Raw genomic sequence first — 45,475 nt, 5'->3', positions numbered from 1 at the left:
ACCCCGCGAAGTGCCGAAAACCGTGAGACAGTTACGCCCCGACATGCTGTTGATTCCAAAGGCAGAACCAGCAGTTCCCGTATGCTCACACATGGGGATCCTCCCGGTGGGTCTGGTGACGACGGTCACGGCGGGCGCGCCACCGCCAGGCAAGCAGCACCAGCAGCGCCACGCCGGCGGCCGCCGCCCAGGCCTGGGGCCGGCGGGCCAGCTCGGCCAGCCGCGGTTGCCAGGCCTCGCGCCAGTGGGTGACCCCCACCGCCACCCAGGCATTGAGGCCCTCGACCAGGCGCGCCACCCGCCCCTCGGGGGCGGCGTCGCGGCCGACGGCGAGATCCTCGTGGAAGCGCTCGGCGGCGAGCTCGCCTTCGCTGGCGGCCAGATCGAGGCCGGTGGCGGCCTCGGCGAAGAGTACCAGGCGCGGCAGGCGCAGCTCGCGGGTCTCGCCCCCAAGCTCCACCTCGGCGCCCAGCAGCAGCGGGCGGCGGATGGACGCATCCAGCTCGGGCAGGGCCACCGCCCAGCGCCGCGGCGTGAGCGGCTCGACGGCGAGGCGTTCGCCGTCGAGCTCGGCCCAGGGGCGGGCGCTGCCGTGGTCGAGCTCGGGGTGGCGCGCCTCCAGCACCACACGCCGGTTGGCCGGCTCGTGGTGCGCGGTCAACGGTGCCAGCAGGTTGATCGCCTGGACCCGCTCGCGGGTGAAGCCCTCGGCCTCGGCGCGCACCGTCAGCCGGGCGGTGCCGGGCAGCGCCGGGGCCGGCAGTGTGCCGCGGAAGCGCTCGCCCTCGCGCTCGAGGCGGATCGCCGACTGTACCCGGCCGTCGGCATCGGTGAGCTCGGCGCCCAGGCTCAGCCCCGCCAGCTCGCCCTCGAAGGGAACGCCGTGACGCGTCAGCCACGCCTCCACCGGCAGCGGCAGGCCCAGGAAGGCGGTGGCGGGCAGGGCGCCGGTGTTGAGCGCCAGCGCCGAGGCGACGCCGATGCGGCTGTCGGCGCCGATCTCGCCCACGACCCGCCACTCCCCCGGCATCGGCTCCGGCACCCGCAGCAGGTCGAAGCGTGTCCCGGGCTGCCAGCGCCCGTTGGGCGGCGGCGCCTCGGCGTCATACTCGCGGCCGTCGGGTGCCACCAGGGTCAGCGGCTCGGCATCGGGTGCATGGAAGAGCAGCGCGGAGAAGGCCTCGACGCCCGGTTCGACGACGAAGCGCCCCGCCTCGAGGGGGATGCGGTCGGCAGGGTAGATGCGCTCGACGATGTCCAGGAAGGCGCCCAGCAGGCTCTCGGGGGAGACCACCTGGGCCGGCAGGCCGCCGGTGGTGCGCGACAGCGACGCCACCAGCCCCATGTCGGCCTGACCGGAGAAGGCGATGGCGTGAACCACCACGCCGGCATCGGCCAGGCGTGGGGCCAGGCGCTGAAGCAGCCGCTGGCGGGAGGCGGCGTCCACCTCGGGCTTGGGGCCTCGGGCGGGGGGCAGGTCGATCACCCCGTCGGTGAGCAGCACCAGATGACGCCAGCCCTCGGCCTCGGGGTCGGCGGCGGCACGCACCGCGGCCTCGATGTCGGTGTAGGGCTGTGCGCCGGCCAGGCGCGGACGCAGCCGGCGGGCCTGCTCGCGCCACTCGTTATCCACCTCGCCCCGCGGCAGGGGGTTGGCCACCGTCTCGCCGAAGGTCCAGACCCCGGCGAGGGTACCCTCCGGCAGCAGCGATACCAGCAGCTCCAGGGCGCTGGCGCTGAGGCGCTCCGGGTCGTTCTCGCGCATGCTGCCGGAGACATCGATGATCACCCGCACCTCGGGGGGCGCGTCCACCGGCTGCGCCGCGGCCGTGGGTCCGAGGAGAAGCCCCAGGCAGCACGCCATCAGGCAGCGCACCCCCACCCGACCCGTGCGCCGGCGCCCTGCCCTGGCCTGCGCTTCGCGACCTCTGCTGCTGGCCATCCCGGCCTCCTTGTTCGATCACTCCTGGCGGCTCGCCTGCGGCCGACCCATCCTGCGTGGCCGTTCAGCCCGGGCCGATCATCGGCTCCCGACGCCGCTCGACGGAGGCGGCGTCGTCTTCCTCTTCGCGTGCCTGGCGGCGCGCCGGGGCGACGCGATGCCGGCCACGCCACCACAGCAGCAGGCCGACGACCACGCCGAGCGCCGCCCCCAGGGCGGTCAGGGTGAGCGCCGGGGCCAGCGCCTCGGCGTTGCGCTCGAGGAAGGCCACCGCCGCCACCACCACCGCCGGGGCGAAGCCGGTGTAGACATCGCCCTCCTCGATCAGCGGCAGGCGAAAGCGCGCCGGCATCCACATCACCCCGGCCACCAGCCAGGTGATCGGCAGGCGCAGCCCGCGCGGCAGGAAGGCCAGCCCCAGGTAGCCGGTCACCAGCACCACCAGCGACAGGACAGCGTAGCCGAGCCATAGTAGGCTCATCGATTCGGTAATAGGCATCGTCACCTCACATTTCCCAGTTCGAGTATGGTACATCCCGCGCCATGAAAGCACAGCCGCCGCATCGCCCCGACGCCCCCGCCACCGACGCCCCGGTGGCCCGCTTCCGCCGTCCCGAGGATCCCGAGTGGCACTGGCTCGAGGACCGCGACGACCCCGCGGTCAGCGCCTTCCTCGAGGCCGCCAACGCCGAGAGCGACGCCTGGTTCAGGCCGCTTTCGGACCTCACCGAGCGCCTCTACCACGGCCACCTGGCGCGGCGCGAGTTGGCCGTGCACGGCCTGCGCACGCCGCTGGACCACTACACCTACTGGAGCGAGACCGCCGCCGACGCCGACTACCCTGTGTGGTGGCGCCACCCCAACGGCAAGCCGGACCGTGCCGTCCCCTTCCTCGACATCGAGGCCCGTGCCGCCGCCCACGACTTCCTGGAGCTCGGTGACATGGCCCTCTCCCCGGACGAGCGCTGGCTGGCCTGGAGCGAGGACACCACCGGCGACGAGCGCTTCGACCTCTTCCTGGCGCGGCTGCCCGACGGCGAGCCGAGGCGCCTGCTGCGCGACATCGGCCCGGAGCTGACCTGGGCCGAGGACAACGCCACCCTGCTGTTCACCCGCTATGACGCCACCCAGCGCCCCGAGAGCGTATGGCGGCTGCCGCTTGCCGAGGGCGAGGCGGGCGACCCCGCGCTGATCCTGCGCGAGGCGGACCCGGAGTTCTGGCTGGGGCTCGGCAAGACTCGCTCGCGTGAGTGGCTGGTGCTGGAGAGCGCCTCCAAGGACACCAGCGAGTGCCACCTGATCCCTGCCCGGGCACCGGCCACCCCACCGCGCTGCTTCCGGCCCCGGGAGAGCGGCGTGGAGCTCGCCCTGGACCACCGTCCCGGCCACTTCTACGTGCTGCACAACCGCGAGGCGACCCACTTCCGGCTCGACGTGGTGGCGGAGTCACGCCTCGACGAGGCCGCCGAGGCCGCGAGCTGGCAGGCGCTGGTCGCCCATCGCGAGCACCACACCCTGGAGGGGGTCGACGCCTTCGACTGGGGGCTGGTGCTCACCGAGCGCGACCACGCCGAGGCCCAGGTGCACCTGCGGGTGATCGAGCTCGACGCCGCCCACGGCGTCACCCGCGACGAGCGCCTGCCTCTGCCGGAGACGCCCTGCAGCCTGGCGCTGGGCGACGAGCCCCACTTCGACAGCCGCCGGCTGCGGCTGCGCGAGGAGTCCTTCGTGCTGCCGGTGAGCTGGATCGAACACGACCTGGACAGCGGCGAGCGCCGCCTGCTCAAGCAGCAGCCGATCCACGGCGACCTGGCCCCCGAGCGACTGGCCTGCGAGCGCCTGTGGGCGACCTCCCATGACGGCGAGCGCATCCCGGTCTCGGTGGTGATGCGTGCCGACCTGGTGGGCCACCCGCTGCCCACCCTGCTCTACGGCTACGGGGCCTACGGCGAGGTGCTGGATCCGTGGTTCTCGGTGGCGCGCCTGGAGCTGCTGGCGCGTGGGGTGGCCTTCGCCGTGGCCCATGTGCGCGGCGGTGGCGACCGTGGCGAACCCTGGTACCTGGCCGGCAAGCTCGAGCACAAGGCGAACAGCTTCCGCGACTTCCTGGCCGCCCGGGACGCCCTGGTGGAACACGGCATCGCCGACGGCGAGCGCATCGCCGCCTACGGCGCCAGCGCCGGCGGCCTGCTGGTGGGCGCCAGCCTCAACCTGGCCCCGGAGGCGTTCTGCGCGGCGGTGCTCGACGTGCCCTTCGTCGACGTGCTGCGCACCATGGAGAACCCGGACCTGCCGCTGACCACCGCCGAGTACACGGAGTGGGGCAACCCCGAGGAGCCCGAGGCGCGCCACCGCATCCGCGACTACTCGCCGCTGGACAACCTGACCTCGGCCCCCTACCCGGCGCTCTTCCTGCAGGGCAGCTGGCACGACACCCGGGTGCCCTACTGGGAGCCCGCCAAGCTCTACGCGCGGCTGGTGGAGCTCGGCACCGCCCGCGGCCCCACCCTGCTGCGCACCGACATGGCCGCCGGCCACGGTGGCGCCTCGGGGCGCTTCAAGGCGTGGCACGACGGCGCCCGCCAGGACGCCTTCCTGCTCTGGGCGCTGGGCGTCGAACGCCCGGCATAGCGCCGGCGCCCTCAGTCGACGGGGATCACCGCGATGATGTGGTCCTCGTAGTGCTCCTCGGGGACCCCGCGGCTGGAGACGGCGAAGCCGCGCACGCTGACCCCCTTGCGGTGGACCCGCTCCGGGTCGCCGGAGAGCAGCGGGTGCCAGGCGGCCAGCTTGCGCCCCTCGGCCACCCGCAGGTAGGCGCAGGAGCGCGGCAACCAGCGAAACTCGTCCACCCGCTCCGGCGTCAGCTGGGTGCACTCCGGCACCCGCGCCAGACGGTTGGGATAGTCGCTGCAGCGGCAGCTGTGGATATCCAGCAACTCGCAGGCCAGGTTGAGCACCGCCAGTTCGCCGGTGTCGTCGTCCTGGAACTTGAGCAGGCAGCACTGACCGCAGCCGTCGCACAGCGCCTCCCACTCCTCGGCGGTCAGCTCCTCGAGGGGATAGCGCTCCCAGAAACGTTCTCGCATGGCACCTTCCAGTTATCCTGCAAAACAGCAGGCATCTCGGGGCTGAACCGGCGGCAGGCCTGCGAGGAGGCGCTGTGAATACCTCCCTGTACGCTACCGGCGCCTTCCCTGGCGCAGGACCTCCTCTTCAGCCTGCCCCCGGCGCCCCTGGGTTAAACGGCTTTCGCGCGGCGTCGGGCGCGATAAAGCGGGTTTCGCGCGGCGTCGGGCACGATAAAACGGGGTTCGCGCGGCATCGGGCGCGGTAAATCAGTACCGCGCCTCGGTGGGGGTGCGGTAGAGATCCAGCAGGTACTCCTCCTTGGCCGGCGGCATCTGCAGGTAGAAACCCTTGTCGCGGATCGCCGCCATCACCTCGGCGGCGCCGGCGCGGGCCAGGCGTTTCTCGGGGCTGAGCAGCAGGGTCATCGCCGGCTGCGGCTCGCCGAAGCGCACCAGCAGCGGCTCGGGGACGCGGGCGAGCCCCTCGCGCTTGTCGACGTAGAGATACATCTCGTCCTTGCGCGGGCTCCTGAACACCTGGCACAGCAGGCGGTTGCCGGGCATGCGGTCGTCACTCATCGGGGCAGCTCCTCGAGGGCCTGGGTCAGGCCCGGGTTCAGGCGGTCGCCGCGCCACCCCGTGGGCAGCGGCGGCGCCTCGCCCTCCAGGTGGGCGGTGATCAGGGCCTCCAGGTCGCGGCGGCGCATCAGCACCTCCGGGGCCAGCCCCAGGCGCTCGGCCTCGGTGTTGACCACCTTCTTGAGCGCCTTGACGCCACGCTTGAACTCCGGGGCCATGGGCGAGGGCAGCGCGCGGGGCAGGTCACCCTCGTCGAGGTGACGCGCCTCGGCCACCAGCGCCAGCAGGGTGTCGCCGTCGCGCTTGACCAGGCTCGGCTTGACGCCCTCGAGCCGCGCGAGCTCGAAGCGGTTCTCCGGCATCGCCTCGGCGATGGCGAACAGCACCCGGTCGTGGACCAGCCAGCCGCGCGGCAGGTTGCGGGCCCGGGCCTCGCCCTCCCGCCAGGTGGTCAGGCGCCGATAGGCCTCGATCTGGCGCGGCGCCAGGCGCCACAGCTGCTTCTGGCGCAGGTACCACTGGCCATCGGCCTCGGCGCCGCGCGCCAGCTGGGCGAGCAGCGCCTCCCCATCGGCCGCCAGCCACTCGCTACGCCCCAGGCGCTCGAGCGCCTCGCGCTGATGGGCCCACACCTGGACCAGGTAGACGACGTCGAGGGCGGCGTACTGCTGCTGGGTCTCGGAGAGCGGGCGCACCAGCCAGTCGGAGCGGGTCTCGTCCTTGGGCAGGGTCTCGCCGACCCAGTGCTCGACCAGCTTCTGGTAGCCCATGGCGGGGTTGTCGCCGAGCAGGCCCTGGGCGACCTGGGTATCCACCAGCGGGCAGGGCACCACCCCGGCCCAGCGGGCGAACACCTCCAGGTCCTCGCTGGCCGCATGCAGCAGCTTGAGCGGGCCCTCGGCGAGCAGGCGGCGGAAGGCCTCGGTGCAGGCGACGGCCTGGGGGTCGACCAGCCAGGCCGCCTCGCCGGCGGAGAACTGGATCAGCGCCGGCACCGGGTAGAAGGTGTTCTCGCGGAAGAACTCGGTGTCCAGGGCGATGACGTCGGCGTCGGCCACCGCCTGGCAGGCGGCGTCCAGGGCCTCGGGGGTGTCGATCCAGTGAATCTCGGGGGTCAGGGGCATCGGGGATCCGGTGATGATGAATGGAGGGCAGGGCCGGGGCGGCCTCAGTCACCCTGGAAGGGCAGGCGGCCGTTGAAGGCGCGGCTCAGGGTGCCGCCATCGACGTACTCGAGCTCGCCGCCCATGGGCACGCCATAGGCCAGCCGCGACAGGCGCACGCCGCGGGGCGCGAGCTGGGCGGCGATGTAGTGGGCGGTGGCCTCCCCCTCCACGGTGGGGTTGGTGGCGAGTATCACCTCCTCGACCCCCTCCTCGGCCACGCGCGCCTCGAGGGCGTCGAGCCCCAGGTCCTCGGGGCCGATGCCGTCGAGGGGCGAGAGGTGGCCATGGAGCACGAAGTAGCGGCCGAGGTAGCCGCCTGCCTCCTCGATGGCGAGCTGGTCGGCGGGGGACTCCACCACGCAGAGCAGGGCATCGTCGCGCCGTGCGCTCTCGCACAGGACGCAGATCGGGGCCTCGGTGAGGGTCCGGCAGCGCCGGCAGTAGCCGACGCGCTCCAGCGCCTCCTCGAGCACCGCGGCCAGCCGTCGCCCGCCGTCGCGGTCGCGTTCGAGCAGGTGCATGGCCATGCGCTGGGCGGTCTTGGGCCCGACGCCCGGCAGCACCCGCAGCGACTCCATCAGTTTCTCGATGAGGGGGGAGAAGCTCATCGTCAGAACGGCATCTTGAAACCGGGCGGCAGGTTCATCCCCTGGGTCACCTCCTCCATCTTGGCCTTGGAGTTGGCCTCCACCTTGCGCACGGCATCGTTGACCGCGGCGGCCAGCAGGTCCTCGAGCAGCTCCTTGTCCTCCTCCATGACGCTGGGGTCGATGTCGACGTTGCTGACGTCGTGGCGACCGTTCATGGTCACCTTGACCATGCCCGCGCCCGCCTCGCCCTGGACCTCGGCTTGGGCGACCTCCTCCTGGACGCGCTGCATCTTCTCCTGCATCTCCTGGGCCTGCTTCATGATGTTGCCCATTCCACCCTTGAACATGGTGTGTCCTCTCTCGTGATGTGGTGTCAGTGCCCGGCGGGTTTCACCGTGGCCTCGATCAGGCGGGCCCCGAAGGCCTGCTTGAGCTGCTGTACATGGGGGTCGCGGCCCAGCGCCTCAACCGCCGCGGCATGGCGCTCGGCGGCGCGTCGCTCGGCCTGCTGGCGCGGGGTCTCCACGCCCGGGGGAAGCTCGCCCTCCTCCACCGCCAGGCGACGCGCCAAGCCGTGACGGGCCAGCGCCTCCTGCATGCGTTCGATATGCACCTCGGCGCGCATGGCGGCAAGGGTCGGGTCGAGGCGCAGGCGCAGCACCGCGCCGTCATCCTCCTCCACCACGCAGCCAGCGGCGAGGTTGCGGGTCAGGCCGCCGAGCCCCAGGGACTCGAAGTCGGCCAGCCAGTCTTCATGCGTGAAGCGCCCCTCCCGGGCGTTGGACACCGGCGTCGCAGCGGGTTCCGCCGCTGCCGGCTGGGATGGCGCCGGCTCGGGCGCCGGCGTATCGCTCGCTTGGGGTGGCGCGTCCGGGCGGAGGGGCTCGGTCCTGGCCATGTCCTGTGCGGCGGGCTCGGCGGGAGCCGCCGGCGCAATATCGGACGGCGAGGATGCCTCGGCATCGGCCGCCAGGGCCGGCTCGGCCTCGGGCGATGGCGTTGTCACGACCCAGGACGGCGGCTCGCTGGGGGGAGGCGCCACGCTGGCTGGGGGCGGTTCGACGGGCGCGACGGGTTCGCCCGGGACGGTGGAGGCGGCCGGCGCCGCCTCGCGATCGTCCGCAGGGGGAGCGACGTGGCCGGCCTCGGGGGCCGGGGCGTCCTGCGCCGCGGCCGGTGACGGCTCGGCCGGGCCGCCGCTCGCACCACCCTCCCCGCCGGCGCCGCCGCCCGGCTGGCCGCGCAGGGGCAGCGGGGTGGTCGCCGGCCGCGGCACGCCCTGGGGCCGGAAGGCCAGCATGCGCAGCAGGGTCATCTCCAGGGCGGTACGCAGGTCGGGGGCGCTGGCCATGTCACCGCGCCCCTGGATGCCGATCTGGTAGTAGAGCTGGACGTCCTCGGCGGTGAAGCGCGCGGCGAGCGCCAGCAGCGCCTCGCGGTCGCCCTGGCCGTTGTCCAGCGCCTCGGGGACCATCTGGGCGATGGCCAGGCGGTGCAGCACGCCGGTCAGCTCGTCGAGGACCCCGGCGAAGTCCGGGGCGTGCTCGGCGAGGCTCGCCACCTCGGCCAACAGCCACGCGGCGTCGACCTCGGCCAGCGCCTCGACCAGCGCCAGCACGTGGCGCTGGTCGAGGGTGCCCAGCATGGCCGCCACGTCGGCGTGCTCCACGCGTCCCTGGCCGAAGGCGATCGCCTGGTCGGTGAGGCTCATTGCGTCGCGCATGGAGCCCTCGGCGGCGCGCCCCAGCAGCCGCAGGGCGCTCTCCTCGAAGGGCACCGACTCCGCCTCCAGCACCCTGGCGAGATGCTCGACGATACGCTCCGGCGGCATGTGCTTGAGGGTGAACTGCAGGCAGCGGGACAGCACCGTGGCGGGAAGCTTCTGCGGGTCGGTGGTGGCCAGCAGGAACTTCACGTGGGGCGGCGGCTCCTCCAGGGTCTTGAGCAGGGCGTTGAAGCTGCTGGTGGAGAGCATGTGCACCTCGTCGATGAGGTACACCTTGTAGCGCCCCTGGGTCGGCGCGTACTGGACGTTGTCGAGCAGCTCGCGGGTGTCCTCGACCTTGGTGCGCGAGGCGGCGTCCACCTCGATCAGGTCGACGAAGCGCCCCTCGTCGATGGCCCGGCAGCTGTCGCACTCGCCGCAGGGGGTCGAGGTGATGCCCTCGTCGCCATGCCCGCCGGCGGTGCAGTTGAGGCACTTGGCCAGGATGCGCGCCAGGGTGGTCTTGCCCACGCCGCGGGTGCCGGTGAACAGGTAGGCATGGTGCAGGCGCCCCTGGTCCAGGGCGTTCACCAGCGCGCGCCGGACATGCTCCTGGCCGACCAGTTCATGGAAGGTGCGCGGTCGCCACTTGCGGGCCAGAACCTGATAGCTCATGCGGCGCGATTTCCTTGCGGGAGAACGAGAGCCGGGCAGGCCGGCACGAAGGCCATCATTCTAGCGGCCGGGGGGCGTGGCGGAAAGCGAACGCCACTTCCCAGCGCCGGGCGCTATGCTAGGCTGGGCCGTTCAGAGCGGCCAACACAGGGACGACGCCATGAGCCACGCATCCGACACCTCCGGCGCCGGCGCGCCGATACGCTACGAACAGGTGGCGGCCGCCGCCGAGAACCTCGAGCACCGCGGCGCCGAGCCGACCCTGCACCGGGTCCTCGAGCTGCTGGGGGGCGGCTCGCCCCACCTGGTCCAGCGACATCTGGGCGCCTGGCGCGATGCCCGCCCCGCCCCCGAGCCCACCCCGGCGCGGCTGCCCGAGTCGCTGCTCGAGGCTCTGGAGCGCGAGCTGGCGCGCCGCGGCGAGGCTGGCCTCGCCGAGGGGCGGCGCCTGGCCGAGGAGGCCCGCGCCGACGCCACCACCCTGGCCGAGTCCGGCGAGGGCCTGGAGCGGCGCAACGCCGAGCTGGAGAGCCGGCTGGCCCTGGTCGAGCGGGAGAGTCGCGAGGCCCGGGAGCAGCGCGACGCCCTCAGGGCCGAGCGCGACACCCTGCGCGACGATCTGGAACAGGAGCGGCAGCTGGCCCGGCAGGCCCAGGAGGAGCTGATCCAGCAGCGCCAGCAGGTGGCGTTGCTGCGGGAGCAGCTGGAGGAGGCGCAGCAGGCGCGGCTGACCGCCGAGCGCGAGACCCGCGCCGTCGAGGAGGAGCGCGTCAAGGCCGAGCGCGCCCAGGCGGTGGCCGAGAGCCAGCGCGACGGCGCCCTGGAACAGGCCCGCGAGAAGGCCGAGCAGATCGGCCAGCTCAAGCGCGAGATGCAGGAGGAGCGTGCCCGCCAGCGCCAGGAGGTCACCGAGATGCGCGCCGAGCAGAAGGCGCGCCTGGATGCCGTGGAGCGGGCCAAGCAGGAGGCGCAGAAGCAGGCCCAGGAGGCCGCCCAGCGCGCCACCAAGGCGGAGATCCGCGCCGAGGCGCTGCAGGCGACCCAGAACGCCCTCAAGTCACGCATGGACGCCATGCAGGTGCAGCAGCGCCAGCGCGGCATGCGCTCCCCGGGCGAGCGGGACTAGTCCCGCTCGCCGTCACTTCGCCCCTGCGGACCCCTGCTCGAAGCCGGTCAGCACGTTGGCCACGTTGGTGCCGATCTCCGCCACCGCATAGCCGCCCTCCATCAGGAAGAGGGTGGGCAGCCCAGCCCCCGCCAGGCGCCGCCCCATCTCGAGGAAGTCGTCGCCGGCGAGCCGGAAGGCGCTGATCGGGTCACCCTCGAAGGTGTCCACGCCCAGCGAGACGATCAGCAGCTCGCAGCCCGCCTCGGCGATGCGCGCCTTGGCGGCCTCCAGCACGTGGAACCACACCTCGGCGCCGGTGCCCTCGGGCAGCGGGTAGTTGACGGTGTAGCCCGCCCCGTCGCCCTCGCCCACCTCGTCGGCGTGACCCATGAAGTAGGGGAAGCAGGTCATGGGGTCGCCGTGGATCGACACGAACAGCACGTCGCTGCGCGCCTCGAAGATCTGCTGGGTGCCGTTGCCGTGGTGGAAGTCCACGTCGAGGATCGCCACCCGGGAGAGTCCCGACTCCAGCGCCCGTTGGGCGGCCACGGCGGCGTTGTTGAAGAAGCAGTAGCCGCCGAACTGGTCGACCGCGGCGTGGTGCCCCGGCGGGCGACACAGCCCGAAGGCCGGCCCGCCGTCGGTCAGCACATGCGCCAGCGCCGAGAGCGCCACGTCCTTGCTGGCCATGGCGGCCTCGAAGGTCCCCGCGCAGATGGCGGTGTCGGCGCCCAGGGCGTAGTGGCCCAGGCGCCCGTCGACGCAGCGCGGGATGCGCCGCCCCGGCATGGTGCGGGTGGGCCAGATCCAGGCGATCGCCTCGCCCTCGCGGCCCAGCGCGCGCCAGTCGTCCCAGCAGCTCGCCAGGAACTCGACGTAGTAGGCGTCGTGCACCGCCAGTACCGGCGCCAGGCCATGCTCGGCGGGGGCCACCACCTCGGTGAACCCTGCCTGGCGCAGGCCGGCCAGGATCATGTCGACCCGCTCCGGGCACTCCCAGGGCGGCACCAGCTGGCCGCCATCGAGCTCGGTGCGGGCGCGGCGGGCCTTGGTGGTCTCGGAATGTACGATACGCATGGCGTCTCCCCTCAGCCCAGCAGCAGCGAGTCGTCGTCGACCTGGCCGCCCCGGGCGCGCTCGAAGAGCTTGAGCAGGTCCGGCACGTCGAGGCCCGCGCGCTCCTCGCCCCGCACGTCGAAGGCCACCTCGCCCTGGTCCATCATGATGGTGCGGTGCCCCACGTCCAGCGCCTGGCGCATGCTGTGGGTGACCATCAGGGCGGTGAGGCGCTGCTCGCGGATGATGTCGGCAGAGAGCTCCAGCACGAAGCTGGCGATGCGCGGGTCCAGCGCCGCGGTGTGCTCGTCGAGCAGCAGGATCTCCATGGGCTGCAGCGCCGCCATCAGCAGGCTGACCGCCTGGCGCTGGCCGCCGGAGAGCAGGCCGATGCTGTCGTGGAGGCGATCCTCCAGCCCCAGGCCCAGCCGCGCCAGGTTGTCGCGCAGGCGGCGACGCAGCGCGCCGTCCAGCGCCCGCCCCAGGCGACGGCGCCGCCCGCGGGCGAAGGCCAGGGCCATGTTCTCCTCGAGGGTGAGGGTGCCGCAGGTACCGGCCAGCGGGTCCTGATAGACCCGTGCCACCAGGTCGGCGCGCCGGAAGGCGGGCAGCCGGGTGACGTCGCGGCCACCGATCAGCACCCGCCCGGGCTGGGCGATGATCTCGCCGGCCAGCACGTTGAGCAGGGTCGACTTGCCGGCGCCGTTGCCGCCGATCACGGTGACGAACTCGCCCTCGTCGATGGTCAGGTCGATGCCCTTGAGGACATGGTTCTCCAGCGGCGTGCCGGGATTGAAGGTGACGTGGATGTCGTGGAGCTCGATCATGCGGCGCGCCTCCTGCGTTTGAACCGCGGCAGCACCAGCGCGAAGCCGACCAGCAGCGCGGTGACCAGGTTGAGGTCCTGGGCCTGCAGGCCGATGAAGTCGGCGTTGAGGGCCACCGCCACCATCAGGCGGTAGAGGATGGAACCGAAGATGCAGGCCAGGGTGGCCACCAGGATGGTGCGCCCGGGGATCAGCGACTGCCCGCCGATCACCGCCGCCAGCCCCACCACGATGGTGCCCACCCCCATGGTCACGTCGGCGCTGCCCTGGCTCTGGGCGAACAGCGCCCCACCCAACGCCACCAGGGCGTTGGAGAGCGCCATGCCGGCCAGCACCATCACCGAAGTGTTGATGCCGTTGCCCGAGGCCATGCGCGCGTTCTCGCCGGTCGCGCGCATCGCCAGGCCCACCTCGCTGTTGAGGAAGCGGTTGAGCAGCGCAGTGACCACCGCCAGCCCCGCCAGGATCGCCAGCGGATAGACGATGTAGCGGCTCAGCGGCAGCGACTCCAGCGGGGTGAAGATGGTGCTCTCGGTGAGCAGGGCGATGTTGGGCCGCCCCATCACCCGCAGGTTGATGGAGTAGAGCGCGATCATCGACAAGATCGACGCCAGCAGGTTGAGGATCTTGAGCTTCACCGCCATCCAGGCGGTGACGATGCCGGCCATGCCGCCGGCGACCACCGCCAGGGCGGTGCCCACCCAGGGGTTGCCCCCGCCGACGATCCATACCGCCGCGACGGCGGCGCCCAGCGGGAAGCTGCCGTCGACGGTGAGGTCGGGGAAGTCGAGGACGCGGAAGGAGAGATAGACGCCGAGGGCGACGAAACCGAAGATGAGGCCAAGCTCGATGGCCCCGAGAAACGCGATAAGACTCATGAATGCTTTCCGTGACGGGGAGGGTCACCCCTCCCCGGTGACATGCCTCAGTCGACGATCTCGACCGCCTGCTCCTCGAACTCGGCCGGGATCTCGTAGCCGATCTGTTCGGCGGCGCCGCGGTTGAGGATCAGCTCCAGCTTCTCCACGGTGCCCACCGGCAGGTCGCCGGCCTTCTCGCCGTCCAGGATGCGCGCCATCATCGCGCCGGTCTGGCGGCCCATGTCGTAGTAGCTGAAGCCCAGCGAGGCCAGGGCGCCACGCTCCACCGAGGAGTTGTCGCCGGTGAACACCGGGATGTCGGCGTCGTAGCTGACCTTGAGCACGCTCTCGAGGGCGGAGACCACGGTGTTGTCCACCGGCACGTAGATGGCGTCTACGCGACCGGCCAGGCTGCGCGCCGCGCCCATCACCTCGGAGGTGCGCGAGGCGGTCACCTCGACCAGCTCGAAGCCGAGCTCGGGGGCCATGGCCTGGAGCTTCTCGGCCTGGGAGACGGAGTTGGCCTCGCCGGGGTTGTAGAGGACGCCGAGCCGCTCGGCCTCGGGGAACATGTCGCGGATCAGCTGCAGCTGTGCCTGGAGCGGCGGCGCGTCGACCACGCCGGTGATGTGGCCGCCGGGGGCGTCCATGTCGCTCACCAGCTTGGCCAGCAGCGGGTCGGTGACCGCGGTGAAGACGATCGGCGTGTCGTCCTGCAGCGCCGCGGCCGCGGCCTGGGCCGAGGGGGTGCTGATCGCCAGCACCATGTCGGGGCGTTCGCCGGCGAACTTGCGGGCGATCTGGGCGGCAATGGTGGGATTGCCCTGGGCGTTCTGGAAGTCGATCGCGAGGTTCTCGCCCTCGACATAGCCACGCTCGGCCAGCTCGTCCAGCGCCCCCTGGCGGCTGGCGTCCAGCGCCGGATGCTCGACGATCTGGGTGATGCCCAGGTTGACGGTCTCGGCCTGGGCCACCCCGGCCATCAGCATGGAGCCCAGTACCGCGGAGAGGATTCGACGCCGCATCATGGTGTTCCCTCGTTCTTGTGGAGTGGATAACGAGCCTGCACCTTAGCGCGCTTCCCCGTCGCGGCCAATACGTCCTGCCAACGAACGACCGTTTTCCCACCCCTTCCCCTACCCGACGGCTCAGGGGGAATAGTCCGCCAGCAGCTCCCGGCCACGGTCGCGCAGGAAGGCCAGCACCCGGGAGTCACGCCACTCGTGGCGATAGACCAGGCCGAAGTCGAAGCCCATGACCGGCGTGAAGGGGCGCACCACCACCCCCGCGTGGCACCCCAGCTGGTCGTGGACGGTGATGGGGTTCATCACCGTGATGCCCGCGCCGCCGGCCACCAGCGCCGTGATGGTGCCGATGTTGGCCTCGGTCTTGCCGGCGATGCGCACCCCGTGCTGGGCCAGTAGCTCCAGCAGGGGGTTGCTGGCGAGGCTCGGCTGGTTACTGATCACCAGGTGCTGGTCGGCCAGCGCCGTGACGTCCACCGCGTCCTGCGCCGCCAGGGGGTGTGACGCCGGCAGCAGGCAGACCGCCTGGGTGGTGAGCAGCGCCTCGACGTTCAGCTGGGGCGAGGAGGCCGGCAGGGTGATGAAGCCGATGTCGGCGTGGCTGGACTCCACCGCCGCCTGCACCTCATGGCTGGCCATCATGTCGAGGCTCACGCTGAAGCGACGGTTCTCCAGCAGCGACGCCACCAGGCGCGGCACGAAGCCGAAGGAGAGACCGGGGATCGCCGCGATGCGCAGCCGCGAGGTGCCGAACTCCTTGAGCGCCAGGACGCTGTGGCGCAGCTCCTCGATATTGCCCATCAGGCGCAGGATCTCGTCGTAGAGCTCGCCGGCCTCCGGCGTGGCCACCAGGCGGTTCTTCTCGCGATGGTAGAGGGTCAGGCCGAGGTCCTCCTCGAGCCTGGCCAGCGAGCGGCTGACCCCGGACTGCGTCATACCCAGGGTGCGCGCCGCCTGGGAGGCGCTGCCCGCCTCGAACAGGGTCTTGAAGACGGCCAGCGCCTTCAGCGAGTGGAGAGAGACATCTGCCATGACTTTAACTCATCGAATTGGCTTTAAATATCATATATTGAAATATCCTGGAGCGACTACCTAGACTGACCTCATCCGACACAGGCCTTCTCAACAACAACCATCAGGGCACCAGGATGACCGCATCCCCCCTCTTCTATCAGGGTGGCACCGACCTGCCGGAGGTCAGCCACGGCCAGGGCATCACCCTCTGGGACACCCAGGGCAAGGACTACCTCGACGGCTGCGCCGGCGCCATCTGCTGCAACCTGGGCCATGGCCGCCAGGACATCCGCGACGCCATGCTGGCCCAGCTCGACCGCGTCGCCTTCACCTATCGCACCCAGTTCGAGAACGCCCCGGCGCTGGCGCTGGGGCGTGCCCTGGTGGAACTCACCGGCGGCGTCCTGCAGAAGGTGTTCTTCGTCTCCGGCGGCTCCGAGGCCGTGGAGTCGGCCCTCAAGCTGGCCAGGCAGTACGTCGTCGCCACCGGCCAGCCGCAACGCCGGCGCTTCGTCTCGCTGCGCCCCTCCTACCATGGCAGCACCCTGGGGGCGTTGGGCGTCACCGGCTATCACCCCCTGGAGGCCCCCTTCGCCGAGCTGACCCACGCCTCGCTCAAGGTGCCGGGGCCGGACCTCTACCGCCATAGCGATGCCAGCGACGAGGCCCACATCGACCGAGTGCTGGCCGAGACCCGGGCGGCCATGGAGGCCGCCGGGCCCGAGACCCTGATCGGCGTGGTGCTGGAGCCCATCGGTGGCGCCAGCACCGGCGCCCGGCTGCTCGGCGAGCGCTACCTCAAGGGGATGCGTACGCTGTGCGACGAACTCGGCTGCCTGCTGATCCTCGACGAGGTGCTCACCGGCGTGGGCCGCACCGGCGCCTGGTTCGCTTACCAGCACTATGGCGTGACCCCCGACCTGCTGGCCACCGCCAAGGGGCTGGGTGCCGGCTACTACCCGGTGGGCGCCCTGCTCGCCCGCGACGACATCGTCGCGGCGGTGATGGAGAGCGGCGGCTTCCAGCATGGCCACACCTACGCCGGCAACCCGCTGGCCTGCGCCACCGCGCTGGCCGTGATCGAGGCGATCCGCCGCGAGGACCTGCTGGAGAACGCCCGGGCGCGGGGGGCAGAGCTCGGCGCCGGCCTGCGGGCGCTCGCCACGCGTCACCCCTGGGTAGGCGACGTGCGCGGCCTCGGCCTGCTGTGGGGGGTGGAGCTGGTGGCGGATCCGGTGACGCGCGAGCCCTTCCCCGCCGCGCAGCAGCGTTTCGCCCAGATCACCGCCCTGGCCCGGGAGGAGGGGCTGCTGGTCTACCCCCGCCGCACCCTGGATGGCGTCGCCGGCGACCACTTCCTGGTCACCCCGCCGCTGACCATCGGCGCCGACGAGGTGGCACTGCTGCTCGAGCGGCTGGGTCGTGCCATGGCACGCTTCGAGCGCTCGCTGGAGGCGGATGACACCCTGACGGTCCCCACGACGGAGGCGCGCCTCTCATGACACGGCTCGACCAGAAGGTGTGCGATATCGAGGCGGCGGTGGCCGACATCCCCGAGGGCGCCACCATCATGGTGGGTGGCTTCGGCTCGCCGGGCACCCCCTTCGCGCTGCTCGACGCCCTGCTCGCCAGCGGCCAGGGCGGGCTCACCCTGATCAAGAACGACGCCAACGAACCCGGCATCGGCATCGGCCGGCTGATCGAGGCCGGCCGCGTGCGGCGCCTGATCACCTCGCACCTGGGCCTCAACCGCACCGCCATCGAGGCCATGAACGCCGGGCGGCTCGAGGTGAGCTTCCACCCCCAGGGGCTGCTCGCCGAGAAGATCCGCTGCGCCGGCGCCGGCCACGGTGGCTTTCTTACCGACATCGGCCTGGGTACCGAGATCGCCGTCGGGCGCCGGGAGCTCGAGCTCGACGGCCGGCACTGGGCCATCGAGCCCGCCCTTCACGCCGACGTCGCCCTGGTGCATGCCGAGCGGGCCGACCGCTACGGCAACCTGATCTATCGCGCCACCGCCGGCAACTTCAACCCGCTGATGGCCATGGCCGCGGACCAGGTGATCGCCCAGGCCTATCGCCTCGACGCCCCGGGCGAGCTGCCCATCGACGCCATCCACACCCCCTGCGCCTTCGTCAGCCGGGTGGTGCAGGTCGAGCGTGCCACCAGCGAACAGGGAGTGCGCCCCCATGGCCTCTGATACCCAGCGCATCCTGGCCCGGGCCGCCCGGGAGGTGCTTCCCGGCCAGATCGTCAACCTCGGCATCGGCCTGCCGACCCGCCTCTTCTACCACCTGCCCGACGACCTGGAGGTGCTGGTGCACTCGGAGAACGGCGTGCTGGGCTGCCGCCCGCGGCGCGAGGGCGAGCCGCCGGACCACGACATGATCGACGCCGGCGGGGCCTACATCACCACCCGCCCCGGGGCCAGCGTCTTCGACAGCGCCACCTCCTTCGCCATGATCCGGCGCAGCCGGGTCGACATCACCTTCATGGGCGCCTTCGAGGTGGATGCCGCCGGCAACCTGGCCAACTGGAAGATCCCCGGCAAGTTCTCGCCGGGCATCGGCGGCGCCATGGAGCTGGCCCAGAAGGTCAGGCGGCTGGTGGTGCTCTGCTCCCACAACGACAAGCAGGGCAACCCCAAGATCCTGGCGCGCTGCCGCCTGCCGCTCACCGCCAGCGGCTGCGTGTCGCGCATCATCACCGACAAGGCGGTGATGGACGTGACCGCGGAGGGACTCGCCGTGGTGGAGATCGCCGAGGGGCTCGACCCCGCGGACCTTGAGGCGGCCACCGAGGCGCCGCTGCTCATCGATAGATCACGGCTGGGGAGGTTCTGATGCTGGACGCCACCGAGACACGCATCGTCGAGGCCTGCGAGGCGCTGATGGACGACACCCTGGCGCTGACCCGCGACTTGGTGCGCGGCTACAGCGTGCTGGGCCAGGAGCAGGGGGCGCTGGACACCATGGAGGCGTGGTTCGCACGGCTCGACCTGCCGGTGGACCGGGTACCGCTGGATGCCCCGGGCTTCGCCGACCACCCGCACCGCGCGCCCACCGAGTGGGACAGCGCCGGGCGCTACAACCTGGTGTCGCGGCTCAACCCCGAGGCCGAGGGCCCGCACCTGGTGTTCAACGGCCACCTGGACGTGGTGCCCGCCGAGCCCACCGCGATGTGGACCCGCCCGCCCTGGGAGCCCTGGGAGCAGGACGGCTGGCTCTACGGTCGCGGCGCCGGCGACATGAAGGCCGGCATCGCCGCCATGGTGATGGCGGTGGCGGCGGTGCGCCGGGCCGGGGCGAGCATCGACTTCCCGCTGACCCTGCAGACGGTGATCGAGGAGGAGTGCACCGGCAACGGCGCCCTGGCCTGCCTGCACCAGGGCTACGGCGGCGACTTCGTGCTGATCCCCGAGCCCTTCGGCGCCCGGATCTACAGCGGCCAGGTGGGGGTGCTGTGGTTCCGGCTCTATCTCGAGGGCCTGCCCGCCCATGTGCTGGATACGTCCGCCGGCCGCAACGCCATCGAGACCCTGCAGCTCTACCTGCCGGCGCTCAAGGCCCTGGAGGAGGAGATCAACGCCCTGCCGCGCCCGGCGCCCTACGCAGGCCACCCCCACCCCTTCAACCTCAGCATCGGCCGGATCGAGGGGGGCAACTGGGCCTCCAGCGTGCCGGCCCATGCCGTGCTCGAGGGGCGGGTCGGCTTCCCCCCGGGCATGTCCCCGGACGACGCCATGGCACGGGTGCGCGAGGCGATCGCCGCCCGCCACGCCGAGCTCGACGACGCCACCCCGCCGCCGCGGGTGAGCTTCCACGGTTTCCGCTCCGAGGGGCACCTGGTCGAGCTGGACACCCCGGGCATCCGGCTGCTCTCGGCGTGCCACGAGGCGCTGCTCGGCGAGCCGCCGGCCCACTACCTCTCCACCTGCACCACCGACCTGCGCGCCTTCCACGTCTCGGGCGGCATCAACGGCACCTGCTACGGCCCGGTGGCCGAGCGCATCCACGGCGTGGACGAGTGCGTCGACATCGCCTCCATCCGCCAGGTGCTGACCACCTACGCGCTGTTCCTCCACCGCTGGGGACGGCAGGCCACCCAAGAGGAGCCCGGCGCATGAGAGACGCCTATCTGGCCGACTACGCCCGCAGCGGCTTCAGCCGCGCCCATCCCCGCAAGCCGGAGGTGGACGCCTGGGCCGATACCCGCGGCGACGCCCTGCTGGCCGGGGTGATCGACGCGCTGCTCGAACGCCAGGACCTCGACGGCGCCGCCGTCGAAGACCTGAGCGTGGGCTGCGCCCTGCCGGTCAAGGAGCAGTGGAGCTTCGGCGGCCGCTACCCGCTGTGGCTCGCCGAACGCCTGGGCGCGCGGGGCCGCGGCTGCGCCACCCGCCAGATCGACCAGCAGTGCGGCTCGGGGCTCGCCGCCCTGCGCGGCACCGCCCGGGAGATCCAGGCCGGGGCCATCGAGGTGGGCCTCGCCGGGGGCTTCGAGAACATGACCCGGGTGCCCATGGGGCCGGCGCTGTTCCAGGCGGGCGTGCTGACCAGCCCCGCCGCCCTCCAGCAGGCCCCCTGGCTGGAGCTCGACGTGGCCCTGAACATGGGCATTACCGCGGAGCGCCTGGCCGATGCCGCGGGCATCGAGCGCCCGGCCATGGACGCCTTCGCCCTGGCCTCGCACCAGCGGGCCGCGGCGGCCAACGCCGCGGGACACTTCGACGGCGAGCGCCTCGCCCTGGCCAACGCCGGGGGCGAACCAGTCGCCCGGGACGCCACCATCCGTGGCGACACCAGCGCCGAGCGACTCGCCGGCCTCGACCCGGTCTTTAAGGCCGGCGGACGGGTGACTGCCGGCAACAGCTCGCCGCTCACCTCCGGCGCCGCCGCCGCCCTGCTGATGTCCGAGCGCGCCCTGGCGCGCCACGGCGTCACGCCCCTGGCCCGGGTGGTGGACGTGGCCGATATCGGGGTCGCCCCGGAGCGGATGGGCGAAGGCGCCGCCGCCGCCATCCGGCGGGTGCTGAAACAGGCCGGCCTCACCGCCGAGGCGATCGACGCCTGGGAGATCAACGAGGCCTTCGCCGCGGTGCCGCTGCACGCCATGGAGGAACTGGGGCTGGATCCCGAGCGGGTCAACGTCTGGGGCGGCGCCCTGGCGCTGGGCCACCCACTGGGCGCCACCGGCATCCGGCTGGCCGGCACCCTGGCACGCATTCTCCACGCCCGCGGGGGGCGCTACGGCTGCGCGGCCGCCTGCATCGGCGGCGGCCAGGGCATCGCCGTGCTCCTCGAGCGGGTATGACAGGCATCCGCGGCGCCTGCTAGTTTCGAAAGTAACGCTTCGCTGGCGGGAAAGGAGGTCATCACCGTCAGTCACTGCTTCGTCGCGGGACGCCCCGGCGTCCCGTGCCCCCGAAGAGGCTCACCCGAGCCGACACCCACCCATGACAACAAACAGGTATCGAACATGACAATGCACAACAACCGCCTTGTTCGCCCCCTCATCGGCACCCTGGCCCTGCTGGGCGCCGTCACTCTCGCCACCCTACCCGCCCAGGCGCGGGACCTCCCGGCCATCCAGGAGGATGTGTTCCAGGTCGCCAACTCCGGCGCCTACCCGCCCTTCAGCTTCGTCAACACCGACGGTGAGCTGGTCGGCTTCGACGTCGACATCGCCGAGGCCCTGGCCGAGAAGATGGGTGTCGCGGTCAACATCCAGACCTCGCCCTGGAACGGCATCGTCGCCGCCCTGGCCGGTGGTCGCTTCGACGCCTGCATCTGCAGCATGAGCGCCACCGAGGAGCGCCAGAAGGCGGTCGACTTCACCGACCCCTACTACAGCTCCGGCCTCTCCATCTGGGTGCGGGAGGAGACCGACGATGTCGCCAGCATCGCCGACTTCGAGGGCAAGCGGGTCGGCTCGACGCTCGGCGAGACCGGCAACCAGTGGGCCACCGAGAAGGCCGAGGGGCGCTGGCGCAACCAGACCTTCCAGGGGCTGCCGGACATGCTCAACGCCCTCACCACCGGGCGCATCGACGTGATGGTGGCAGACGACATCCCGGTCTACGTGGCGCTCACCGAGGACGACCTGCCGATCAAGCAGGTCGACGTCGGCGAGCTGCCGCGCTTCCCGGCCGCCATCGCGGTCCAGAAGGGCTCACCGCAGCTCAAGGCCGCGCTCAACGAGGCACTGGCCGAGATCCGCGCCGACGGCACCTACCAGGAGATCGTCGACACCTGGATCGGCCCAGGCGTCGACTTCAACTGAGGCTCGGGCCCCGGCCGCCGTCCGGCCGGGGCCTCTCCGCCTCGACCCGCCACGATACTCCCAACGCAGGGTCACAGGACCATGGACTTCAACCTGATGATCGACATCACGCCGCTGCTGGTGAAGGCGGCGTGGGTCACCGTCGACATTTCCGCCCGCGCCCTGTTCTTCGGCTTCTTCATCGCCGCGGCGCTGGTGGTCATGCGGACCGCCCGCCTGCCGCCGCCGCGCTGGCTGGCCCGCGCCTATATCAGCGTGGTGCGCGGTACCCCCTACTTCGTGCAGCTGCTGCTGGTGTTCTACGGCGGCCCGGCGCTCGGCCTGCGCCTGGATCCCTTCACCTGCGGGGTGGTGGTGGGTGCCTTCAACATCGGCGCCTACATGAGCGAGGCCATGCGCGGCGCCATTGAATCGGTGGAGAGCGGCCAGAACGAGGCCTCGCGCTCCCTGGGCTTCGGGCGCCTGGCCACGCTGCGCTACATCATCCTGCCCCAGGCGGCCGGCCTGATGATCCGCTCCATCGGGGTACTCGCCATCATCCTGGTCAAGAACTCCTCGCTGGTCTCGATCATCTCGGTGGTCGAACTCACCTACCAGGCGCAGCGCCTGATCGGCTCCACCTACAAGCCCCTCGAGGTCTTCACCCTCAGTGCGCTGATGTACATCGTGATCATCTACGCCGTCATGGGCATGGTCGAGTTCCTCTATCGCCGGGCCACCCGCTACACCTTCCGGTAAGGCGCTACCTCAGGACACGCTCATGGAATTCGACTTCACTCCCGTCATCGACTACTTCCCCACCCTGCTCAAGGGGGTGGGCGTCACCCTGCTGATCGGCCTGGCGGTCGCGTTGCTGTCGATCCTCGGCGGCCAGCTGGTGGCGGTGATCTCGCTCTACACCCGCAAGGCGGTGAACTGGCCGCTGCGCTTCTTCATCTGGCTGTTCATGACCACCCCGCTGCTGCTGCAGCTCTACTTCCTCTACTTCGGCCTCGGCGAGCTGATCCTGATCCCGGCCATCGTGGTGGGCATCCTGGGGCTCGGCTTCCACTACATGGCCTACAACGCCGACATCTTCATGGCCACCATCCGCTCGGTCTCGCACGGCCAGTACGAAGCGTCGCGCTCGCTGGGCTTCGGCCACCTGAGGACGCTGCGCTACGTCATCCTCCCCCAGGCCTTCTACCGGGCCCTGCCGCAGCTCAGCAACAACATGATCATCATGGTGAAGGACATCTCGGTGCTCTCCGCCATCGGCATCGGCGAGCTGGTGTACGTCTCCCAGTACGCCATCAGCATCACCTTCCGGCCCTTCGAGTTCTACATCACCATCGCGGTGATCTACTACCTGATCAACCTGATGATGGAGGCCGGCCAGTCGTGGATCGAGCGCCGCGCCGCCTACCGTCGCTAACCCCTACCCACGAGGTTTCCGCATGACACAGACGACAGACACGCCGATGGTCGAGCTCAGGGGGGTCAAGAAGCGCTTCGGTGACCTGGAGGTGCTCAAGGGCATCGACCTGCGCGTGGATCGCGGCAGGATCATCTCAATCATCGGCCCCTCGGGGTCGGGCAAGAGCACCCTGCTGCGCTCCATCAACAACCTGGAGGTGATCGACGAGGGGCAGATCCTGCTGGATGGCGTGCAGGTCAACCGCCCGGACCTCAAGGGGCTGGCCTTCGAGCGGCATATCAACCATATCCGCCAGAACATGGGCATGGTGTTCCAGCACTTCAATCTCTTCCCGCACATGTCGACGCTGGACAACGTGACCCTGGCCCCGCGCAAGCTCAAGGGCATGGAGACCAAGGACGCCCGGGCGCTGGGCATGGAACTGCTCGAGCGGGTGGGGCTGGCGGACAAGGCCGAGGCCTACCCGAGCTCGCTCTCCGGCGGGCAGAAGCAGCGGGTGGCGATCGCCCGAGCGCTGGCCATGCGCCCCAAGGTGATGCTCTTCGACGAGGCCACCTCGGCGCTGGACCCGGAGCTGGTGGAGGAGGTCAACCAGGTGATGAAGGGGCTGGCCGAGGAGCACATGACCATGCTGATCGTCACCCACGAGATGGCCTTCGCGCGGGACGTCTCCGACTGGGCGATGTTCATGGACGGCGGCGTGGTGGTGGAGGCCGATACCCCCGAGCGGCTGTTCTCGAACCCGGAGCAGGAGCGTACCCGTCACTTCCTGCGCAAGCACCTGGGGAGCCAGTCCAGCACCTCGGCATAGCGAGGACTCGGCGCGGGGCCCCAAATGGAGGCGGCCCCGACAGCCGCATCCCGGCACACGCGGCCACCGCTACCGTTGCTCCCTTCCGGGCCTGGCGGGGTTTGCGGCTTGGCGTTGCGGGAGGACCGACGGGGCCACCACAGCGCGACATCCCGGGGATGTCGACCCGGCGTGGTTGGCGTTTGCGATCAACGCCTTGCCGAGTGCGTGCGCACTATAACAGCGCCGTCCGGGGCGGGCAAGGGCGTGGGGCGGCACAGGGCAGGATGTCGGCCAACGCTGGGTGATGTAGGATGAGGGTACCCTTCCTTACGTCATTCATCTCTGCACGATATCGCGTCAGGGAGGCTTACTCATCGCCGAACACAGGAGGCGCCCCATGAAGAAGGATCCGAACAAGGGCTACATCGCTCTGCTGGGCTGGAGCCTGAACGCCGTCGAAGCCGCCGAGAACTTCGACCGACGCTACGTCGTGGTGGCGCCGGACTGGGCCGAGGAGTACTGCGAGAAGCACGACATCCCTTACGTGCCGTGGAACTTCGAGCGCCTCAACGACCGCTCCATGGAGATCGCCGAGACCCTCAAGGAGATGGGGGTGAACGTGGCGATCCCGCTGTTCGAGGAGACCGTGGAGTGGGCCGGCGCCATCAACTCGGTGCTGCTCGATAGCCCTCGCCTCTACGGCCAGTCGCTGCTGCTGCGCGACAAGGCGCTGATGAAGCGTCGCGCCCAGCTGGGCGGCATCCGCGTGGGCATCTTCGAGGAGGCCCACGACAAGGAGGACGTCATCCGCTTCCTCAAGCGGGTCAACCAGACCCTGCTCAAGCTCGACGGCGACCCCAACGATCCCATCCACCTCAAGGCCTTCGACAAGGCCGGCTGCCTGGGCCACCGGGTGATCCGTACCCCGGACGAAGTCGATACCATCCCCGAGGAGGAGTTCCCGGTGCTGATGGAGTCGCACCTGGACGGCTGGGAGTTCGCCGTGGAGGCGTGGATCCACAAGGGCAAGATCGTCTTCCTCAACATCTCCGAGTACGTGACCCTGGGCTACTCGGTGTTCGTGCCGGCCTCGCCGGAGCTGGAGAAGTACCGTCCCCAGATCACCGCCCAGATCGAGAAGCTGATCAAGGCGTTCGACATCGAGTTCGGCCTGATCCACCCCGAGTACTTCGTCACCAACGACGGCGAGATGTACTTCGGCGAGGTGGCCTACCGTCCGCCGGGCTTCAAGGTGTTCGAGCTGCTCGAGCGGGTCTACGGCTTCAACGCCTACCAGGCCAGCATGCTGGTGTTCGACCCCAAGAGCACGGCCGAGGAGGTCGCCGAGTTCTTCCCCAAGGAGGTCGTCGACGCCGACGGCTATGCCGGCTGCTTCGGGGTCTATCCGCGCCGCCGTGTGGTCAGCAAGCTCGAGATCCCGGAGGAGGTCGAGGACGATCCCTACTTCGAGTCCCACGAGCTCACCGCGCCCATGGAGGAGACCGTCACCAAGCGCACGGCCTTCGGTACCCACTGGGGCCTCGTCTACTTCAAGGGCGACGAGGCGGCGCGCATGAAGGAACTCCTCAAGCATATGGAAGAGCTTGATTTCTATGTCTGATCCAGGCGTCATGGGGACCATGACAGCCTGACGACAAGGAGTCGGCGTGACCACGCATGACGACAACCAGCCGGGCGGCGCGGAGACGCCGCCCGACGACACCAAGCTTCGCGGCCTGCTGGACAAGCTCGACGAGGCGGTCGGCCTGCTCGACGCGGCACGCGACTTCGCCAAGCCCGGCAAGCTGCCCCGCGTGCTGGACACCGCGCGCCGGGTGCTGCTGCAGGAGGGGGGCGCGGCGGCCCTCGAGACGCGCGCCCAGACCCTCGAACAGGCCGGCGTCTTCGCCGGATCCGACTGGGAGACGCCCCAGTACCTGCTGCCCACCCTCACCACCCACGCGCTGAAGAGCCCCGACCCCAACACCGTGGTGATCGAGGCGCTCAGCGAACTGCGCCTGCTGGCGGTGGCCAAGGGCGACTACCTGCATACGGCGGTCTCCGCCGAGCAAGCGCACCACTACCTGACCCAGGTGATGGCGATCAACCTGTGGCTGCTGTTCGGCGCGCCCAGCGAGGCCGAGCGGGAGACCCAAGGACGGCTCGCCACCATCCCCCGCCACCTGTTCCGTCACCTGGCCGAGCGCATCGGCTACGAACATATCATCGACAGCCTGATCGAGGAGATCTGGCGGATCCTCGAGCAGCGGCCGATCCAGGTCGAGCCGGTCAAGCAGATGATCACCCAGATCGCACTCTGCCAGGCCAACCCCGAGATCGACCTGGGCGCCAGCGGCCAGGGTGCCGACCGCCTGGTCAGCTCGCTGTTCGGCCCCACCCGGGCCTGCCGCGAGGACCCGGGCATCGAGGTCTACCGCGAGCGGCTGGCCAGCATGGACAGCGCCGCCCTGCAGGGCGAGGCCACCGGCTTCGCGCGCGCCATGCACGACACCGGCCTGGTGTCCCCCTACCACCCGGTGCTGCTGCGCCACCTGCTCGACCACGGCGACCACCTGCTGGCCGAGGCGCTGGGGCTCTCCGCCACCGGGCGCGACTGCCTGCTCTGCTACCGCGAGCTGGTCTACGCGCTGATCCGCGGCGGCGTGCACCCGGCCACGCCCCAGGCGGTCTATGGCCTGGCGCTAATGCTCGAGCGCGGCATCCTCTACCAGCCACCGGTGGCGCCGGCGATGTGGCGCCAGCTGGGCCTGACCCTCTCGGAGTGGTCCCAGGCGCGGCTCAACCTGGCCTTCGGCGAGGCGGTCTCGCCCCGCGCGCGCCTGCTCGAGGGCGTGCTGTGCATGCTGGGCCTGCCGCTGGGCGTGGGCCAGGGCAACAACCCCACCTGCCAGTCGGCCCGGGCCCTCTCCATGTGGGCCTACAACGACCCGGACTACCTGCTGCAGATGGTGGCCTGGGCGGCGCGTGACGACGAGATCATCATGCACTTCGAGGGCATGCCGCTCTCCTCCATGGCCAGCCTCAGCGGGGTGGCCCAGACGCTGCCCATGGATCTCGATGCGGTGTCGCTGATCGTGGTCCCCCACCTCGACCGCATCTACGCCGAGATGGGGCGGCGCTGCATCGGCCGCGACGGCGACCCCCATCGCTGGGTCAACCCGGAGTTCCACGGCTGGTGGGCCGGGCGGGGCTTTCGCATCAACGTGGACGTGGCCACGGGGCAGCTGCATGAGCCGGAGACCTTCCTGCGCCACTTCTACGCCAGCTACCACCCCTACTACAACGGCAACCAGCCGCTGATCCACCCGCAACCGGCGGGCATCGCGGTCACCGACAGCGCCGCGCGCTTCATCGGCTGGCACGCCATCACCATACTGCGGGTCAACCTCGACCCCAGCGACGTGATGCGGGTCTACTTCTTCAACCCCAACAACGACAGCGGCCAGAACTGGGGCGACGGCATCAAGGTCAGCACCGCCGACCATGGCGAGCGCTTCGGCGAGGCCTCGCTGCCCTTCGAGCAGTTCGCCTCGCGCCTCTACATCTTCCACTACGACCCCCTGGAGCGCGGCGAGCTGGCCGAGATCACCCAGGCGGAGCTCGACCGGGTGATCGGCTACATCCATCGCAGCTGGGGCGCCGACCGCGTGCCCCCCAACGAGCTGCAGGCGGACGAGGGTCCCGACGCGCCGTGACCCCGTCCCTCCCTCTCCTGAACGAGTCCGGTCGCCGTGGCTAGCGGCGGCCGGCGGCTCGACCAACTGCTGCTCGCCCAGGGGCTGGCCCGCTCGCGTACCCGGGCCCAGCGACTGATCCGCCACGGACGGGTGCGCCTGGCCGAGGGCGGGCGGGTGCTCACCCGGCCCGGGGAGAAGCTGCCGGAGGATGCCCGGCTGGTGGTCGAGGAGGATCCCGAGGAGCGCTACGTCTCCCGCGCGGGGCTCAAGCTCGAGGCGCTGATCGAGGCGCTGGGGCTGGACCTGACGGACCGGTTGGTGCTCGACGTGGGGCAGTCCACCGGCGGCTTCACCGACTGCGCCCTGCGCTTCGGGGCCCGCCACGTGATCGGCGTCGAGGTGGGCCACGACCAGCTCGCCCCCGAGCTGCGCGCGGATCCCCGGGTGACCTGCCTGGAGGGCCTCAACGCCCGCGCCATGGCCGACGAGGCGCGCCTCGAGGCGGCCTTCGCGGCCCAGGGCGCCACAGGGCCCGAGCTCGCGGTGATGGACGTCTCCTTCATCTCCCAGACGCTGATCCTGCCCCAGCTCGCCGCCCTGCTGCCGCCGGGCGGCGAACTCGCCAGCCTGGTCAAGCCGCAGTTCGAAGTCGGGCCCGGCGGGGTCAACGCCCGCGGCCTGGTCACCGACCCCGAGCGCTACCGCGAGGTGGAGGCGAGGATCCGCGCCTGCTGCGCCGACTGCGACCTCGACATCCGCCACTGGCAGGAAAGTCCGCTGCGCGGCGGCGACGGCAACCGCGAGTTCCTGCTCCACGCCGTGCGGCGCTGACCCGCGGGGCGCGGCTCAGCGCCCCTCGCCTCCCCCCTCCCCGCCATCGGCATCCCCGGTGCCGATCTCACCGGGATCGCCCTTGGCCCCGGGCGCCGGGTGTCGCGCCGCCAGGGACTCGCCGTCGCGGCGCTCCACGCGCCGCTCGAGCCCGTCGCTGGCGCGGTGCAGCCGGACATCGAGCTGGTTGAAGGCGATCTCGATGCCGTGCTCGGCGAACAGCTCGCCGACCCGGCAGTTGAGCTCGTCGGTGGCGAAGAGCCGGTCGCCGAGGCTGTTGACGAAGATGCGCAGCTCGAAGTCCAGGGTGCTGGCCCCGTAGCTCATGAAGAACACCTGGGGCTCGGGGTCGGCCAGCACCCGGGCGTTCTCGGAGGCCGCCTGGCGCAGCAGCCGATGCACCAGGCGATGGTCCGACCCGTAGGCGACCCCGTAGGTCAGCACCACCCGGGTGATGGTGTCGGAGAGCGACCAGTTGATCAGCTGGTCGGTGACGAAGGTCTTGTTGGGGATGATGATCTCCTTGCGGTCGAAGTCGGTCACCGTGGTGGCGCGGATGCGGATGCGGCTCACCGTGCCGGTGAGGTTGCCCAGCGTCACGGTGTCGCCGATGCGCACCGGCCGCTCGAAGAGGATGATCAGCCCCGAGACGAAGTTGGCGAAGATCTCCTGCAGGCCGAAGCCCAGGCCCACGCCGAGCGCCGCCACCAGCCACTGCAGCTTGTCCCAGGAGACCCCCAGGGTACCCAGCGAGGCCACCAGGCCGGTGCCGACGATGGTGTAGGAGAGCAGCGAGGTGATGGCGTAGGCACTGCCCTGCTTGAGCTCCAGGCGCGACAGCACGCTCACCTCCAGCAGCCCCGGCAGGTTGCGGGCCAGCATCAGGGTCAGCGCCACGATCAGCAGCGCCGTGGCGATGTCGGCCACCGTCAGGGCATCGGCGACCAGCTCGCCCTCCCCCTCGGCGCCCCATACCGCCACCTGCTCCAGGTAGCCCAGCACGGTGAGCAGGTCGGCCCACACCAGGTAGAGCAGCAGCGCGAAGGCGATCAGCAAGATCAGCTTGGAGAGACGCAGCGACTGCTGGTTGATCTGCTCCATGTCCAGCGGCGGCTCCTCCACCACCTCGGGGCCGCCATCGGCGCCCTCGCGGGCCTCGGCGCGGCGCCGGGCCAGGGCGCGCCGGAAGGCCAGGCGCCGCGCCGCCACCGCCAGGCCGCGTACCACCGCCGCCTCCACCAGGATCCACAGCCCCAGCAGGTAGAGGGTCATCACGAAGCGGCCCACCAGGCTCAGGGCGGTGTACTCGAAGCCGGCCACCACCAGCCCTACCAGCCCCAGCGGCACCGCCGCCATGGCCAGGCCCAGCACCAGGCGGAACAGCCGGACCCCGAAGAAGGGGGTGTGCGCCAGGATCAGCCGCGCCAACAGGAAACTCACCGCCAGCAGGCCCAGCAGCAGCAGGCTCAGCGCCACGGGGCGGTGGCTGAGGCCGAACTCCGCCTCACGGGCCAGGATGGCGATCGCCAGCACCGGGACCAGCGCCACTCCCAGCCAGCCGAGCAGGCGGCGCAGCCGGGCGGCGTAGTCCAGCGGCCAGTGGAAGTGCTGGGTGGCCACGCCGTCGGCCACCAGCAGGCGGCGTGACCAGGCGATCACCCCCCAGGCCAGGGCCAGCTGGATGCCCGCCAGCCCCAGGGCGTGGGCGGTGGCGTCGCCACCGCCCCACAGCGCCAGGCTCGCCGCCACCAACAGCAGCGGCCCCGGGCCAGCCAGCAGGGCGTTGAGCAGGATGGCCAGCGGGGTATGCAGCTGGGTGTCGCTGCGCAGGCGGCCGATCTGCTCATGCAGGGTGGCGAGCCGGGCCTGGATGCGGCGGCGACCCCACAGCAGGGCCGCCGCCAGCAGCAGCGGCAGCAGCCCGACCAGGGCCCCCGCGGAGGGGCGCTGCCAGGTGGTCGGCAACACCTGGCGCCACTCCCCCTCCTGCCACTCCAGCACCAGGTTGGCGGGCAGGTGGCGTACCCAGGCGAGGTCCAGGGGGCGGGTGTTGGCGACCCAGAACAGCTGCTCGTCGATGGTAGCCCGCAGCGCCCGCGAGGTCTCCAGCAGCTGCTGCTGGTTGAGCTGCAGCTCGATGGCCGCGCTCAGCAGGCTGCCGTAGGTCTGCTCCAGGCGGTCGACCAGCTCGCGGCGCGACTGGTAGAGCCGCTGCAGGGAGTCCACCAGGGCATCGCTGCTCTCCACCCCGGCCTCCTCGAGGCGCTGGCGCGCCAGGCGCTCGCCCTCGCGCAACTGGTCACGCTGGCGCACCAGGTCGAACTGGCGCAGCCGCAGGTCGGCGATCTCGTCCTGCAGGTCGCGCCGTGGCGCCACCTGGGGCAGCGAACGCCGCTGCTCGCGCAGGATGCGCGAGAGCAGGGTCGAGCCGCGGATGGCGTCGATCTGCTCGTTGAGGCTGCGCTCGAGCTGGCGCACCTGGTCGAGGCGGCTGCGCACCGCCAGGCCCTCACGCACCAGGACGTTGCTGCGGTCGTTGGCGCGCAGCAGCTCCTGGCTGAGCTCGCGGTTGATCTGCTGGGCGCGCTCCAGTACCGGATGCCCCTCCTCCAGCAGCGGGTCATCCCGAACCGCGTCGGCGATCGCCTGCTCCGAGGCGATGCGCCGCTTGCGCTCGATGACGCTCTGCATCAGCGCCAGCTCCGCCTCCTGGCGCTCCTGCTGGCGGGCCAGCAGGTCGCGGCGCTGCTGGTCGAGCTCACGCAGCCGGGTGTTGGTGGAGAGCTCACGCTGATGATAGAGCAGCCGCGCCTCGGCCAGCGCCCGGGCCGCCTGGCGCCGCCAGCGACGCGGATCCTCCGCCGGCACCTCGCGGGTATCGAGCTCGTCCAGGTCGCGGCGCGCCTGCTCCACCGCCTGCATCGCCTCGGCGATGGCCTGCTGGGCCCGCTCGGGGAGCGTCTGGGCCGCCAGCAGTTGGGCATTGACCTCGGCCAGGCGGTCCTGGAGGCGCTGCAGCTCCACCACCGCCTGCTGCTGGCGGCTCTCCAGCTCGTCCAGGGAGAGGTCGTCGAGCTCGGTGGCGGAGAGCGGCGGGGCCGCCTCCTCGTCCGCCAGCTCGCGCTCCAAGCGCATCAGCTCCTGGGGGGCTTGGTCGACCCGCGCCTCCAGGGCCTCACGCCGCTCCTCCAGTTCGGCGAGGGCATCGAGGTCGGCCAGCGTCGCCTCGAGGCGCTCGATGGTCTCTTGGGTCTCGCCACTGGGGGCCTCCTCCCCCTCGGCGGGGGTGAGCTCCGCCAGGCGCGCCTCCACCGCCTCACGCTCGGGCAACGACACCTCCTGGGCGGCGGCCGTCACGCACAGGCAGAGCAGCAGCGCACCCGCCAGCCAGCGGACGCCACCGCGCTCCCACCAGCGCCCCCGCCACCGCGCCCAGCGGCTCATCGCCCACTCGTCTGGCTGTCGCATCACGCATGCTCTCCCTGATCACTCCTGCCGACGGATTCTCCGCCCCAACCCGCGGCAAGGCAATCGCGCGGTTGACTTGCCCCCCGGGCATGATTGAATGGCGGTTTACCCCCGACACCGGATGCTCCCATGCGTGCCCCGCTTCGCCCCTCCGTCGCCCTCATCGCCCTCATCGCCCTCGCCCTGCTGGGTGCCGGCAACGCCCAGGCTCAGGTGACCGATGACGTCGAGCGTGCCGCCCTCGAGGCGCGCCTGGCCGAGCTGCGCGCCGAGGCGGAACAGGTCCGGGCGCGGCTTCAGAGCCTGGAGCGGCAACGCGCAGAGGCGGCCCAGGCAGCATCACCCGGGGAGTTCGAATGGACCGCGCCGCCGCGGCTGCTCGCCCCCGAGGACGTGGCGGTGGTCGAGGCCGCCGAGCGCCGCCAGCTGGAGCAGGCCTCGAACCGCAACCCCTATGCCATCACCGCCTATCGGCGCAACTTCCTGTTCCCGGTCAGCTACAACCGCCACCCCAACCAGGCCTCCTACCAGGCGCTGACCGGCGAGGAGGCCATGGAGCGCACCGAGCTGATGTTCCAGTTCAGCGCCAAGGTGGCGCTCGCCGACGGGCTGTTCGGTGACAACGGCGACCTCTACTTCGCCTACACCCAGCGCAGCTGGTGGCAGGCCTACAACACCGAGGACTCCTCGCCCTTCCGCGAGACCAACTACGAGCCCGAGGTGTTCCTGAGCTTCGACAACGACTGGCAGGCGCTGGGCTGGGCCAACGTGCGCAACCGCCTGGCGGTCAACCACCAGTCCAACGGCCGCTCCGACGGGCTGTCGCGCAGCTGGAACCGGCTCTACCTGGAGACGATCTTCCAGCGCGGCGACTGGGCGGTGAGCCTGGCGCCCCACTACCGCCTCCCGGAGACCACCGGCGACGACGACAACCCCGACATCGAACGCTACATGGGCTACGGGGATGTCACCCTCGCCCGCCGCTTCGGCGACAACGAGCTCAGCCTGATGGTGCGCGGCAACCCCGGCGCCGGTCACATGGGGGGTCAGCTCGACGTCTCCTGGCCGCTCTTCAACAGCAAGGTCCGCGCCCACGTGCAGTACTACCAGGGCTACGGCGAGAGCCTGATCGACTACGACCAGCGCAGCCAGCGACTGAGCCTGGGCTTCAGCCTCAACCCGCTGTTCGCCCCGACCAGCGGCATGCTGCGCTGAGCCGCCACCTGGCGGGGTCGCGTCGAGCGACGCGGGCGGCAAATCAGTCGCCGCGGGCGCTGTCAAGGCAGGCCCCGGCTGCTATGCTGGGGCTGTCATTCACCGTCACAGGAAGACCCCGATGGCACATCGAGCCCCCCGCACCCAGGAATCCACCGAGCAGCTCAAGGAGGACCTGCACCAGCTGACCCAGACCATCGAGGAACTGGTCAGCGCCACCGCCGATGACTCCCGCGGCAACATCAAGGAGCTGCGCGACCGCGCCGAGAAGCGCCTCAAGGAGACCCGCGAGCGCCTCGAGTCCCGCGGCGAGCGCCTCTACGGCGAGGCCCGCGAGACCCTCGACCACCAGGTCGATGCCTGCGACCGCTACGTGCGCGACAACCCCTGGACCAGCATCGGCATCGGTGCCGCCGTGGGGGTCGTGGTCGGCATGCTCATCGGGCGTCGCTGATGGCATCGGGCCAGGGACCGGCTCAGCGGGTGTTCACCGCCGGCAAGCGCCTGCTGGGCAGCCTGCTGGCGACCGGCGAGACGCGCCTGCGCCTCGCCGTGCTGGAGCTGGAGGAGGAGCGTGCGCGCCTGGTGGGCCTGCTACTGCTGGCCGGCCTGGCGCTGATCCTGCTGCTGCTGGGGATCGGGGTCCTCACCACCCTGGTGATCGTCGCCTTCTGGGACAGCTACCGGCTCACCGCCATCGGCGTCAGCGCCGGCGTGCTGCTGGGCGTTGGCCTGCTGCTGTGCCTGCGGGTGATGCAGCTGGCGCGGCGGCGTACCCTGCTGGCCAGCACCCTCAGGCACCTCGCCACCGACCGAGAACTGGTCGAGCGTGACCGGCGGGAGAGCGACGATGGGCGCTGACCGCCACCAGGCCCCGAGCCGCGCCGAGCGCAAGGCCGCACTGGAGTCGCGCATCGAGCAGCAGCGCGTGGATATCCTGGTCGCCGCGGGGCGCTTTCGCACCGCGACCCAGCCAATCGACGACGGCTGGCACACCCTGATGCGCTTCAAGACGCCCCTGGTCGCCCTGGGCGGGCTTATCGCCCTGCGCCTGGCGCGCCGCCCGGGGCAGCTGCTGCGCCTCGGCCGGCAAGCCACCGCCGGGGCCCTGGTGCTCAACCGCGCACGGCGCCTGCTGCGCTAGGAGCCTGTCGGGTTTGACCGATCGTAACGAGGGATTCGGATTTCGAGACAAGTTTATCGATCTGATGAGGCGAATAGCGTGCTATTTAACGAATCAGATCGAATGAAATTGGTCGAAAGACCGGATCTCGCAGTAGATCAGTGTTAAGCCCGACAGGCTCCTAGCCGCGACTCTCGGGCGACAACGGCGGCGCGGATGCTTCCCGCGGCAGCGTCGGCAGCCCAAGCGCCTCCGGCGCCTCCCCTTCCTCCGCCCCGGCTACCACCAGGGTGACCAGCGCCTGGCCGCGGGCCGCCCAGTGCTCGGCGGCGTCCTGCATCAGGGCGGTGAAGGCCGCCAGGGCGGTCGCGTCCCAGGGGGCGGCGGGCACCACCACCACCCTGGCCCGCCGCGCCTCCCAGCGCAGCTCCGTCAGGCAGTCCCAGGCCGCATCCCAGTTGCGCCCGAAGTAGTCGGGAAACCCCAGGCTCGCCGCCAGGCCGTCGAGCAGTGCCTCGCGGCTCCAGCGCGGGGCCGGCCCGAGTCGATGCCAGTCGAGCCCCATCGTCTCGACCGTCGGGTCTGCCAGCGCCGCCGCACGCGACGGCTCGAGTCGATAGACGCCGGCATGGGCCGGGTCGCCCAGGTAACGCGCCAGGGCCTCACGCCAGGGCTGACCGCTCATCGCCGATCCTCCAGCACCCGGAAGGACGCATAGTGGTCATCGGTGTAGTAGAAGACCTCGGGAGGCTCCCCACCGGTGACGATGCGCCTCGCCCCGCGATGGGAGAGCCCCGGGGTCTCCACGGTGTACTCGCGGTAGTAGCCCCGCGGCTGCCGGGGAAGGTGCCCCTCGCGATTGAAGAAGGTGGTGCCGTCCTGCTCGTGGGGGAAGGGGCCGCCGCGCTCGATCAGCCGCAGGGTGGCCTCGATCTGCGCCTGGCCCGCCAGTCGCTGCTCCACCGCGGGCGGCTCGTTGCCCCGCTGCCCCAGCTGCCCCTCGAACCAGGAGAGACCCGCCAGGGCCAGCAGCGCCACCAGCAGTACCTTCTTCATCATGCCCCTGCTCCATCACGTCGGAAGGGCCCCATGATGCCGCGAGGCGCCGGCGGCCACCAGCGCCGCGACCGCCTGGGCAGACGCCATGGCCTGGGGTAAGGTGCCGACAGGGGGCCCCTGCCCCGCCCCGCCTGTTTCCGCCAGAGGAGCCTGCCATGACGCTCGCCATCACCCTGCACGTCCTCGCCGCCATCCTCTGGGTGGGCGGCATGTTCTTCGCCTGGATGGTGCTGCGCCCGGTGGCCGCCAGCCAGCTGGCGCCACCCCAGCGCCTGACCCTGTGGCACGGCGTCTTCGAGCGCTTCTTCCCCTGGGTATGGGCCGCCGTGGCGGTGCTGCTGGGCAGCGGCCTGTGGATGCTGTTCGCGGTGTTCGGCGGCATGGCCGGGGCGCGCTGGCATATCCACCTGATGCTGGCGCTGGGCCTGGCCATGATGGCGATCTACCTGCACCTGTGGTTCGCCCCCTGGCAGCGGCTGCGCCGGGCGGTGGCGGCCGAGGCGTGGCCCGAAGGGGGCCGCCAGCTGGCGACGATCCGCCGCCTGGTGGGGATCAACCTGCTCCTCGGGCTGCTGACCAGCGCCATCGCCGCCGGCGGGCGCTACCTGGCCTGACACGCGAGCGTCACGGTTCTGTCACATGGGCGGGACAGCGATCTGGTAACATCATGTTTTCACTGACTGACTCGGGAGATGCGTCTTGCGCATGCTGGCCCTCTACAGCATCAAGGGCGGCGTCGGCAAGACCGCCTCCGCGGTGAACCTGGCCGCCGAGGCGGCCGCCGCCGGCCACCGCGTGCTGCTGTGGGACCTCGACCCCCAGGCCGCCACCACTTTCTACCTGCGCGCCAAGCCCAAGGTACGCGGCGGGGTCGCCCGGCTGGTGAAGGGCAAGGCCGCCTTCGACAAGGTGGTCCGTGCCACCCAGGTGGCGAACCTCGACCTGCTGCCGGCGGCGCTGGCCTCCCGGGAGCTGGACCACCTGCTGGCCGAACGCCGCGACAACCAGCTCAGGCGGATCCTCAAGCCGATCCGCGACGACTACGACCTGGTGATTCTGGACTGCCCGCCCAGCCTCTCGACCCTCTCCGAGAGCGTCTTCGCCAGTGTGGACGCGCTGCTGGTGCCCATCGTGCCCACGGTGCTCTCGCTGCGCACCCTGGAGCAGCTGCGCGACTTCCTCGACGCGCGCGACATTCCCTGCCCGGTGTGGCCCTTCGTCACCCTGGCGGACCGCCGGCGCACCCTGCACCGCGAGATCATCGCCTCGCTGCCGGAGCGCTGGCCGCTGCGCCTCTCCCACGCCATCCCCAGCGCCAGCGTGGTGGAGCGCATGGGGCTCGAGCGCGCTCCGCTGCGCGCCTTCGCCCCGCGCACCGCGCCCGCCCAGGCCTATCGCCGGCTGTGGGAGGAGATCGCCCAGCGCCTGGCCTGATTGCGGCCTTCGCCTACAGGCTCAGCCCACAGGCCACCCCGCTGGCCCAGGCCCACTGGAAGTTGTGACCGCCGAGCTCGCCGGTCACATCCAGCACCTCACCGATGAAGCGCAGCTGGGGCAGCCCCGCCACGGCGAAGTCCCGGGAGGAGACCGCGCGGGTATCGACCCCGCCCAGGGTCACCTCGGCGGTGCGCCACCCCTCGGTGCCGGCCGGCTTGAGCCGCCAGCGCTGCAGCGCCTCGGCCCAGGCTTCCAGCCGCGCGTTGCTCTGCTCGGCCAGCACCCCATCGTCGCCCTGCCACTCCACCAGCGCCTGGGCCAGCCGTTTCGGCAGGCGCTCGCCGAGCCAGGTGGAGAGGCGCCGCCTGGGCGTCGCGTCGCGGGCGGCGCGCAGCGCCGCGAAGGCCTCCTCGCCCGGCAGCAGGTCGATGACGATCTCGTCGCCAGGTTGCCAGTGGCTGGAAACCTGGAGCATCGCCGGCCCCGAGAGACCGCGATGGGTGAACAGCAGGGGCTCACGGTAGCGGCCGCCACGGCAGCTCGCCTCCACCTCGACGCTCACCCCGGCAAGGGCCGCGGCGCGGTCCTTCCAGTGCGAGGTCAGGGTGAAGGGCACCAGCGCGGGGCGGGTGTCGGTGACGTCGAGGCCGAACTGTCGGGCGAGGTCGTAGCCGAAGCCGGTGGCGCCCAGGGTGGGAATCGAGAGCCCGCCGGTGGCCACCACCAGGGCACCGCACTCGATCGGCCCCAGGGAGGTGGCCAGGCGCATCCCCTCCCCGTGGCGCGCCACCGCCTCGACGCGGGTCTTCAGGCGTACCTCCACCCCGGCCCAGTCGCACTCGGTAAGCAGCAGCCGCACGATCTCCTTGCTGGAGTCGGCGCAGAACAGCTGCCCCGGCGCCTTCTCCACATGCTCCACCCCGTGACGTTCCACTAGCTCGACGAAGTGCTCGGGCCGGTAGCGCTTCAGCGCCGAGATGCAGAAGGCAGGGTTGTCGGAGAAGAAGTTCGCCGGGGTGGAGTTGAGGTTGGTGAAGTTGCAGCGCCCACCCCCGGACATCAGGATCTTCTTGCCCGCCTTGTTGGCGTGGTCTACCACCAGCACCCGCCGCCCGGCATAGCCGGCGGTCAGGGCGCACATCAGCCCCGCCGCACCCGCGCCGATCACCACCACGTCGTATCTCACTGGCTTGCCTCCGACTGCCCCGTTGGCGCCCTCAAGCGCGAGGCGCGCATTCTAGCAGCCGGGGTGCGAGGTGCCGAGGCTGGCCAATCATGTACAAGCCTTGTACATTGAACAGGAGACGATGCGGGATGGGTTGTGCATTGTTGTCACACTCTCGGCCTGCGTCCGGCATAGTCTAGGAAGGCGCGACTCGCCGCCTCAAACGTCCACCGACAAGATCACCCCCATGCCGCTACCCCTTGCGCTCCGCCCCCTGCCCATGCTGCTCGCCCTGCTGCTGGCCCTGGCGCCTCTGGTGCTGTCCTCCCCCGCCCGGGCCCAGCAGCCCACCGCGGTGATCGCCGCCGAGGCGCGCCTGGACGACTGGTCCGACCCGCTGCAGGCGCTGGGCACCCTGCATGCCGACGAGAGCATCACCCTCTCGGCCACGGTGACCGATATCGTGCGCGAGCTTAACTTCCGCGACGGCCAGGAGGTGGAGGCGGGCCAGCTGCTGGTGCGCCTGGCCGACGACGAGGCCCTCGCCGAGCTGCGTGCCGCCCAGGCGCTGCGCGACGAGCGCCGCAACGCCGTCAACCGCCTGAGCCAGCTGCAGAGCCGCAACCTGGCGCCCCGCGGCGACCTGGAGGACGCCCAGGCGCGGCTGCGCCAGGTGGAGGCGGAGATCCAGGCGCTGGAGGCGAGCCTGGCCGACTACCGCCTGCACGCCCCCTTCGCCGGACGGGTGGGCTTTCGCAACGTCAGCGTGGGCAGCCTGGTGACGCCGGGCACCGCGCTGGTCACCCTGGACAAGCTCGACGTGATGAAGCTCGACTTCACCCTGCCGGAGCTGGCCCTGGGCGAGCTCTCGCCGGGGCTGCCGCTCACCGCCACCAGCGGCGCCTACCCCGACAGCCCCTTCCAGGGCGAGATCGCCACCATCGGCACCCGCATCGACCCGGTCAGCCGCAGCGTCACCGTGCGCGCTCGGCTCGACAACCCCGAGGGGCGGCTGCGCCCCGGGATGCTGATGAACGTGGAAGTGCACCGCGCGTCGCGGGAGACCCTGGTGATCCCCGAGGCGTCGCTGATCCCCGAGGGGCGCCGCCAGTTCGTGCTGACCCTGGATCCTGACGACGCGTACCGGGTGACGCGCCGCGAGATCACCATCGGCGCCCGCCGCAAGGGCGAGGTGGAGGTGCTCGACGGCCTCCAGGAGGGCCAGCTGGTGGTGGCCCATGGCACCGAGCGGGTGCGCGACGGCCAGCCGACCCGCCTGCTGGGCATCCTCGACGACACCACCACGGTGCCGGAGCTGCTGCGCCAGGGGCGTGACGCGGCGGAGGCCAACGGCTGATGCGCCTCTCCGATATCTCCGTCCAGCGCCCGGTGCTGGCCACGGTGCTGGCCGCGCTGATCGTCGCCTTCGGCCTGCTCGCCCTGCAGCGCCTGCCGCTGCAGGAGTACCCCGCCATCGACCCGCCCATCGTCAGCGTCGACACCCGCTACCCCGGGGCCTCGGCCAGCGTGGTGGAGACCCGCATCACCCAGGTGCTGGAGGACCGCATCGCCGGGGTCTCCGGCATTCAGGTAATCTCCTCCTCCAGCGAGGACGGCCGCTCCAGCATCCAGATCGAGTTCGGCCTCGACCAGGACATCGATGCCGCCGCCAACGACATCCGCGACCGCATCTCCGACGCCGCCGGCAACCTCCCCGACGAGGCCGACCCGCCGGAGGTGGAGAAGGCGGACTCCAGCTCCGAGGTGGTGATCTGGCTATCGCTCTCCGGCGAGGACTACAGCATGGCGGAGCTCACCGACTACGCCAACCGCTACCTGGTAGACCGCTTCTCGATCCAGCCGGGAGTGTCGCGGGTGATCATCGGCGGGGGCCGCGAGTACGCCATGCGGGTATGGCTCGACGCCGACGCCCTGGCCGCCCGCAAGCTCACCGCCGGCGACGTGGAGGACGCCCTGCGCGCCGACAACGTCGAGCTGCCCGGCGGCGCCATCGAGTCGGATTCTCGCCAGTTCATCGTGCGCCTGCCACGCGGCTTCGCCACCCCGGAGGACTTCCGTGGCCTGGTGCTGGACGAGGCCGAGGACGGCTACCTGGTGCGCCTGGGCGACGTCGCCCGGGTGGAGGTCGGCGCGGTGGAGGAGCGCACCATCTTCCGCGGCAACGGCACCCCCATGGTGGGGCTGGGCATGGTCAAGCAGTCCACCGCCAACGTGCTGGAGATCTCCCGCGAGGTGCAGGCCGAGATGGCCCGCCAGCAGCCGGGGCTCCCCGAGGGCATGACCCTGGCGATGAACTTCGACTCCTCGGTGTTCGTCGAGGGGGCCATCTCCCAGGTGGTACAGACGCTGTTCATCGCCATGGGCCTGGTGGTGGTGGCGATCTTCCTGTTCCTCGGCAACCTGCGCACCACCCTGATCCCCGCCGTCACCGTGCCCATCGCGCTGATCGGTGCCTTCGGCGCCCTGGCGGCGATGGGCTTCACCATCAACCTGCTGACCCTGCTGGCGCTGGTGCTGGCCATCGGCCTGATCGTCGACGACGCCATCGTGGTGCTGGAGAACATCCACCGGCGCATGCACGACCACGGCGAGACCCCGCTGGTGGCCGCCTTCCGCGGCACCCGCCAGATCGCCTTCGCGGTGATCGCCACCACCCTGGTGCTGATCGCGGTGTTCGTGCCACTGAGCTTCCTGCAGGGCGACATCGGCCGGCTGTTCTCGGAGTTCGCCCTGACCCTGGCCGCCGCGGTGGCCATCTCCAGCCTGCTGGCGCTGACCCTGACGCCGATGATGGCCTCCAAGATCCTCAAGGCGGGCATGCACGAGGGGCGCCTGGCCCACGCCGTGCAGTGGGCGCTGGAGCACGTGCGCTGCGTCTATCGCCGCCTGCTGGAGCGGGTGCTCAGGCTACGCCTGCTGGTGGTAGCGCTGTTCCTGGCGCTGATCGGCGGCATGCTGTGGCTCAACGCCACGCTGCCCAACGAGTACACCCCCCAGGAGGACCGCGGCAACTTCTGGGTGCTGGTCAACGGCCCGCCCGGCGCCACCTACGACTACATGCTCGACTACATGGACGAGATCGAGGCGCGCCTGCTGCCCATGGTCGAGACCGGCGAGGTGGAGCGCGTGGTGGTGCGCGCCCCGCGGGGCTGGGGCAACATCGAGAACTTCAACAGCGGCTTCGTGATCGTCAACCTGGCCGACTGGGGCGAGCGCCGCTCGGCCTGGGCGATCATGGACGAGATTCGCCAGACACTCGCCGACCTGCCCGGGGTGCGCGCCTTCCCGGTGATGCGCCAGGGCTTCGGCTCCAGCGTCGAGAAGCCGGTGCAGTTCGTGCTCGGCGGCGGCACCTACGAGGAGCTCGAGAGCTGGCGCGACACCCTCTTCGCGCATATCCGCGAGGACAACCCCCGCCTCACCGGCCTGGACAGCGACTACGAGGAGACCCAGCCGCAGCTCGAGGTGAGCATCGACTACCAGCGCGCCGCCGAGCTCGGGGTCACCGTCACCGAGATCGGCCGCACCCTGGAGACGCTGCTGGGCGGACGCACCGCCACCCGCTACATCGACGACGGCGAGGAGTATGACGTCATCCTCGAGGGCGCGCCCGGTGCCCGCTCCAGCCCGAGTAGCCTGGAGAGCCTGCAGGTGCGCTCCCAGCGCAGCGGCGAGCTGATCCCCCTGGCCAGCCTGGTGACCCTGGCCGACTTCGCCGGCCCCAGCACCCTCAACCGCTTCAACCGCGTGCGCGCGATCACCATCGAGGCGGACCTGGCCGACGGCTACCCGCTGGGCGAGGCGCTGGATTACCTGGAGGAGGCGGTGCGCGAGGTGCTGCCCGCCGAGGCCCAGACCGACGTCAAGGGCGCCTCGCGGGACTACCGCGAGGCCAGCGGCGCCACCGTCTTCCTGCTGGGCATGGGCATCCTGGTGGTGTTCCTGGTGCTGGCCGGCCAGTTCGAGAGCTTCGTGCACCCCTTCGTGATCATGCTCACCGTGCCCCTGGCGCTGTGCGGCGCCCTACTCGGGCTCTACCTCACCGGGCAGTCGCTCAACATCTACAGCCAGGTGGGGCTGGTGATGCTGGTGGGGCTCGCCGCCAAGAACGGCATCCTGATCGTGGAGTTCGCCAACCAGCTGCGCGACCAGGGGATGGCCTTCCACGAGGCGCTGGTGGAGGCCTCGGTGACCCGCCTGCGCCCCATCGTGATGACCGCCGTGACCACCATGGCGGGCGCCGTGCCGCTAATCGTCTCCAGCGGTGCCGGCGCCGAGACCCGCCTGGTGATCGGCATCGTGATCCTCTGCGGCCTGGCCGCCGCCACCCTGTTCACGCTGTTCGTGGTGCCGGTGGCCTACGACCTGCTGGCACGCCGCACCGGCTCCCCGGGCGAGGTGGCCAGGCGCCTGGAACACGAGATGGAGGCCACCCCGGAAGGGCACTGAGCCCGCGCCACGCGAAGACGGCCACCCCAGGGTGGCCGTCTTCGCGTGGCGGGCTGTGTAGGTGCCGTCAGCAGTCACCGATACGTCGGCCGGTCACCTCGGTGTTCATCACCATCTCGCCCATCTGCGGCGACTGCACGGTGACCGTCACCTCGCCCTCGGTGGTCTCGCCGAGGAAGTCCATATGGCCGACGATGTCCGCCTGGCCGCCCTCGGCCGCGCACATCATCCGGTAGTCCATGCCGTCGACGGAGACGCTGTGCTCGAGCAGCTCGCAGCCCTCCTCCGCCTCGATCATCTGGAAGTCGGGGTCGTCGAGGTCGCCCTGGGCGATGCACTCGCGGGTGGTCTCGGTCTGGTCGGGAATCGGCAGGTCGCCAGCCACCGAGGTGGTGCTGGTGAACTCCCACTCACCCGGCACGATGTTGGGGGTCTCGGCCTGGGCGGCGAGGGGCAGCGCCAGCAGCAGGACGGCGGCGATGGCGGGGAAGGACGTGGTGCGCAAGGACATGGGACTCTCCCTGTCGTGGATTCGTCACCAGCATAGCCGAGAGCCGCCGCCCGGACACCTCGCAGCGCGATCCTCGCGCCCGACCCGTAAACCTCTTGCATTCGCGCACTTAGCTCGTTACCATACGCGCCGTTCTGACGCGAAAGGCGAGCCGCCCGGGCGTGAGAACCACAATGCGGAGGGGTGTCCGAGTGGTCGAAGGAGCACGCCTGGAAAGTGTGTAAGTCGAAAGGCTTCGAGGGTTCGAATCCCTCCCCCTCCGCCACCGAATATAGATAAGCCGCTGATTTCAGCGGCTTTTTCTTTTTTTAAATCTTTCCAGCCCATACCTGAGCCCATACTTTTGTCTTGGCTTCTCCTGGCCGAAACTGGTCCCTATCAGACACGTGTGATTCCAGCTTCCGCTGATCATCCATTGGATACCACGGCAATCCCCCCCCAGAATCAGAGTCGAGATCTTCCTTGGCCAGACCATCAAAGCGTTCCTGAACCATCGGACCGACACGGTGCCGGCCAGGAACATGCTCGTTACTCACGGTCGTGGCACCATCGGCAAGGCTGCTCGGTTGCCCTGGCTGGTAGTTGGCTCAGGAGCGGTGCGGTTTGTTTCTACAATCCCTTATGACTCCGCAGACGTCTCAGGTAGTCGATGTCGCGATCGTCCAATACCTCCAGCGCCGCGTTGCCGATGGAACTGTTGCCCAGAACAATCAGAACCGGATCGCCAACGAGCCCGGAGTCTGTCAACATAGTTGCCATATAAAATGACTTCAGCTCTTTAAAATCCTGCGGCCTGTGGCACTGGGTCCCGTTCGGGATTTAGGTGCACTACATCCGGCAGGCTGAGTTTCCGGATGTCACCTGACCACCGTTCCGGGTGGCGCTGCTTCGCGGCTTCAAAAACCTCTCGGCGCTGCGTCAGAATGCCTTTTGCCTCGCCGTTATGACGCTGGCTCGGCGTGACGTAGCGCAGGGCGCTGTGCCGGTGCTCATGGTTGTACCACTCGGTGAATTGCTGGACCCAGTCTTGTGCCTCGGCCAGTGTGGCGAAGCCGTCGGCGGGGAACCCCGGCCGGTACTTCAGTGTCTTGAAGGCCGACTCGGCGAAGGCGTTGTCGTTGCTGACCCTTGGCCGGCTGTACGACGGGGTGATGCCCAGATCGTAGAGCTTTTCCAGGAAGGTCGCCGCCTTCATCGGGCTGCCGTTATCGGAATGCAAAATCAAAGGCTTGTGACGATCGGTGAGGTGCTCTCGCCAGCAGGCCTTCTGGATCAGCTCGGCGGCCAGCTCGCCGGTCTCGGTTTCATAGACCTCGTGCCCAACGATCTTGCGGCTGAAGACGTCCATGATCAGGTACAGGTACCACCAGGTACCGCGTGCAGGGCCCGGCAACCAGCTGATATCCCAGCACCAAAGCCGGTTTGGCGCTGTGGCCTGGTGCGTGGTCGGCGGTCGCTTGCGCTGTGGGGCCTGCTGTCGGCCCCGATGGTGTTGCTGGTCATATTCATGAAGCACTCGGTACATCGTCGACTCAGAGGCCAGGTAGTGGCCCTTGTCCGCCTGATCGGCCACGATGAAGGCGGGAGGGCGGCTCCGATACTCCGGGGCGTTGCACAGCGCCACAACAGCCTCTCGTTCCTCGGGCGACAGCTTGTTGGCCGGCTCCGGGCGATCGGCGTCGGGGCGGCGATCCGCCGTCACCTCGCCTTCCGCAACCCAGCGGTAATAGGTTCGCACATGGATGCCCATCACCTGACAGGCCTTGGCCAGCCGAGCACCGTCACGCTGGGCGTCTTGCACCAGAGTCACGATACGCTGGCGATCCGGGAGGCTGGTCAGTCGTCCTCGTCGTTGGTCGTGCCCCAGATCGCCTCGGCTTTTTTTGACAGGGCCAACAGCGCCGCCGTCTCGGCCAGGGCCTTGTCCTTGCGGTGCAGCTCGCGCTCCAGCTTACGGAGCCGCTTCTGCTCCGCCTTACGCGCCTGTCGAAGCTGCTTGGCCTGCGCTGCCGCATCGTCGTTGGCGTTCATGCAGGCATCCCGCCAGGCCTCCACCTGCTCGGGGTAGAGCCCGCGCTCGCGGCAGTAGGCGCTGACTTCAGCCTCGTTCATCGGAGCTGTCTCCAGGACGATCTGGAACTTCTCCTGACTGGTCCACTGATCTGGCTGGGTAGAACGTGATGGCAAAACCTGTCCTCGTGCTCTGGCCTGTTTCCGCCAATTGTAGAGGGTTGTTGCTGTGATGCCTTCCTGCGCGGCCAGTTCCGGGATGGTCATGCTCATGGGCGGTGCCATCTTCTTGAGGATGGCTTCCTTACGCTCTGCGGGGTAACGCACGTTGATCACCTCTCAATCGGTTTAGGTGACAACTACCTTGACGCATAGGGA

The 45,475-nt window shown here is 70.5% G+C and carries 41 protein-coding genes, 1 tRNA gene and 1 other RNA gene; 23 read left to right on the top strand and 20 right to left on the bottom strand.

The window, feature by feature from the left end:
- Positions 1-85: 85 nt before the first annotated feature.
- Entirely contained in the window at positions 86-1,942 is a 1,857-nt protein-coding gene (locus tag BLP95_RS08790; protein WP_143004413.1) for a VWA domain-containing protein, read from the bottom strand.
- A gap of 64 nt (positions 1,943-2,006) precedes the next feature.
- Positions 2,007-2,441, bottom strand: coding sequence for a hypothetical protein (locus tag BLP95_RS08785; protein WP_089678328.1), 435 nt, complete (start codon positions 2,439-2,441; stop codon positions 2,007-2,009).
- Positions 2,442-2,485: 44 nt separating this feature from the next.
- Here BLP95_RS08785 and BLP95_RS08780 point away from each other — a divergent pair, with 44 nt between their 5' ends.
- Positions 2,486-4,573, top strand: a complete 2,088-nt coding sequence (locus BLP95_RS08780) for a S9 family peptidase (RefSeq protein ID WP_089678326.1) — start codon at positions 2,486-2,488, stop codon at positions 4,571-4,573.
- Positions 4,574-4,584: 11 nt separating this feature from the next.
- On the opposite strand, the gene BLP95_RS08775 is transcribed toward BLP95_RS08780, so the two are convergent.
- From BLP95_RS08775 to dnaX, 6 genes are all read right to left on the bottom strand, one after another.
- Positions 4,585-5,031 carry a YcgN family cysteine cluster protein gene (locus BLP95_RS08775; RefSeq protein ID WP_176760257.1) on the bottom strand — a complete coding sequence of 149 codons (447 nt, stop codon included), beginning with the start codon at positions 5,029-5,031 and terminating at the stop codon, positions 4,585-4,587.
- Positions 5,032-5,280: 249 nt separating this feature from the next.
- Positions 5,281-5,592 (bottom strand): YcgL domain-containing protein, encoded by a 312-nt coding sequence (locus tag BLP95_RS08770; RefSeq protein WP_089678322.1) that lies wholly within the window; start codon positions 5,590-5,592, stop codon positions 5,281-5,283.
- Positions 5,589-6,716 (bottom strand): ribonuclease D, encoded by a 1,128-nt coding sequence (rnd, locus tag BLP95_RS08765; protein ID WP_089678320.1) that lies wholly within the window; start codon positions 6,714-6,716, stop codon positions 5,589-5,591. The genes BLP95_RS08770 and rnd overlap by 4 nt, the downstream gene beginning before the upstream one ends.
- A 44-nt stretch (positions 6,717-6,760) precedes the next feature.
- Entirely contained in the window at positions 6,761-7,366 is a 606-nt protein-coding gene (gene recR, locus BLP95_RS08760) for a recombination mediator RecR (RefSeq protein WP_089678318.1), read from the bottom strand.
- A 2-nt stretch (positions 7,367-7,368) separates the two neighbouring features.
- A complete protein-coding gene (locus BLP95_RS08755; RefSeq protein ID WP_089678316.1) occupies positions 7,369-7,695 on the bottom strand; it encodes a YbaB/EbfC family nucleoid-associated protein in 327 nt (108 codons plus the stop codon).
- A 26-nt stretch (positions 7,696-7,721) separates the two neighbouring features.
- Complete coding sequence (dnaX, locus tag BLP95_RS08750) at positions 7,722-9,728, bottom strand: DNA polymerase III subunit gamma/tau (RefSeq protein WP_089678315.1); 2,007 nt, start codon at positions 9,726-9,728, stop codon at positions 7,722-7,724.
- Positions 9,729-9,888: 160 nt separating this feature from the next.
- Here dnaX and BLP95_RS08745 point away from each other — a divergent pair, with 160 nt between their 5' ends.
- Positions 9,889-10,854: a DNA-binding protein gene (locus BLP95_RS08745; protein WP_176760256.1), complete on the top strand. Its 966-nt coding sequence runs from the start codon at positions 9,889-9,891 to the stop codon at positions 10,852-10,854.
- Positions 10,855-10,866: 12 nt separating this feature from the next.
- Here the strand turns inward: BLP95_RS08745 and BLP95_RS08740 are convergent, their stop codons facing one another.
- The 5 genes from BLP95_RS08740 to BLP95_RS08720 form a co-directional block, all read right to left on the bottom strand.
- Positions 10,867-11,913, bottom strand: a complete 1,047-nt coding sequence (locus BLP95_RS08740; RefSeq protein WP_089678310.1) for a histone deacetylase family protein — start codon at positions 11,911-11,913, stop codon at positions 10,867-10,869.
- A gap of 11 nt (positions 11,914-11,924) precedes the next feature.
- Positions 11,925-12,719: an ABC transporter ATP-binding protein gene (locus BLP95_RS08735; RefSeq protein WP_023006011.1), complete on the bottom strand. Its 795-nt coding sequence runs from the start codon at positions 12,717-12,719 to the stop codon at positions 11,925-11,927.
- A complete protein-coding gene (locus BLP95_RS08730; protein ID WP_023006012.1) occupies positions 12,716-13,597 on the bottom strand; it encodes an ABC transporter permease in 882 nt (293 codons plus the stop codon). The genes BLP95_RS08735 and BLP95_RS08730 overlap by 4 nt, the downstream gene beginning before the upstream one ends.
- A gap of 47 nt (positions 13,598-13,644) precedes the next feature.
- Complete coding sequence (locus BLP95_RS08725; protein ID WP_023006013.1) at positions 13,645-14,607, bottom strand: ABC transporter substrate-binding protein; 963 nt, start codon at positions 14,605-14,607, stop codon at positions 13,645-13,647.
- 120 nt (positions 14,608-14,727) lie between these two features.
- The gene (locus tag BLP95_RS08720; protein WP_089678308.1) at positions 14,728-15,636 is read right to left on the bottom strand and encodes a LysR family transcriptional regulator; all 909 of its coding nucleotides are present in this window, start codon (positions 15,634-15,636) and stop codon (positions 14,728-14,730) included.
- 116 nt (positions 15,637-15,752) lie between these two features.
- Between BLP95_RS08720 and BLP95_RS08715 the strand changes: the two genes are divergently transcribed.
- The 9 genes from BLP95_RS08715 to BLP95_RS08675 all read left to right on the top strand — a co-directional run bounded on the left by BLP95_RS08715 (position 15,753) and on the right by BLP95_RS08675 (position 24,128).
- The gene (locus tag BLP95_RS08715) at positions 15,753-17,120 is read left to right on the top strand and encodes an aminotransferase family protein (RefSeq protein ID WP_089678306.1); all 1,368 of its coding nucleotides are present in this window, start codon (positions 15,753-15,755) and stop codon (positions 17,118-17,120) included.
- Complete coding sequence (locus BLP95_RS08710; protein WP_023006016.1) at positions 17,117-17,818, top strand: CoA transferase subunit A; 702 nt, start codon at positions 17,117-17,119, stop codon at positions 17,816-17,818. Before BLP95_RS08715 ends, BLP95_RS08710 begins: the two co-directional genes overlap by 4 nt.
- Positions 17,808-18,461 (top strand): 3-oxoacid CoA-transferase subunit B, encoded by a 654-nt coding sequence (locus tag BLP95_RS08705; protein ID WP_023006017.1) that lies wholly within the window; start codon positions 17,808-17,810, stop codon positions 18,459-18,461. Before BLP95_RS08710 ends, BLP95_RS08705 begins: the two co-directional genes overlap by 11 nt.
- A complete protein-coding gene (locus BLP95_RS08700; protein WP_089678305.1) occupies positions 18,461-19,744 on the top strand; it encodes an ArgE/DapE family deacylase in 1,284 nt (427 codons plus the stop codon). The genes BLP95_RS08705 and BLP95_RS08700 overlap by 1 nt, the downstream gene beginning before the upstream one ends.
- A complete protein-coding gene (locus BLP95_RS08695; RefSeq protein ID WP_089678302.1) occupies positions 19,741-20,931 on the top strand; it encodes an acetyl-CoA C-acyltransferase in 1,191 nt (396 codons plus the stop codon). The genes BLP95_RS08700 and BLP95_RS08695 overlap by 4 nt, the downstream gene beginning before the upstream one ends.
- A gap of 165 nt (positions 20,932-21,096) precedes the next feature.
- The gene (locus BLP95_RS08690) at positions 21,097-21,900 is read left to right on the top strand and encodes a transporter substrate-binding domain-containing protein (RefSeq protein ID WP_245678720.1); all 804 of its coding nucleotides are present in this window, start codon (positions 21,097-21,099) and stop codon (positions 21,898-21,900) included.
- An 81-nt stretch (positions 21,901-21,981) separates the two neighbouring features.
- Complete coding sequence (locus tag BLP95_RS08685; RefSeq protein ID WP_023006021.1) at positions 21,982-22,638, top strand: amino acid ABC transporter permease; 657 nt, start codon at positions 21,982-21,984, stop codon at positions 22,636-22,638.
- 22 nt (positions 22,639-22,660) lie between these two features.
- Positions 22,661-23,314: an amino acid ABC transporter permease gene (locus tag BLP95_RS08680; RefSeq protein ID WP_023006022.1), complete on the top strand. Its 654-nt coding sequence runs from the start codon at positions 22,661-22,663 to the stop codon at positions 23,312-23,314.
- 22 nt (positions 23,315-23,336) lie between these two features.
- On the top strand, positions 23,337-24,128 hold the full coding sequence (locus BLP95_RS08675; RefSeq protein ID WP_425402548.1) for an amino acid ABC transporter ATP-binding protein: 792 nt from the start codon (positions 23,337-23,339) through the stop codon (positions 24,126-24,128).
- A 34-nt stretch (positions 24,129-24,162) separates the two neighbouring features.
- Here the strand turns inward: BLP95_RS08675 and ffs are convergent.
- Positions 24,163-24,259, bottom strand: an RNA gene (ffs, locus tag BLP95_RS08670) — signal recognition particle sRNA small type.
- Between the two features lie 248 nt (positions 24,260-24,507).
- Here ffs and BLP95_RS08665 point away from each other — a divergent pair.
- From BLP95_RS08665 to BLP95_RS08655, 3 genes are read left to right on the top strand one after another with little or no spacing between them, the layout of a single operon-like run.
- A complete protein-coding gene (locus BLP95_RS08665) occupies positions 24,508-25,731 on the top strand; it encodes a carboxylate--amine ligase (RefSeq protein ID WP_089678296.1) in 1,224 nt (407 codons plus the stop codon).
- 46 nt (positions 25,732-25,777) lie between these two features.
- Positions 25,778-27,826 carry a transporter permease gene (locus tag BLP95_RS08660; RefSeq protein ID WP_089678294.1) on the top strand — a complete coding sequence of 683 codons (2,049 nt, stop codon included), beginning with the start codon at positions 25,778-25,780 and terminating at the stop codon, positions 27,824-27,826.
- A 36-nt stretch (positions 27,827-27,862) separates the two neighbouring features.
- Positions 27,863-28,639: a TlyA family RNA methyltransferase gene (locus BLP95_RS08655; protein WP_089678292.1), complete on the top strand. Its 777-nt coding sequence runs from the start codon at positions 27,863-27,865 to the stop codon at positions 28,637-28,639.
- Between the two features lie 15 nt (positions 28,640-28,654).
- Here the strand turns inward: BLP95_RS08655 and mscK are convergent, their stop codons facing one another.
- Positions 28,655-32,107 (bottom strand): mechanosensitive channel MscK, encoded by a 3,453-nt coding sequence (mscK, locus tag BLP95_RS08650; RefSeq protein ID WP_245678730.1) that lies wholly within the window; start codon positions 32,105-32,107, stop codon positions 28,655-28,657.
- Positions 32,108-32,236: 129 nt separating this feature from the next.
- Here mscK and BLP95_RS08645 point away from each other — a divergent pair, with 129 nt between their 5' ends.
- From BLP95_RS08645 to BLP95_RS08630, 4 genes are all read left to right on the top strand, one after another.
- Entirely contained in the window at positions 32,237-33,322 is a 1,086-nt protein-coding gene (locus BLP95_RS08645; protein ID WP_089678287.1) for a phospholipase A, read from the top strand.
- Between the two features lie 121 nt (positions 33,323-33,443).
- Positions 33,444-33,776, top strand: coding sequence for an ElaB/YgaM/YqjD family protein (locus BLP95_RS08640; protein ID WP_023006029.1), 333 nt, complete (start codon positions 33,444-33,446; stop codon positions 33,774-33,776).
- Positions 33,776-34,183, top strand: a complete 408-nt coding sequence (locus BLP95_RS08635; protein ID WP_089678286.1) for a phage holin family protein — start codon at positions 33,776-33,778, stop codon at positions 34,181-34,183. The genes BLP95_RS08640 and BLP95_RS08635 overlap by 1 nt, the downstream gene beginning before the upstream one ends.
- Complete coding sequence (locus BLP95_RS08630; RefSeq protein WP_089678284.1) at positions 34,173-34,466, top strand: YqjK-like family protein; 294 nt, start codon at positions 34,173-34,175, stop codon at positions 34,464-34,466. Before BLP95_RS08635 ends, BLP95_RS08630 begins: the two co-directional genes overlap by 11 nt.
- Positions 34,467-34,626: 160 nt before the next feature.
- Here the strand turns inward: BLP95_RS08630 and BLP95_RS08625 are convergent, their stop codons facing one another.
- On the bottom strand, positions 34,627-35,130 hold the full coding sequence (locus BLP95_RS08625; RefSeq protein ID WP_176760255.1) for a barstar family protein: 504 nt from the start codon (positions 35,128-35,130) through the stop codon (positions 34,627-34,629).
- The gene (locus BLP95_RS08620) at positions 35,127-35,504 is read right to left on the bottom strand and encodes a guanyl-specific ribonuclease (protein WP_089678282.1); all 378 of its coding nucleotides are present in this window, start codon (positions 35,502-35,504) and stop codon (positions 35,127-35,129) included. Before BLP95_RS08620 ends, BLP95_RS08625 begins: the two co-directional genes overlap by 4 nt.
- 155 nt (positions 35,505-35,659) lie before the next feature.
- Between BLP95_RS08620 and BLP95_RS08615 the strand changes: the two genes are divergently transcribed.
- Both BLP95_RS08615 and BLP95_RS08610 read left to right on the top strand, forming a co-directional pair.
- Complete coding sequence (locus tag BLP95_RS08615) at positions 35,660-36,118, top strand: DUF4149 domain-containing protein (protein ID WP_089678280.1); 459 nt, start codon at positions 35,660-35,662, stop codon at positions 36,116-36,118.
- A gap of 85 nt (positions 36,119-36,203) precedes the next feature.
- Positions 36,204-36,938 (top strand): ParA family protein, encoded by a 735-nt coding sequence (locus tag BLP95_RS08610; protein WP_089678279.1) that lies wholly within the window; start codon positions 36,204-36,206, stop codon positions 36,936-36,938.
- A 13-nt stretch (positions 36,939-36,951) separates the two neighbouring features.
- Here the strand turns inward: BLP95_RS08610 and BLP95_RS08605 are convergent, their stop codons facing one another.
- Positions 36,952-38,127 (bottom strand): BaiN/RdsA family NAD(P)/FAD-dependent oxidoreductase, encoded by a 1,176-nt coding sequence (locus BLP95_RS08605; RefSeq protein WP_089678277.1) that lies wholly within the window; start codon positions 38,125-38,127, stop codon positions 36,952-36,954.
- A 226-nt stretch (positions 38,128-38,353) separates the two neighbouring features.
- Here BLP95_RS08605 and BLP95_RS08600 point away from each other — a divergent pair, with 226 nt between their 5' ends.
- Together BLP95_RS08600 and BLP95_RS08595 are read left to right on the top strand one after the other, a co-directional pair.
- The gene (locus tag BLP95_RS08600) at positions 38,354-39,463 is read left to right on the top strand and encodes an efflux RND transporter periplasmic adaptor subunit (RefSeq protein WP_245678719.1); all 1,110 of its coding nucleotides are present in this window, start codon (positions 38,354-38,356) and stop codon (positions 39,461-39,463) included.
- Positions 39,463-42,576, top strand: a complete 3,114-nt coding sequence (locus BLP95_RS08595; RefSeq protein WP_089678275.1) for an efflux RND transporter permease subunit — start codon at positions 39,463-39,465, stop codon at positions 42,574-42,576. Before BLP95_RS08600 ends, BLP95_RS08595 begins: the two co-directional genes overlap by 1 nt.
- A 67-nt stretch (positions 42,577-42,643) precedes the next feature.
- On the opposite strand, the gene BLP95_RS08590 is transcribed toward BLP95_RS08595, so the two are convergent.
- On the bottom strand, positions 42,644-43,087 hold the full coding sequence (locus BLP95_RS08590; RefSeq protein ID WP_089678273.1) for a DUF3617 domain-containing protein: 444 nt from the start codon (positions 43,085-43,087) through the stop codon (positions 42,644-42,646).
- A 177-nt stretch (positions 43,088-43,264) separates the two neighbouring features.
- Here BLP95_RS08590 and BLP95_RS08585 point away from each other — a divergent pair.
- Positions 43,265-43,352, top strand: a tRNA-Ser gene (locus tag BLP95_RS08585).
- Positions 43,353-43,865: 513 nt separating this feature from the next.
- Here the strand turns inward: BLP95_RS08585 and BLP95_RS08580 are convergent.
- Positions 43,866-45,382, bottom strand: a protein-coding gene (locus tag BLP95_RS08580) for an IS3 family transposase (protein ID WP_089678271.1) whose coding sequence is annotated in 2 segments (ribosomal slippage) — positions 43,866-44,945 and positions 44,948-45,382 — 1,515 coding nt in all. Because the reading frame shifts where the segments join, the coding sequence is not laid out codon by codon here.
- Positions 45,383-45,475: the final 93 nt, after the last annotated feature.

The organism is Halomonas shengliensis, from assembly GCF_900104135.1.
GTDB lineage: Bacteria > Pseudomonadota > Gammaproteobacteria > Pseudomonadales > Halomonadaceae > Halomonas > Halomonas shengliensis.
This window is presented reverse-complemented; position numbering and strand designations above follow the sequence as displayed.

What these genes read in the sequence shown, in the direction of transcription:
- BLP95_RS08790 (WP_143004413.1), bottom strand. Translation starts at nt 1,942, where the DNA reads ATGGCCAGCAGCAGAGGTCGCGAAGCGCAGGCCAGGGCAGGGCGCCGG.
- BLP95_RS08785 (WP_089678328.1), bottom strand. Translation starts at nt 2,441, where the DNA reads ATGCCTATTACCGAATCGATGAGCCTACTATGGCTCGGCTACGCTGTC.
- BLP95_RS08780 (WP_089678326.1), top strand. Translation starts at nt 2,486, where the DNA reads ATGAAAGCACAGCCGCCGCATCGCCCCGACGCCCCCGCCACCGACGCC.
- BLP95_RS08775 (WP_176760257.1), bottom strand. Translation starts at nt 5,031, where the DNA reads ATGCGAGAACGTTTCTGGGAGCGCTATCCCCTCGAGGAGCTGACCGCC.
- BLP95_RS08770 (WP_089678322.1), bottom strand. Translation starts at nt 5,592, where the DNA reads ATGAGTGACGACCGCATGCCCGGCAACCGCCTGCTGTGCCAGGTGTTC.
- rnd (WP_089678320.1), bottom strand. Translation starts at nt 6,716, where the DNA reads ATGCCCCTGACCCCCGAGATTCACTGGATCGACACCCCCGAGGCCCTG.
- recR (WP_089678318.1), bottom strand. Translation starts at nt 7,366, where the DNA reads ATGAGCTTCTCCCCCCTCATCGAGAAACTGATGGAGTCGCTGCGGGTG.
- BLP95_RS08755 (WP_089678316.1), bottom strand. Translation starts at nt 7,695, where the DNA reads ATGTTCAAGGGTGGAATGGGCAACATCATGAAGCAGGCCCAGGAGATG.
- dnaX (WP_089678315.1), bottom strand. Translation starts at nt 9,728, where the DNA reads ATGAGCTATCAGGTTCTGGCCCGCAAGTGGCGACCGCGCACCTTCCAT.
- BLP95_RS08745 (WP_176760256.1), top strand. Translation starts at nt 9,889, where the DNA reads ATGAGCCACGCATCCGACACCTCCGGCGCCGGCGCGCCGATACGCTAC.
- BLP95_RS08740 (WP_089678310.1), bottom strand. Translation starts at nt 11,913, where the DNA reads ATGCGTATCGTACATTCCGAGACCACCAAGGCCCGCCGCGCCCGCACC.
- BLP95_RS08735 (WP_023006011.1), bottom strand. Translation starts at nt 12,719, where the DNA reads ATGATCGAGCTCCACGACATCCACGTCACCTTCAATCCCGGCACGCCG.
- BLP95_RS08730 (WP_023006012.1), bottom strand. Translation starts at nt 13,597, where the DNA reads ATGAGTCTTATCGCGTTTCTCGGGGCCATCGAGCTTGGCCTCATCTTC.
- BLP95_RS08725 (WP_023006013.1), bottom strand. Translation starts at nt 14,607, where the DNA reads ATGATGCGGCGTCGAATCCTCTCCGCGGTACTGGGCTCCATGCTGATG.
- BLP95_RS08720 (WP_089678308.1), bottom strand. Translation starts at nt 15,636, where the DNA reads ATGGCAGATGTCTCTCTCCACTCGCTGAAGGCGCTGGCCGTCTTCAAG.
- BLP95_RS08715 (WP_089678306.1), top strand. Translation starts at nt 15,753, where the DNA reads ATGACCGCATCCCCCCTCTTCTATCAGGGTGGCACCGACCTGCCGGAG.
- BLP95_RS08710 (WP_023006016.1), top strand. Translation starts at nt 17,117, where the DNA reads ATGACACGGCTCGACCAGAAGGTGTGCGATATCGAGGCGGCGGTGGCC.
- BLP95_RS08705 (WP_023006017.1), top strand. Translation starts at nt 17,808, where the DNA reads ATGGCCTCTGATACCCAGCGCATCCTGGCCCGGGCCGCCCGGGAGGTG.
- BLP95_RS08700 (WP_089678305.1), top strand. Translation starts at nt 18,461, where the DNA reads ATGCTGGACGCCACCGAGACACGCATCGTCGAGGCCTGCGAGGCGCTG.
- BLP95_RS08695 (WP_089678302.1), top strand. Translation starts at nt 19,741, where the DNA reads ATGAGAGACGCCTATCTGGCCGACTACGCCCGCAGCGGCTTCAGCCGC.
- BLP95_RS08690 (WP_245678720.1), top strand. Translation starts at nt 21,097, where the DNA reads ATGACAATGCACAACAACCGCCTTGTTCGCCCCCTCATCGGCACCCTG.
- BLP95_RS08685 (WP_023006021.1), top strand. Translation starts at nt 21,982, where the DNA reads ATGGACTTCAACCTGATGATCGACATCACGCCGCTGCTGGTGAAGGCG.
- BLP95_RS08680 (WP_023006022.1), top strand. Translation starts at nt 22,661, where the DNA reads ATGGAATTCGACTTCACTCCCGTCATCGACTACTTCCCCACCCTGCTC.
- BLP95_RS08675 (WP_425402548.1), top strand. Translation starts at nt 23,337, where the DNA reads ATGACACAGACGACAGACACGCCGATGGTCGAGCTCAGGGGGGTCAAG.
- BLP95_RS08665 (WP_089678296.1), top strand. Translation starts at nt 24,508, where the DNA reads ATGAAGAAGGATCCGAACAAGGGCTACATCGCTCTGCTGGGCTGGAGC.
- mscK (WP_245678730.1), bottom strand. Translation starts at nt 32,107, where the DNA reads ATGCGACAGCCAGACGAGTGGGCGATGAGCCGCTGGGCGCGGTGGCGG.
- BLP95_RS08645 (WP_089678287.1), top strand. Translation starts at nt 32,237, where the DNA reads ATGCGTGCCCCGCTTCGCCCCTCCGTCGCCCTCATCGCCCTCATCGCC.
- BLP95_RS08640 (WP_023006029.1), top strand. Translation starts at nt 33,444, where the DNA reads ATGGCACATCGAGCCCCCCGCACCCAGGAATCCACCGAGCAGCTCAAG.
- BLP95_RS08635 (WP_089678286.1), top strand. Translation starts at nt 33,776, where the DNA reads ATGGCATCGGGCCAGGGACCGGCTCAGCGGGTGTTCACCGCCGGCAAG.
- BLP95_RS08630 (WP_089678284.1), top strand. Translation starts at nt 34,173, where the DNA reads ATGGGCGCTGACCGCCACCAGGCCCCGAGCCGCGCCGAGCGCAAGGCC.
- BLP95_RS08625 (WP_176760255.1), bottom strand. Translation starts at nt 35,130, where the DNA reads ATGAGCGGTCAGCCCTGGCGTGAGGCCCTGGCGCGTTACCTGGGCGAC.
- BLP95_RS08620 (WP_089678282.1), bottom strand. Translation starts at nt 35,504, where the DNA reads ATGATGAAGAAGGTACTGCTGGTGGCGCTGCTGGCCCTGGCGGGTCTC.
- BLP95_RS08615 (WP_089678280.1), top strand. Translation starts at nt 35,660, where the DNA reads ATGACGCTCGCCATCACCCTGCACGTCCTCGCCGCCATCCTCTGGGTG.
- BLP95_RS08600 (WP_245678719.1), top strand. Translation starts at nt 38,354, where the DNA reads ATGCCGCTACCCCTTGCGCTCCGCCCCCTGCCCATGCTGCTCGCCCTG.
- BLP95_RS08595 (WP_089678275.1), top strand. Translation starts at nt 39,463, where the DNA reads ATGCGCCTCTCCGATATCTCCGTCCAGCGCCCGGTGCTGGCCACGGTG.
- BLP95_RS08590 (WP_089678273.1), bottom strand. Translation starts at nt 43,087, where the DNA reads ATGTCCTTGCGCACCACGTCCTTCCCCGCCATCGCCGCCGTCCTGCTG.